Raw genomic sequence first — 57251 nt, forward strand, 5'->3', positions numbered from 1 at the left:
CCGTTACCGCGCCCTCTACCCGCAGGTCAGCATCGAGACGACGAGCTTCGGCCATGTCGACTCCCGCCTCTCCTACGGCCATGTGACGGCACCGGGCGTCTATACGACGACGGTGACGCGGCCGAAGCTCTTCAAGCATTATCTGAAGGAGCAGCTGCTGCTCCTGATGAAGAGCCACAACGTGCCTGTCGTGGTCTCGGAATCTTCCACGCCGATCCCGTTGCACTTCGCTTTCGGCGAAGGCGCGCATGTGGAAGCGTCGGCGGCGGCTTTCGTCGATATTCCGCTGCGCGATCTCTTCGATACGCCTGACCTCAACACGACGGATGACGAGATCGCCAACGGCGAATACCTGCCGCCTCCGGGCGAGCCCTCGCCGCTTGCGCCCTTCACCGCGCAGCGCATCGACTATTCGCTGGCGCGCCTGTCGCACTATACGGCGACCGGTGCCGAGCATTTCCAGAACTTCGTGCTGTTTACGAACTACCAGTTCTACGTCGACGAATTCTGCTCCTGGGCGCGCAAGCTGATGGCCGAAGGCGGCGACGGCTACACGGCCTTCGTGGAGCCGGGCAACATCGTGACGCTGGCAGGATCGAGCGTTCCGGAAACGGATGCAACGCTTACCCGCCTGCCGCAGATGCCGGCCTACCACCTCAAGAAGAAGGGCCATGCCGGGATCACCATGATCAATATCGGCGTCGGTCCTTCCAACGCCAAGACGATCACCGACCATGTGGCCGTGCTTCGCCCGCATGCCTGGCTGATGCTCGGTCATTGCGCCGGCCTGCGCAACAGCCAGCGCCTCGGTGACTATGTTCTGGCGCATGCCTATATGCGCGAAGACCACGTGCTCGACGACGACCTGCCGGTCTGGGTGCCGATCCCCGCACTTGCCGAAGTGCAGGTGGCACTCGAGGGGGCGGTTGCCGAGATCACCGGTTACGAAGGCTTCGAGCTGAAGCGTATCATGCGCACCGGCACAGTCGGCACGATCGATAACCGCAACTGGGAACTGCGCGATCAGGCGGGCCCGGTAAAGCGACTGTCGCAAGCCCGCGCCATCGCGCTCGACATGGAATCGGCAACGATCGCCGCCAACGGCTTCCGCTTCCGCGTGCCTTACGGGACATTGCTCTGCGTTTCCGACAAGCCGCTGCATGGCGAGCTGAAGCTGCCGGGCATGGCGACCGCCTTCTACCGCACGCAGGTGAACCAGCACCTGCAGATCGGCATCAGGGCGATCCAGAAGCTTGCCGCCATGCCGCCGGAAGCCCTGCATTCGCGCAAGCTGCGCAGCTTCTTCGAAACGGCGTTTCAGTAAGATATCTTGGACAGCCCGTCATCATTTGCCGGGCTGTCTTTCTTCTAGGCGCCTGCTGCGATCTGCAAGGCCGCGACGACGCCGGCAAATATGGCCAGTGCGATTCCGGTCCTGACCAACACCTTCACTACTTCGGCGTTTTCGATCGGCCTCGCGTTGCGTATGTCCCGCGTGACGATCACATGCGCGATTGCGATTTCAAGCATGCTCATTGCTCCATCTCCTCGATAGGTTTCGATGGAAGCTTGTCGAGCGCTGCCCCGGCCTTTCGACACATGCACCGCTCAAAAGATTTTTTTCTTCCCTGTCGAAAAGCGCATAGGCTGCTCGTCCAAGGACTGTGAAAACACAGCGTGGAGGACAAGAGGATGAAATATCTTTGCCAGGTCTGGTTCGACGGCACGGTGCTGTCGGCCATGTCACAGGACGAGAAGAACAAGCTCGATCGGGATTCGCGCGCCTATGACCGCGACCTTGCCGAGAGCGGTCACATGATCGTCGCCCAGGCGCTGCAGTCGCCGCAATCGTCCGTCACGGTGAGGGTGCGCGGCGGCGAGATGTCGGTCACCGACGGCCCCTTTATCGAGACGAAGGAAGCGCTCGGGGGCTTCATCCTGATCGACGCCAAGGACCTCAATGATGCGATCCGGGTTGCAGCGGGCATTCCGCTGGCAAAGCTCGGCGCAATCGAGGTTCGCCCCATCCATGAATTCGGTTGAGGGGGTCGTGTCATGAAGTTTCTCGGTCAGATCTGGTTCGATACTGAAAAGAGCAAACTCGTCACTCAGGAAGAGTGGGCGGCGATCACGCAGGAATGTATCGTCAGCGACGACGGATGGCGCGAGAGCGGCCATATGCTCAGCGCGCTGGCGCTTTACGAGCCGGCGCAGGCCGTGACGCTCAGGGTTCGCAACGGCACTGTCGCCGCGACGGATGGCCCCTTCGCCGAAATCAAGGAGCATCTCGGCGGCTTCGTCGTGATCGAAGCCAGGGATATGGAGGAGGCACAGTCGATCATCTCCACCTTCCCGATCCTCAAATATGCGTCGATCGAGATCCGGCCCGCCTATTCGATCAAGGATGGGAAATAGCCATGCGCTTCGTTTGCCTCATCTATAATCCCGCCGACATGGACGGCACACTCAGCCAGGCCGAGGGCGACGAGCTCGTGAGGGCGCATTTCCGGTATGACGAGGAGCTCGAGCATAAGGGCATCATGATCCATTCCGATGCATTGGAAGGTCCTGACAGTGCCTCAGTGCTAAGAGTGCGTCATGGCATTCTGTCTTCGACCGACGGCCCCTATGTCGAGACCAAGGAACATCTGGCCGGCATCTACATCATCGAGGCGGCCGATCTCGAAGAGGCGCGCAAAGTCGTCGCGGGCATTCCGAGCGTCCGGGTCGGGGCGATCGAATTGCGGCCGGTGAGAACGCTCACCCTGCCGCAGTGAGGATAGGCAATTGGAACGGGTGATCGAGGAACTCTATCGACAGCATTCGCGCCGGGTTCTCGCAACGCTGATCCGCCTGCTCGGCGATTTCGACCGCGCTGAGGAAGCGTTGCACGATGCCTTTGCGGCTGCGGCGCGGGCATGGCCGGTTGACGGCATGCCCAACAATCCCGTCGCCTGGCTGGTGTCGACCGGCCGCTTCAAGGCGATCGATCACCTCAGGCGGCGGGCGCGTTTCAATGCCTCGCTGCAGCATATCGAGGATGGGCTCTACCCTGGCGGCACGGAAACGGAGATCGGCGACATGGAACCGATCGAGGACGACATGCTGCGGCTGATCTTCATCTGCTGCCATCCGGCTCTTGCCGCCGATGCGCAGATGGCGATGGCGCTGCGCGAGGTCTGCGGGTTGACGACGGAAGAGATTGCGCACGCCTTCCTGGTGCCGGCGCCAACCGTCGCCCAGCGCATCGTGCGCGCCAAGAACCGGATCAGGACGGAAAAGATCCCTTATGAAGTGCCTGTCGGAGCCGAGCTGCCAGAGCGGCTGGATCGCGTGCTGCATGTCATCTACCTCGTCTTCAACGAGGGCTATTCGGCATCCTCGGGCAATATGATCGTGCGCGCCGACCTAACGACGGAGGCGATCCGGCTGGCGCGGCTCTTGGCAACCCTGCTGCCGCATCCGGATGTCGCTGGCCTGCTGTCACTGCTCCTTCTGCAGGAGTCGCGCCGTGCTGCCCGGCAGGATGGCGAGGGAGCTTTGGTGCTGCTTGCCGATCAGGATCGCTCGCTCTGGGACCGGGCAAGAATATCAGAGGGGCTGTCGCTGCTGGCGAGCGCCATGCGTACGTCTGATATCGGCATCTATACGGTTCAGGCGGCAATCGCCGCGGAGCACGCGAAGACCGGAAACATCGAGGAAACGGACTGGCGGCGCATCGCCTTCTATTACGACCTGCTGATTGCCGCACATCCCTCTGATATCGCCGAACTCAACCGCGCCGTGGCGGTCGCCATGGCCGAAGGACCGGAGACAGGCCTGGCGCTTGTCGATGCCATCATCGGCAAGGGCGAACTGACGACCTACCATCTCGCGCATTCGGCGCGGGCGGATTTCCTGCGCCGGCTCGGACGCAGGGCCGAGGCGATCGATGCTTACGAGACGGCGTTGACACTCTGCCGGCAGGAACCGGAGCAGGTCTTTCTGCGCAAGCGTATCGCGGAGCTTGCGGCCTCGCCCTGAACCATCCTCAACCCTTACGGCGGCCGAGCGGCAGCGAGATGGCGGTGCCGGTCAAGGCGGAAACGATGATGAGCAGATGCGCGCTGACGCTTGCCTGAGCCAGGGCGTCCAGGGCCGAGCGTTCGCTCGATGCACCGAATGCGACGGCACCGGCAGTGATGCCGGCCGGATAAGTGCCGACGCCACCAGGCGCGTGCACAGGCAGCACGGAGGAAAGCTCACCGCCCAGCGCGCCGCCGAAGCTTGCGGCCATCGGCGTGACGCCCATCAAGCCGAGCGCCCAGGCGAGCACCAGCACCTTCACCAGCCAGTTGACGATCGTCATCGCCCAGGCACGGCTGAAGGCGACGGCATCGAAAGGCAGGCCGTTCTCGATTTCATGAAGCAGCGCCTGCGCCTTGCGCGGCAGAAGTTTCGCACCGAGGCGCAGCAGCGGCTTGCGGGCGGCAAAGGCGAAGATCGGCAGGAACAGAAAGAGCACCCAGACGAGCCAGGCGAACGCGGCGTTCGGGGCGGCCACAGCAAAGCCGAGGCCGGCGGCGGCCAGCAGCGCGTGCAGGTCGAGCAGCCGCATGACGAAGAGTGCTGACGTGCCGCGCGTCAGGGGAATGGCGAATTCCGTGCGCATCAGCACCGGAAAACTGGTCTCACCTGCCCTGAACGGCAGCATGATGTTCAGGAGATTATGGATCTGGGTGACGCGGAAGAGGGCCGCGAAACGGCCCGCCGTCTCCCGTGGAAAATAATCGTAGATGCGCCATGTACGTAGGAAATAGGTGCTTGTCAGGAGTATCAGCGCGCCGATGACCGGACGTGGACCGACGGCCGCCCATTGCTGCAATATGACCGACCAGCCCCAGAACCATTCGATGAAAAGCGCATAGGCTGCGACGATTGCCACCGTCAGCAGGCTCATGCGATTGCGCAGAAACCAGGATTGCCCGCTTTCAACACTCGGGGTCTTCATGTATCAGGCTTCCTAAGTTTGGCTGCGGCGGCTGGTTTTCCAGCGGGTTTTCCATTGCTGGGCCTTTTAGGAGAAATGAAAGTTGCAGACAACGGTAGAGTCCATTCGCGGTGCGAATGATCAGGTGCAACCGCTCGAGCTGTCGCTGGTCGTTCCTGTTTTCAACGAGGAAGAAAGCATCGGCCCGCTCGTCGAGCGCATTGCCGCGGCGATGGTCGACTATCCGCATCGCTGGGAACTGATCCTCGTCGACGACGGCAGCACCGATGCAACGCTCGTCAATGCCCGCAAGTTCGTCAACCACGAGGGACTGACGCTGCGCATCGTCGAGCTGCAGCGCAATTTCGGCCAGACCGCCGCCATGCAGGCAGGCATCGATACCGCGCAAGGCCGGCTGATCGCCACAATGGACGGCGACCTGCAGAACGACCCGAAGGATATCCCTTCGATGGTTTCGGAGCTGGAACGGCGCGAACTCGACCTGCTCGTCGGCTGGCGCAAGAACCGCCAGGACGGGCTGCTGCTTCGCAAGATCCCCTCCTGGTGCGCGAACTACCTCATCGGCCGCATCACCGGCGTGAAGCTGCACGACTACGGCTGCAGCCTGAAAATCTACCGTGCCTCGATCATCAAGCAGGTGAAGCTGATGGGCGAGATGCACCGCTTCATCCCGGCCTGGGTTGCCGGCGTCGTGCCGAGCTCGCGCATCGGCGAAATGGCTGTCACCCATCACGCACGCCAGCACGGCACGTCGAAATACGGCATCTCACGCACCTTCCGCGTGATCCTGGACTTGCTGTCGGTGATGTTCTTCATGCGCTACAAGGCGCGTCCGGGCCATTTCTTCGGCTCGCTCGGCCTCGGCCTCGGCGGCCTCGCAGCGCTGATCCTGCTCTATCTCGGCTTCGACAAGTTCATCATGGGCAATGATATCGGCACGCGACCGATGCTCATGGTCGGCGTCGTGCTGCTGCTGTCGTCCGTGCAGATGATCACGACCGGCATCCTGGCGGAGATGATCGCGCGGACCTACTACCGCGACGATGCCTCGCCGAATTATATCGTGCGCCAGATCTTCTCCCGAGAAAGCTGAGGTGCAGAGCCTTTTCAGCCGCCGGCCCAATCTCATCCTGGCGGTGCTTGGAACCTATTTTCTGCTCCACCTGATCGTGCGGCTCAGCATTCCGAATGCGCTGGAGCTGGACGAGGCGGAGCAGATGCTGCTCTCGCAGTGGTTCGCCTTCGGCTATAATTCGCAACCTCCCTTCTACAACTGGGTGCAGTACGGGGTGACATCGCTGCTTGGCGCGTCGCTGTTTTCGCTGTCGCTCCTCAAATGCACCATGCTGTTCCTGTCCTATGTCTTCTACTGGCTGACGGCGCGGCTGACATTGAAGAACAGCAGCCTGGTGGTGGTCGCGACGCTTGGCCTGCTCACCGTGCCGCAGATCGTCTTCGAGGCGCAGCGGGACCTGACGCATTCGGTGGCGACGATCTTTGCCGGATCGCTATTCCTCTACGGCTTTTTCCGCACGCTGAAGACGCCGTCGGCCATTTCCTATGCGATCGTCGGCGTTGCGACCGGCATCGGCATCATATCGAAGTATAATTTCGCGCTTCTTCCAGCCGCGGCATTCGTCGCTGCGCTGATCGATACCGATTTCCGCAAGCGCCTGTTCGATCGGCGACTGATACTGACCATCGTGATTTCGATCGCTATCGTCACGCCGCATGCAATCTGGTTCCTGCAGCATCTCGACCTCGCCATCGATCGCACGCTGCACAAGATGACCGGTGAGGAGAAAGGCTATCTCTCGCAGATATCGACCGGCTTTCTCCGCTTCATCTCCGCGATGGTCGGCATTGCCGGCGTCTCCGTCGTCATCTTTCTGGCGCTCTTTGCCAAATCGCTGCCGGCAATGTCGCGCGCTTCCAGCCGCTGGTCGAGAATTGCCGGGCGCATCCTGCTGATCGAGATCGGCGCCATTGCGCTGATGATCCTGCTTGCCGGCGTCGACAACGTCGCCGACCGATGGCTGACGCCACTCTTCCTCATCCTGCCGCTCTATATCTGCATGAAGGCCGACAGCGCCGAGGTCGATGCGGGAACGCCCTTGCGCGCATCGCTGGCGGTGAGCGGCGTGATCATGGGCGTCGTGCTGGCCGTGCTCGCCATGCGCGCCTATTACGGCCCGCTCTTCGGCAAATATCAGCGGCTGAACATCCCCTACGGCAGCTTCGCCGAGACGATCCGCAAGGATATCGGCGGCGAGCCGGGGCTGATCGTCGGTTACGACCCGCATCTCGACGGCAATATGCGGCTGCTGATGCCCGGCACCCCGGTACAGTCCTATTTCTATCCGGACTTCAAGCCGAAGTTCCAGCTGGACGCAAAACATCCCATCGTCTTCGTCTGGCGTGATGACAAGGGCAAAACGCCCCCGGCCTGGCCGAATGAATATTTTGGAGATGTACTGGCGCAAACCGGCTTGAAGCAGCCGGAGACGCATATCGTTGCCCTGCCCTATATCTACGGCCAGCCGGGTGACACCTATCAATTCGCCTACGCGATCGCCTATCCCTAAGAGCGCAGCTCCTTCCAAGCAGCATCCAACGCAATCTTGGCGATGCGCGCCATCTCGTCGACCTCCTCGTGGCTGATAACGAGCGGCGGCGAGGCCAGCATGCGGTCGCCGGTGGCGCGCAGCACGAGGCCGTTTGCCAGAGCATGGTTGCGCACAAGCGCGCCGATCGGATCGGGTTTTTCGAAGCGGGTGCGGGTCTTCTTGTCGGCGGCAAGCTGCAGGCCGCCCATGAGGCCGACGCTTTCAGCCTCGCCGACGAAATCGTGCTCGGCAAGGGCGCCCCATTTCTTGGCGAAATAGGGGCCGATGTCATCGCGCACGCGCTCGACCAGCTTTTCCTCCTCGATGATGCGCAGGTTTTCGAGGGCGGCGGCAGCGCAGACCGGGTGGCCGGAATAGGTGAAGCCATGGTTGAAATCGCCGACCTCGTTGATCAGCACATCGGCAATGCGATCGCTGACGAGCACGCCGCCGATCGGCAGATAGCCTGACGACAAGCCCTTTGCGATTGGGGCAAAGTCCGGCTCGACGCCGAAATATTGATGGCCGAACCATTCGCCGAGGCGGCCGAAGCCGCAGATGACTTCATCGGTGACGAGCAGGATGTTGCGCGCCTTGCAGATGCGGTCGATCTCCGGCCAGTAGGTCTCCGGCGGAATGATGACGCCGGCTGCGCCCTGGATCGGTTCGGCGACGAAGGCTGCGACATTCTCCTCACCCAGTTCATCAATCTTGGCTTCCAGTTCGCGGGCAACCTTCAGGCCGAATTCGGCGGGCGAGAGATCGCCGCCTTCGCCATACCAATAGGGCTGGCCGATATGGACGATGCCGGGGATCGGCAGGTCGCCCTGCTCGTGCATGTATTTCATGCCGCCGAGGCTGGCGCCGGCGACCGTCGAGCCGTGATAGCCGTTGCGCCGCGCAATGACTGTCTTCTTCTGGGGCTGGCCGACCGCCGCCCAATAGACGCGGGCCATGCGGAACCAGGTGTCGTTCGCCTCCGAGCCGGAGCCTGTGAAGAAGATATGGTTGAAGCGCGGTCCGGCCTTGGACGTCACCTTCTGGGCCAGCAGGGTCGCCGGCGGCGAGGTCGTGCCGAAGAAGGTGTTGTAGTAGGGAAGCTCGTTCATCTGCCTTGCGACGGCATCGGCGATTTCCTTGCGGCCGTAGCCGATATTGACGCACCAGAGACCGGCGAAACCATCGAGATACTTTTTGCCGTTGTTATCGAAGATATGCACGCCCTCGCCGCGCTGGATGATGCGCGTTCCCTCGGCATTCAGCTTCTTCATGTCGGAGAAGGGATGCAGGTGATGGGCGGCATCGATCGCGGCAAGGTTCGAAAGCGGGTAAGTATCGGACATGATTAGACCTTCGGATTGAAAGGCTTTCTGTGATGGTTTACGACCTTGGCCTTCTGCGAGAGGATTTTCAAGGTCATGGCGAGCAACGGCAAAGAGGCTGGAGAAGGCGATCCGCGTTTCGAGATCCTGATCGTTGGCATGAATGGCGATCTGCGCGGCAAGCAGCTTCCGCTTTCGGCCGAAAAGAAAGTCTGGGCCGGCGATATCCGCCTGCCGACCTCGACGCAGTCGCTCGACATCTGGGGTGACGACAATGACGACATTACCGGCCTGTCGCTGACGATCGGCGATCCCGACGGCAATGTCATCCCCGATCGCCGCAGCCTGACGCCGATGCCCTGGGCGCCGGAGGGATCGATGCAGGTGCTCGCCACGATGCACGAGTTCGACGGCAGCCGCAGCTTCATGGACCCGCGCGGCATTCTCGCCTCTGTGCTCGAACGCTATGCCGAGCGCGGGCTGACGCCCGTCGTGGCAACCGAGCTGGAATTTTATGTGGTCGAGGAGAACTGGCGCGAGACGGGCATTCCCTCCCCGCCTGTTAGCCTCACCTACCGCGGCGAGCCAAACGGCTTTCAGCTCTACGACATGAGCGCCGTCGACGCGCTCGACGCCTATCTGCAGACGTTGCGCGCCTATGCAAAAGCGATGGACCTGCCGGCGGAGGCGACGACGGCGGAATTCGGCCCCGGCCAGTTCGAGGTGAACCTGTTGCACCGGCCCGATGCGCTGGCTGCGGCCGACGACTGCCTCTACCTGAAGCGCATCGCCGAGCAGGCAGCGCGCAAGCACGGGCTGAAATCGACCTGCATGGCCAAGCCCTATTCGGAACATGCCGGTTCCGGTCTGCATGTTCATGCGAGCATCATCGACAGGGATGGCAACAATATTCTCGATGCCAAGGGCGGCGAGCCCAAGCTTTTGAAATCAGTGACGGCAGGCATGCTGCAGACCATGCATGAGGCGCAGCTCGTCTTTGCACCCTTCGCCAATTCCTATCGCCGTTTCCAGCCAGGATCCTTCGCGCCGACCGACCTCACCTGGGGCACAGGACATCGCGGCACGGCCATCCGTATCCCTGACAGCAACGGGCCGGCGGCGCGCATCGAGCATCGCGTGGCGGGCGCTGATGCCAACCCCTATCTGCTGCTGGCGGCTATCCTTGGCGGCATGCTGCTTGGCCTTGATGGTGATCTCAATCCCGGTGAGGAAACGACGCCCGCCTACACCCCGCCGGGCGCGAAGCGGCTCACGCATGATTTCCTGACGGCGGTGGAGACATTCCGGCACTCGGCTTTCATCGCCGATGTCTTCGGCGAGCGGTATCGCAAGCTTTATGGCGACACAAAGTACAAGGAAGCGATCGCGCATCTGCGCACGGTATCGGATTTCGATTACCGCACATATCTTGCGCGCCTGTAAGTTAATATAACCCTTCATATAACAGTCATCTAGACGCTTTTCTTAACCCTGTTGGCATTCTCGCCGATATATACTCGGCATCAGTAATATATGCCTGATACCGGCATGTGCAGTGACCGGCAGCGGAGCCGGCATGGATAATCGTACAGGGAAAGGGATCGGTTTGATGAACCGCATCACTCTTGAGGGAAAGCTGCTGTTTGCGACCGTCATCGTCGCCTTTCTCACCCTCGTTCTGACAGCTAGCGCCCTCATTCCGACCTATGAGAGCTACCGTTCGACTCATGACAATCTGCTTGCCGTGGAACGCTTCCAACAGGTTCTGGAGGTCGCCACCCACATGTCCGCGGAGCGCGGCCCGGCCAATGACATCATGGCGATCGAGCCGGATAGCAGCGCCCCAGCGACGGAGCGGCTGAGGGTCTTCCGGCGCATCAGCGATCTGGCGCTCGAGGCTCTCGACGAGCCGCTTGCCGTCGATGTCTCTTCCGCCCTGCCCGATCTGCAGAAGGCTATCGACGATACCAGGGACCAGCTTCGCAAAGCCCGTGAGGCCGTGGACCGGGTTGCCGCAACGCCCCTTGCCGAGCGCCGGCCGCAGGATGTCCAGGCCGCGATCGGCGAAATGATCGAGGTGATCGAAACCTTCCAGCATGTCGTCGACTGGCACGTGGCGGCCCTCACGAGCCGCCGGCCGGAACTGACCGCGCCGTTCCTCACCGGACGCATGATCAGTGACATGCGCGAATATGGCGGGCGGGCCGCCTCACAGATCATGGGGCCGATCGCCACACGCCAGCCGCTGCGCGACAGCCATATCACCGATGCAAACCGCACTATCGGGCGGCTTCTGGAATTGCGCACGCTGATGCAGGGCCAGAAGATCGTCAGCGATCATGATGCGCTGTCTGCCAAGCTCATGAAGGATGTCGATACGATCTTTTTCGGATCCGGCCTCGACCTCGTGAAGATCCTCATAGAACAAGGCAAGATTTCCGGCGATTATTCGATCTCCGCCGTCGATCTGACGCGCAACTATGTTCCGACGCTGCAGCCACTAGCGCGGCTGCGCACGGTCTTCCTCGATGATGTCGTGAAACGCTACAGGGCCCAGCATGACGCAGCCTCCTACCGTCTGGCCGCCATTGCCGTCATCACGGCTTCTGCACTGGCGGTGCTGCTCGCCCTCTTCCGCTCCATCCGCCTTCACATGCTCGATCCGCTGCTGACGGCGCGCCGGCAGATCATCGCGCTTGCCGAGGGCAACGCCATGACAAACCTTGGGGTCTCCAAGGCACCGGAGATGCGCAGCCTGTTCGAAGCGCTGGAACTGCTTCGCGGCAAGCTTGACGAGCGGGCCGAATATGAGGCCCGCCTGAGGATGCAGGCCGAGAAAGACGGCCTGACCGGCGTATGGAACCGCCGGGCGCTGGAAGGCTTCGGCAATGCCCCTTCGGAGCGTGAGGAAGATGTCTGCCTGATGCTGATCGATATCGATCACTTCAAGACGGTCAACGATACCTATGGTCACCTCACCGGCGACGCTGTGCTCATCGAAATCGCGTCACTGCTGCAGAGCGCCATGCGGCCGACGGATATTGTCGCGCGCTATGGCGGCGAGGAATTCGCCGTTCTCGTTTCGAATGCCGATCTTGAGGCCACCGCAGCTTTTGCGGAGGAACTGAGCAGCCGCATTCAGGCGCATGTCATCCGCGATGCGGAAACCGGCGTCGATCTCTCCGTCACCGTCAGCATCGGCGTCGCCTCCGGCGCCTGCGGTACCGAAGGCTGGCGACAGCTTATCGCATCGGCCGATGAGGCGCTTTACTGCGCCAAGAAGCAGGGACGCAACCGCACCTGTGTATTCGGGGACGAAGCGGACCGGGATATCGTCGAAAACGCTCTAATTCCTTTTAGAGCCAGGCGCTCCGCTTCGCTCTGAGCGTCAAGCGGCCGGCTCGCGCCGCTCCCCCTCGCCTTCCTGTGCGGCGAGCCCCTGTTTGACCAGCACCTTCAACTCGCCGGGATGAAGCTTGATCGTGACGTCGCGCTGCAGCGGCAGAAGCTCGCCATCCATCACACAGTTCGCCTTGGCGCGCAGCTTCGGGAAGTGCAGATGCACCTCGGCCGGATGCAGGACCATGACCGCATCGTTTTCGCGGAATTTGCCGCGCAGCATGTCGATAGCCAATCGCGCGACACCGAGCGGTTTCAGCGGTTTTGCGGTGTAGAAGCCAAGTTCGCCGCTGCGCAGATTATCGGCATAGAGCAACGCGTTTTCGCCGAAGGGGTTGTTTGATACCGATATCGCCGAGACGCGGCGGGTTTCTTTCATGCCGGCCGCCTCGAAGGCGACCTCGAATTCCGGCGGGTTGAAGACGACGCCGAAGGCGGCGCGAGTGCTGGCGCGCATCTTTCCGAAGCGGGAGCGATAGCTGTAGGAATTGCGGTAGCGCACCATGCGCGCATGCAGGCCGGCGGAGAACTGGTGGATGAAGGGCCTGCCGTTGGCGCTGGCGATATCGACATTGTCGAGTTCGCCGAAAGCCAGCACATCGAGTGCTTGCCAGATATCGAGCGGCACTTTCAGCGAGCGGGCAAAGAGGTTCATGGTACCGGCCGGCACGACCCCGAGCGCTACGCCGTTCTTCCAGGCGATCGACGCTGCTGCCGAAATGGTGCCGTCACCGCCGCCGGCGACTATGCCGTCGATGTCGTCACGCCGCGCTGCCCGTTCCATGGCGGGAACGATCTCGTTGCCGGAGAAGACGATGGCATCGAAATCATGGCCGGCTTCGCGGAAGACTTCTTCCGCGCGCCTTTCATATGCCTGCATGTCTGTCGTTCTGAAGGTACCGCCGTCGCGATTGAATAAACCGACGAGCTTCATGAGGTGCCTGTTCCCTATCCCGCTGTTCCTGACCTCAAGATGGTTGAAGCATATGCGATTTCAAGCCGGATGATTTGCCCGGCAACATCGCCGAAACGCAAATATTGCAATGGACGTATGCAGATAGCGCTACGCTGCACTGCAAAAAAAGCACTCGACGCTGTCAGCTTCGCGTTCAATAGATGGGATACTGGAGATCACATCTCCGCCTCCCGCCATTTCTGCCCACCAATTCTAGATGACCGGTTCTGCGCTCAAAGCCAGCAGCCGTTGCCAAGCTTAGATCCTCCGAAGGACCACCCGTGAGCCAGGTTGCCGTCAACGATTCCATCGATTCCGAACTGGAGGCAGCGCTTCCCTCGGCCACGACTGTCGCACTGGTACAGCTGGCGCTCGCCGCCGGCGGCTTCGGCATCGGTACGGGCGAATTCGCGATCATGGGCCTGCTGCCCAATGTGGCGGACACTTTCTCGGTCACGACGCCGCAGGCAGGTTATGTCATCAGTGCCTATGCCCTTGGCGTCGTCATCGGCGCACCCGTCATCGCCGTGCTTGCCGCCAAGATGGCGCGGCGCACGCTGCTGCTTTGCCTGATGTTGCTCTTTGCAGTCGGCAACATCCTGAGCGCAGTCGCTCCGACCTTCGAGAGCTTCGCGGTTCTGCGGTTCATCACCGGCCTGCCGCATGGCGCCTATTTCGGTGTTGCCGCCCTCGTCGCCGCCTCCATGGTGCCGGTGCATCGCCGCGCACGGGCCGTCGGCCGCGTCATGCTCGGCCTGACGGTCGCGACCCTGCTCGGCACACCGCTGACCACCTTCTTCGGCCAGGCGCTCGACTGGCAGGTCGCCTTCCTGACCGTCGGCATCATCGGGCTTGTAACAGTCGCGCTCATCTGGTTCTACGTGCCGCATGACAAGGTTTCGGAAGGGGCAAGCGCGCTGCGCGAACTCAGCGCCTTCCGCCGTCCCCAGGTGCTGCTGACGCTTGCCATCGCCGCTGTCGGTTACGGCGGCATGTTCGCCATGTTCAGCTATATCGCCTCGACGACGACGCAGGTGGCGATGCTGCCGGAAACGGCCGTTGCGCTCATGCTGGTGCTCTTCGGCGTCGGCATGAATGCCGGCAACTTCATCGGCTCGTGGCTTGCCGACAAGTCGCTGCTCGGCACGATCGGCGGGTCGCTCGTCTACAATATCGTCGTGCTGACGATGTTCTCGCTGACCGCGTCGAACCCCTATATGCTCGGGCTCTGCGTCTTCCTCGTCGGCTGCGGCTTTGCGGCAGGCCCGGCGCTGCAGACGCGCCTGATGGATGTTGCGGCCGATGCGCAGACGCTGGCGGCCGCCTCCAACCACTCGGCCTTCAACATCGCCAACGCGCTCGGCGCATGGCTCGGCGGCCTCGTCATTGCCTGGGGTTACGGCTATGCGGCGACCGGCTATGTCGGCGCCGTCCTGTCCTTCCTCGGCCTCTTCGTCTTTGCCGCGTCGCTACGCCTGGAGCGCCGCACCCGGAGCGCTTAACGCCTTCGTGATACGCAGCTCGCGGCCCTCCGGGCTGCAGAACACGAATTCATCCCCCCAGGCGGCGAGCGCCCGGATGACCGGCTTCAGCGTGGAGCCGAGCGGCGTCAGCGCATATTCGACGCGCGGCGGCACGACCGGGTAAACTGTTCGTGAGACCAGGCCGGAGTGCTCCAGCTCGCGCAGCTGCTTGGTCAGCATGCGCTGGGTGATGGCAGGCAGGTGGCGCCTGAGCTCGTTGAAGCGCAACGTCTTGTCCATCAAGTGAAAAAGGATCACGCCCTTCCACTTTCCGTCGAGATAAGTCAGCGTCGCCTCCACCGGGCAACCGGGGAAATTCTCGATCAGCTTGGCGCGCGGGCGTGACATTTACAGTATCCTTTTTGGTACTACGTACAGAATTTGTGCATTCTTGCGTTGCCGGAACATAGGTCGCATCTAGCTCTCGTACAATGAACACAGGAGTTACCAAGATGCGCGCCGTCGCTTACAAGACCCCACAGCCAATCGCCGCCGAAACCTCGCTGATCGATGTCGAACTGCCCACACCCGAGGCGAAGGGCCACGATCTGCTCGTCGAGATCAGGGCCGTCTCCGTCAACCCTGTCGACGTGAAGGTCCGCGCCAACATGGCGCCACCCGCCGATGAGCTGAAAGTGCTTGGCTTTGATGCCGCCGGCATCGTCAAGGCTGTCGGTTCCGATGTCACGCTCTTCAAGCCGGGCGACGAAGTCTTCTATTCCGGCGTCATCAACCGCCCTGGCTCGAATGCCGAATTCCAGCTCGTCGACGAGCGCATCGTCGGCAGGAAGCCGAAGAGCCTGGATTTCGCCGCAGCGGCCGCGCTGCCGCTGACCTCGATCACGGCCTATGAGGCACTGTTCGACCGGCTGCGTGTGACCGATCCGGTGCCGGGTGCCGCCCCTGCCGTGCTCATTATTGGCGGTGCCGGCGGTGTCGGCTCGATCGCCGTGCAGATTGCCCGCACGCTCACCGACCTGACCGTCATCGCCACCGCTTCCCGCCCAGAAACCCAGGAATGGGTGAAGGCTCATGGCGCGCACCATGTCATCGACCACTCCAAGCCGCTCGCCCCTCAGGTCGCAGCCCTCGGCATCGGCGCGCCGGGCTTCATCTTCTCGACGACGAATACGGACAAGCATGTCGCCGATATCGTCGAGGCGCTCGCGCCGCAGGGACGCTTCGCACTTATCGACGATCCCAAGACCTTCGATATCGTTCCCTTCAAGCGCAAGGCGGCTTCCGTTCACTGGGAGCTGATGTTCACCCGCCCACTCTTCGGCACGCCTGACATGATCGAGCAGCACAGGATCCTGAACAGGATTTCCGAGCTCGTCGATGCGGGCAAGATCCGCACGACGCTGTCGGAAACCGTCGGAACGATCAATGCCGCAAACATGAAAAAGGCGCACGCCATGGTCGAAAGCGGCACGATGAAGGGCAAGGTGGTTCTCGCCGGATTCTGAATTTCCGGACTTCGGAAACCAGCTTTTTCAATCGTTTGAAATAATACGTAAACGATACTGACTTACAATGCCGCGCCGAGGGTGCGGCATTGTGGCGTTAAGCATCTAAGCAACTTGACTTTTTCCGCATTCGAGACCACCTAGTGCGACACGTGCATGACACACGTTTTGCACGGATATCAACGGAGCCATCATTCAGATGCCAAGCGACAGTAGCAGTCGATTGCCTTTGCCGTACGCGGCCTTCGTGCGCTGACCTGGACGCTCCGGGCTCGCCCGATCGGACGCTACGGCGGATCGACGGAAAGGCGAGCCAATGAATATCAATCGCTTCCCCCTGCGGGCCGGCTATGCCGCCCGTGCCTTCATGAACAACAGCCGTGTTGCGTCCATTGCCGAGCGCGTGGAATCGCTGAACGGGCTTGCCCCGGCTGAAGCCGGCCGCATCCTTTCGCGGATGCCGCAGGAATATGCCGTCAACATTCTCGACCGTCCGGAGCTGCGCAACGCGCCGGCCATTCTGGCGCTGATGGACGGCACGGATTCGGCCCGCCTCCTGCATGGCATGTCGAACGACCGCGTCGCCGACGTCCTGCTGGAGCTTGGTATCGACGACCGCGTGCGCCTGTTCTCCAGCCTGGAAGAACCTGTCCGCATCGCCATCCAGCATCTGATGGGCTATCCGCCGCGCACGGCCGGCAGCATCATGACGACGGAATTCGTCAGCGTACCCGACGACTGGACGATCGCCCAGACGCTCGACCATGTGCGTCAGGTCGAACGCTCGCGGGAAACCGTCTATGCCATCTATGTGCTGGACCATAATTCCGGCGCGCTGCTGCATGTCGTGACGTTGCGCCGCCTCATTACCGGCGAGGCCGACGCTTCGATCCTTTCTGTCGCGCAGAAGGGGACGCCGGTTTCGGCCGATGCGCTGATGAAGCAGGAAGACGTCGCACGGCTGATCCGCAAGCACGACCTGCTGGCGCTGCCCGTCATCGACGATCACGGCATGGTGCTCGGCATCGTCACGGTCGACGATGTGATCGACACGATGATCTCAGATACGACCGAAGCTGCCCAGAAGTTCGGCGGTATGGAAGCACTCGGCAAGCCCTATATGAAGATCAGCTTCGGCGGCATGATCCGCAAGCGGGCCGGCTGGCTCTGCGCCCTCTTCCTCGGCGAAATGCTGACGGCAAGCGCCATGCAGCATTTCGAAGGCGAGCTGGAGAAGGCTGTCGTGCTGACGCTCTTCATTCCACTGATCATGAGCTCCGGCGGCAATTCCGGTTCGCAGGCAACCTCGCTCATCATCCGGGCGCTTGCTGTCGGCGAGCTGAAGCTGACCGACTGGTGGCGGGTGCTGCTGCGCGAACTGCCGACGGGCATCACGCTCGGCGCCATTCTCGGACTTGTCGGCATGCTGCGCGTCATCTTCTGGCAGACGGCCGGGCTCTATGATTACGGCCCGCACTGGCAGCTCGTCGGCCTGACGGTCTTTGCCGCATTGGTCGGTATCGTCACCTTCGGCTCCATCTCGGGTTCGATGCTGCCGTTCATCTTGCAGAAGCTGCGGCTCGATCCGGCAACGGCATCGGCTCCGTTTGTCGCCACGCTGGTCGACGTCACCGGGCTCGTCATCTATTTCTCGGTGGCTCTGCTGATCCTCAGCGGGACGCTGCTCTAGATCCTGCTTCAGATTTCAGGCCGCTCGGCCTGAAATCATCTCCACCCAACGCTTTGTTATGATGCAATTCCGGGCGAGTCCTTCAGTGCCTGCATAGGATGCAGGAGATGCAGGGGCAGTTTTCGTCGCTCTATAGGAATTGTCAGATTCAATGCCTGTCATATCACCGTCTGACAATTCCCACGCGACCTATAAAAAAACCTATGCAAGCCCTGCATCCTATGCACCTTACCAGTGATCTGGTTCGTTCTGTACAAGAACAGCTCCATCCCGTCGGTTCAACGCAGACCCGTTGCACGTTTTTGCTGGGATGGCTCTAACGTTCGACGAAGGGCAGGCAGAGCGGTGTGCCATCAACGGGATGGGATATCACGACCGCGTCGATCCCAAAGACGGCGCGAATGAGCTCCGGCTTCAGAATATCGACAGGACTGCCTGACGCGTGAATGCCGCCATCAGCGACCGCGATGATGTGGTCGGCATATTGGGCGGCGTGGTTGAGATCGTGGACGACCATGACGACGGTGCGTCCACTTTTCCCGTTCAGTTCCTTCAACAGTTCCAGAACTTCCAGCTGATGGGCGATGTCGAGATAGGTCGTCGGCTCGTCCAGCAGCAGGATCGGCGTTTCCTGCGCCAGCGCCATGGCGATCCAGGCGCGCTGCCGCTGGCCGCCGGAGAGGCGGTCGAGCGGGCGCTCGGCGAGATCGGTCAGGCCAGTTGCGGCAAGCGACGCTTCGACGATCTGCTCGTCATGGCGCGTCGTGCGTGACAGCATGCCCTTGTGCGGGTGGCGGCCGAAGCGGCAGAGCTGGCGCACGGTGAGGCCATCAGGCGAAACCGGGCTTTGCGGCAGCAGCGCCAGCGTCTGGGCAATCACCCTGCCGGGCATTTCCGCAATCGCTTTGCCGTCCAGCGTCACCGTGCCGCCGAGCGGCTGGATGATGCGGCCAAGGGCGCGTAGCAGCGTCGATTTACCGGAGCCGTTGGCGCCGATAAGCGCCGTGATCTTGCCGTCGGGGATCACGACATCGACATGGTCGAGGACTTTGATCGCGGCGTAACCGAGCGTCAGATCCTCGGCGGAGAGGCGTGAATGGACGGCATCAGTCATGACGGCCGGCCTCCTTGATCAGCAGGAAAATGAGATAGGGACCGCCGATGACGGCAGCGACAATGCCGGCAGGGATCTCGTTCGGCAGGGCCACGAGCCGGCCGATCAGATCGGCAGTCGATAGCGTCAAAGCGCCGATCAGGGCGCTTGCCGGAACCATATGACGGGCGCGCGGGCCGACGAGCAGGCGCGCGGCATGCGGTGACAACAGGCCGAGGAAGCCCATTGAGCCGACAGCGGCGACGCTGCCGGCGCAGAGCAGCACCGAGACGACAATAAGGCCGCCGCGCAACAGGCCGGGCGAAATGCCGAGGCTCGTCAGCGTATCGTCGCCGAAACCGCCGGCATCGAGCCTGATAGTAGCGATCAGCACCAAGGGCAGGCAGGCGACAAGCCAGAGCGAGAGCGCAATCACATCGGTCATCGTCGAGCCGTAGACACTGCCGGCGAGCCAGACCATCGACTGGTCGGCGCGGGTCGGGAAGAGCACCATGACATATTGCATCAGCGCCTGGGCCAGCATGCCGAGCGCCACGCCGACGAGCGCCAATGCCGCAATACCGCCGCCGAATGCGCGTCCGATGGCGAGCAGCACCAGCGCACCGGCAACGGCACCGGCGACGACGCCGGCCGGAATTGCCCAGACGGCCCAGGCCGGCGGCGCAAAGAGGCCGGCAAGGAAGGCACCGAAGCCTGCCCATTTGGTGATGCCGACGACATCGGGTGAGGCCAGCGGATTGCGCAGCGCGCCTTGAAGGAAGACGCCGGCAACGCCGAGCGAGGCGCCGGCGAGGATGGAAACGATGACGCGCGGGGCGCGGTACTGCATGACGATGAATCCGCTCTTGCCGCCGGCGATACCATCCAGCACCTGACCGACCGACAGCGTGACGGCGCCGATCGTCATGCCGATAACGGCAACGACGAGAATGAGGACCGCGATGGCAAGGCAGACGCTTGCTGCGCGCAGGCTCTTCGATGGCAAGGCGGCACTCGTCATTTCGCCCTCTGATGCCAGAGGATGACGAGAAAGGCCGGTGCGCCGATCAGCGCCGTGACGATGCCGACAGGCGTCTCCGCCGGAAAGGCGGCGACGCGGCCCAGCAGATCGGCGGCATTCAGCAGCAGGGGACCGGTGATGGCGCTGAGCGCAATGACCGTCAGCTGATCGCCGCCCGCCAGACGGCGCACGATATGTGGCACCAGCAGACCGATGAAACCGATCGGGCCACTGACGGCGACGGCGGAACCGGCGAGAATGACGATCAGCACCGCCGCAAGACCGCCGACGCGCCTGGCATTCTGGCCGAGCGAGACGCCTGTGGCGTCGTCGAGCGCCAGAACGCCGAAATGACGGCCGCCAATCAGGGCGATACCACCACCCAAGAGCGTGAAGGGCAGGATGATCCAGACCTTGCTCCACTGCGCGCCGTTGATGGAGCCGGCGAGCCAGTAAACGATATCCTGCCCGGCATTGTTGGCGATGAGAATCGCCTGCATAAGAGCTGCAAGCACGAGCTGGATGGAGATGCCTGCGAGTGCCAGCTTCATTTCGTTCATGCCGCCGGACACCGAAAGCGCCCACATGGCAAAACCGACGGCGGCCGCGCCGATGAAGGCCGGCCAGACCGTACCGCCGGCGCTTAGGCCCGGCACTGCAATAAGGCTGATGACGATGACCAGTGAAGCCCCGGCATTGATGCCGAAAGTCTGGGGTGAGGCCAGCGAATTGCGGGTGAGCGTCTGGATCAGTACCCCGGCAACAGCGAGATTGGCGCCGACCAGCATGGCGAGCATCGCCCGCGGCAGGCGGACGTCCCAGACCAGCGCGCTGTCGGGCGAGCCATCGGGTGCAAAGAGCAGGTGCAGGGCCCTGATAACCGGCAGCTCGGAGACGCCGAAGGAAATACTGCCCAGGATGATAATGGCAAGCGCAAGCAAAAGGCAAAGCGCCAGCAGCACAGGGCTGCCGGTTCCATGCCGCATGATTGCGCCGCTCCTTGTCGTCATTGGCGCTTATCCGGCCTGATAGACCTTGGCGAGTATCTCGCGAGCGATCATCTCCGCCGTCGTCAAACCGCGAAAACGGGAAAACTGGTTGCGGTCGACCTGAAAGATCATGCCGGCCTTCACCGCCGCAATGTTGTTGAAGGCGGCGTTGCTCTTCCACTGGTCGAACACGGTGGCGCCGGTATCGGTCGCAACCAGAAATACGTCCGGATTGATGGCGACAAGGCGCTCGATCCCTGCCCCGCTTTCCACGGCATCGCTGGAATCGATGGCCGGCGTCAGGCCCATGGCCTTGAAGACGGAACCGGTGAAGGAGGAGGAGCTATGCAGGCTCATGGAATCCGGATTGGCGACGGCGAGGAGGAAGCGACGCTTTTCGCCTGCCGGGATCTTTGCGACCAATCCGGCGATGATAGCCTCATGCGTGGCAAGCGCCTGTTGGCCCTTTTCCTTTTCACCGAGCGCATCGGCGATGGTCACGACAGAAGCCTTGATCACCTCGTAGCTGCCTTCCCAACTGTTCAGCACGATGGTCGGCGCAATGGCACTCAATTGTTCATAGATCGCCGAATGGCGGAGTTCATCGGCGATGATGAGATCGGGCGTCAGCGCTGCGACGAGTTCCAGATTGGGCTCCAGGCGGGTCCCGACCGAGCTGTAGTCGATCTTCTTGCCGAGAAGCTGCTCGATGCGCTTCGACTGATTGTCGTCGGTGATGCCGACGGGCAGGACATCGACCGCATTCAGGGCCTGCACGAAGGAGAATTCGAGAGCGACGACGCGCGACGGCTTGCCGGAGATTTCGGTCGTGCCGAGCTCATGTTTGATGGTGCGCTTATTATCGTCTGCAAGGGCAAGGCCCGGTACGGCAGCGGTAGCACAGGCCGAAAGCAACAGGCCGAACTGGCGGCGCGACAGCGGAATATCAAAAACGCTCACGACAAAATCCTTCATACTGAAATGATCGACCGGCCCTCACACCGAGTGAGACACCGGCTACAGAAATGAAGCGGATTTTTCAAGTAAAGTTTACAATCGCACTCACCTTATTCCGCTGCTGCGTCAATTGCGCTCGGGCAGCTTCAGTGGTCCATGCGTCTTGATACTGCGGATGGCAAAATTCGAGCGGATATCGGTGACATTCGGCAGGGTCAGCAACGTCTCCGTCAGCAGCCGTTCGTAGGCCGAGAGGTCTTCGACCACGACCTCCGCCAGGAAATCGGCGGTGCCCGAGATCAGGAAGCAGGAAACGATCTCGGGAATAGCGAGCAGGGCTGCCTGCTGCGCCTCGGAATTCTCCCGGCTGTGGTGGGCGACCTTGAATTCGACGAAGACGGTGAGGCCGAGGCCGACCTCCTTGCGATCGATATCGGCCGTGTAGCGGCGGATGACGCCGATTTTCTCGAGATTGCGGATACGGCGCAGGCAAGGGGATGGCGAGAGGTTCACCTTCTCGGCGATCTCGACATTGGTGGCGCGCGCATCTTCCTGCAGGCATTTCAGGATGGCAATATCGAATTTATCGAGATTTGGCATTTTCGCGAACTCTGAAGGCACAAATTGGCAGATCATTGCGCATAGCATGATTTTTGAGCCATAGATAGCAAGGACATGCCTCTGCGTCTGGCGCTAATCTTCTCTTCAACCGGACAGGATCCGGACGGAGGAAAGGATCAGGACGATGAGCACGATCGCATTTTCAAACGACAAATCGCCTTCGCAATCCCTGGGTTATGCTGCCGGCACGATCACCGTGCTGATTTGGTCGACATGGTTTCTGGCGACGCGCCATAGTGCGGCAACGCCGCTTGGGTCGATCGACATCGGTCTTATCCGCTTCGGCATTCCGGCGCTCGTGCTTTCGCCCGTTTGGCTGCGGACCGGGCTCTTACCGAAGGGTCTTCCGCTGCATCTGCTGGCGATCATGGTTGCCGGCTGCGGTGCGATCTTCTTCCTGGTGACCACGCTTGCCATTCACTCCACACCGGCGGCCTCGTCGGGCATTCTGCTTGGCGGTTCCATGCCGCTTGCCACCGCCTTGATCGGCATTCTGCTGTTTCGCGAACGGCCGGATGCCACGCGGATTGCCGGGTTGCTGGCGATCGTCGCAGGTGTGATGATCCTGCTTGCGCGCAGCCTTGCCGATGCTTCCCTGCCCTGGACCAGCTTCGTGCTGCTGCCATCAGGCGCCGTTCTCTGGGCAAGCTATACGCATGCCTTCCGCCGCTCGGGCCTGACCGCCATCCAGGCGAGCGCATTGATCGCCATCTGGTCCTTCCTGATCATGGCCGCCCTTGCGCTGGTCTTCGGCGTTTCACTGCCGCAGGTTCCTTTGCCGGAGATCGGGTTGCAGGTGCTGAGCCAGGGCATTCTCTCGGGCCTCGTCGCCATGGTCGCCTATGGCACGGCCGTTCGTACCCTCGGCGGGACACAGGCTGCCGCCTTCACGGCACTGACCCCGGTGCTTGCTACACTCGGCGGTGGCCTGCTGCTCGGCGAGCAGATGGGACTTGCCGAAATCAGCGCCGCCGTCATCACCGGCATCGGCGTGGCGCTTTCGACCGGCATTGCCGCCAAGCGCCGCTGAGCATTCTCCAACAATAAAAGCCGCCGACGGCGATCAGCTGCGGCGGCTTTTATGTGGCGATAGTTCCGGCTTGGGGTCAGGCTGTCGCCTGGATGACCACGACCCTGGCGCCGACTTCGACGCGGCTGTAGAGATCGATCACATCGTGGTTCATCATGCGGATGCAGCCGCTCGACATGGCAAGGCCGATCGATTGCGGCTGGTTGGTACCGTGGATGCGGAAATGCGTATCGCCGCCGCCGCGATAGAGATACATGGCACGCGCGCCGAGCGGATTGTTCGGACCGCCCGGCATGCCGCCGGCGAGCTTGCGATAGCGCTCCTCGCGGCGCTGCATGTTTTCGGTCGGCGTCCAGCTCGGCCATTCCGCCTTGCGGCCGACATAGGCATTGCCGGCAAAGGCAAGCCCTTCGCGGCCGACGCCGACGCCATACCGCATCGCCCTGCCGTCACCGAGGATGTAATAGGCTCGGCGCGCCGGCGTATCGACGATAATAGTACCCGGCGCATAGCTGCCCTCATAGGCCACTTCGGTGCGGCGCAGCTCCGGCTTGATCTTGTCGATCGGCACCTGCCGCAGCGGAAATTTCTCATCCGGAAGGGCTGCATAGTTCGTCTGGCTGTTCAGAGTGGTCGAAGAGCAGCCGGCAACAAAAAGGGGCAGAGCGATCAGAAAGCCCCTGCGCGAGATCGTCATGAATGTGTCCTTAGCGCGTCAAGAAGATGTCGCAAGCTAAGGAGATTATGGTTAATGAAATGATAAACGGACGCAGCAAATAGAGATAACGAATGCGTTATCAGGTATAGGCGACGCGTTACTCGGCTATAGGTTCAATACTTCCAAGCAGCGCGCCACATTGATCTGCAGCAAGTTTTCCCAGCGACCGGTTTGGAGCCGAGTTCGCGGCACCGAACGATCATCCCGTGTTACATATTCGGATAGACCGGTCCCTCGCCACCCTGCGGCGGCACCCAGTTGATATTCTGGTTCGGATCCTTGATGTCGCAGGTCTTGCAGTGGACGCAGTTCTGGGCGTTGATGACGAAGGTCTCTTCGCCGTCCTTTTCCACCCATTCGTAGACCCCGGCCGGACAGTAGCGTGTCGACGGGCCGGCATAGATGCCGAGTTCCGATGACTTCTGCAGCGCCATGTCCTTGACCTGCAGATGGACCGGCTGGTCCTCCTCATGATTGGTGTTCGACAGGAAGACGGAGGAGAGACGGTCGAAGGTGAGCACGCCATCCGGCTTCGGATAGTCGATCTTCTTGTGCCGCGAGGCCGGCTCCAGGGAAGCAGCATCGGTCTTGCCGTGACCAAGCGTGCCGAAGAAGGAGAAGCCGAGGAGCTGGTTGGTCCACATGTCGAGACCGCCGAGCGCCACGCCCAAGGCCGTGCCGAACTTCGACCAGAGCGGCTTGACGTTGCGCACCCGCTTCAGGTCCTTGCCGATATCGCTCGCCCGCCAGTCGGTTTCGATCTCGACCACTTCGTCATTGGCGCGGCCTGATGCAATGGCGTCGGCGATGCGGTCGGCCGCCATCATGCCCGAGAGCACGGCATTGTGGCTGCCCTTGATGCGCGGCACGTTGACGAAACCCGCCGAACAGCCGATCAGCGCGCCGCCCGGGAAGGAGAGCTTCGGCACCGACTGATAACCGCCTTCGGTGATGGCGCGCGCACCATAGGAGAGGCGCTTGCCGCCTTCGAAAGTGCCGCGGATGGCCGGATGGGTCTTGAAGCGCTGAAACTCCTCGAAGGGGTAGAGATAGGGGTTCTTGTAGTTCAGGTGGATGACGAAGCCGACGGCGACGAGATTGTCTTCCAGGTGATAGAGGAACGAGCCGCCGCCGGTCTTCATGCCGAGCGGCCAGCCGAAGGAATGCTGCACGAGGCCGCGGCGATGGTTCTCGGGCTTGACCTCCCAGAGCTCCTTGAGGCCGATGCCGAATTTCTGCGGTTCGCGGTCGCTTGAGAGGTCGAACTTGGCGATCAGCTGCTTGGCAAGCGACCCGCGCACGCCCTCTCCAACAAGCACATATTTGCCCATGAGCGCCATGCCCCGCGCGTAGCTCGGGCCGGGCTCGCCATTCTTCTCGATGCCCATGTCGCCGGTCGCGACACCGATGACGGTACCTTCGTCATTGTAGAGGACTTCCGCTGCGGCAAAGCCCGGATAGATCTCGACGCCGAGTTCTTCAGCCTTCGTCGCCAGCCAGCGACAGACAAGCCCGAGCGATACGATGTAATTGCCGTGGTTGCTCATCAGCGGCGGCATCATGATGTTCGGCAGGCGGATGGAACCGGCAGGGCCGAGCAGCAGGAAGTGATCGTCCTTGACCTCGGTCTTGAAGGGATGGTCGCTTTCGCTGCGCCAGCCGGGCAGCAGGCGATCGATGCCGATGGGATCGACGACTGCCCCGGAGAGGATATGGGCGCCGACTTCGGCCCCCTTTTCCAGGACGACGACGGACAGTTCCGGATTGACCTGCTTCAGCCGGATCGCCGCCGAAAGACCGGCCGGACCGGCGCCGACGATCACCACGTCGAATTCCATGCTTTCGCGTTCGGGCAGCTCAGTCATGTCGGTCATCCATCCGTCTCCGCTCGGCCGTTTCAAGGCCGTTCATCCCCATTATGGGGTACTCTCTTGTCAAAACCGGAAAACATTGTCGAGCCGGGAAGCGACAGCCAATCCCCCAATTCGCACAATGATGTTCCCTAGCACAAAAGATTATATAACGCTTACGTTAACGTCAATTATTGAAGTGGTTCGGAAGCTGTCTTCGGCCTTTTCTTTCACGGGACTTGCGCCCTATAGAAAGGGCACAGGAAATGGAGGAAATCATGGATCTCGGCATCAAGGGCAAACGCGCACTCGTACTGGCCTCCTCGCGCGGTCTCGGGCTCGGCATTGCGAAGGCGCTGGCGCAGGAGGGAGCGAATGTTCTTCTCTGCGGGCGCAGCGGCGAGCAGCTCGACGCCAATTGCAAGGCGATCAATGCGCAAGGCAAGGGCAAGGCCGACTGGATCTGGGCCGACCTTTCCGAGGACAATTTCGTTGGAAGCGTCACGGCCGCCGTGCAGGAGAAATTCGGCGGGCTCGATATCCTCGTCAACAATACCGGCGGACCGACGCCCGGCACCACCGAGGACATGACGCCGGAGAAGCTCGAAACCTATTTCTTCTCCATGGTGGCGCGCGTCATCACGCTGACCAACGCACTGCTGCCCGGCATGAAGGTGCAGGGCTGGGGCCGCATCCTGACGGTGGCCTCGTCAGGGGTTATCGAGCCGATTGCCAATCTGGCGCTGTCGAACACGCTGCGCCCGGCCCTTGCCGGCTGGAGCAAGACGCTGGCATCGGAAGTGGCCGGCCACGGCGTCACCACCAACCTGCTGCTGCCCGGCAGCATCCTGACCGCACGGCTCGACGATCTCGATGGTGCCGCCGCCAAACGGACCGGCAAGAGCGTCGCAGACATCCGCGTGGAAAAGGAAGCACGCATTCCGGTCGGCCGCTATGGCAAGGTCGAGGAATTCGCCGCGACGGCCGCCTTCCTCTGCAGCCAGCCGGCGAGCTACATCACCGGCTCGCTGATCCGCTGCGACGGCGGCGCGGCGCGTTCCGTCTGACTGATTGCATCATCCGGCATGGGCCGAAGCAGCGGCCCATGCCGTGACGCTATCGATCTTTGCGCCGATATAGGCGGGATCATCAGCAAGTTCGGCGAGTTCGGACAAGCGATGGAAACCGGTCAGGATGGCGATGCGCCGGCGGTCGAGCTGGCGACCTGTCAACGTCTCATAGCCCGAGACGATACGCGCCGTCAGATCGGGTGAGATGAAGTTCGAATAGATGAATTCCTGGTGCAGCGGGCCGAAGCCGGAATCAGCGAAGTCATAGAGGCCGTTCAGCCTGTCCGCAGCATGATCGAAGGCCATGTTCCAGCCGTGGCCGTCGAAGAMGCCGTAAGTGATGCCGCAGGGGTCGGGCGACAGGGCCTGGAAATCCCGGATGACATTTTCCGCATAGCTTGCCAGCTGAGAGGACAGCAGCGGCAAGGCCTTGTCCCTGACGGTCTCGGGCGATTGCCAGGGCAGGATCGGTGCGGCGCCGACTGCACGCATGCGATCGTCGTCGAGATCGTGCAATTCTGCGTAGAAACGGGCAAGATCGTCGCCGAGACGTTGGCGAACCGCTTCCGGAAGCACCTCATAATCGTCGGTGATGAGATGTTCGCCCCGGATCTTGGCATGGCTGGAGAAGACCGGAGGGCCGTCATGGACCCGCATGTCGGGAACTGCCATCGATAGCGACGGCCTGATGATGCCGAGAAGGGCGGCCTCCTTCACCAGCGCCCTCTCCGCCTCCGGATTGCGCGGAAACTTGAAGATCAGCTTGTCATCCACATCGATGGCCATCGAATCCCAGCCCTTCGTCGCGAGCCTGAAAACGGAGGCCGTAAGTTCCGGAAAGATGTTGGTGATGAGTGAGCGAAATTCACCGGCATTCAACTCGGCCATGACCGTCTGCCTCTGCGTTTTCCAGTTCCATCGCGCGCAAGACCTGCAATGCGGACGAAATAGTGTTTCGCCAATACAGCCTGCGCTGGCAGGTCACCAAGGTGGACGACGCTGCCTACCCGAATATATATTAGTATAGTTTGAATATTACAGAATGTTCATTACGAAAATTTAAGCCATTATAACCGGTTAGTGATCATCGCCGGGGTGATTATGTCTTTTTTGCGCCGCAATATAGGCGGCTCAATCGGGCTGGAAAATCATGCAATCTGCCCAAACAAGACCGGTCTCGCTCATGAAGAAATTTTGGATCACCATCAGCATTGTAGCCGTGGCCGCGGTTGGCTTCTGGCAGTTCGGGGACAAGATTCCCTATGCTTCTGATATCCCCTATCTGTCACAGCTCATCAACAAGCCTGAGGGCGGCCAGAACAGCGGCCATCAGCGAGCGCAGGCCGATCAGGCCCAGAGCGGCGGCGGGCAGCAAGGTGGTCAACAACAGAGTGGCGGACGCAGGCGCGGTGCCGGTGGCCCCACCATGGTCAACACCGTGGCGGCCGTAAAGGCCGTTCTGCCCATGGATGTAACGGCGACTGGCTGGGCCGATGCCGAGGACAATACGACGATTGCCGCACAGGAACAGGGCCTGGTCGTCAGCATCGAGGCCGAAGACGGCGCCACGGTGAAGGAGGGCGACCTGATCGCCAAGCTGGACGACCGGACGGCCAAGGCTGCCGTCGACAAGGACAATGCGATGATCGTGCGCGATACGGCGACGCTTGCAGAATCCGAGACGGCGCTGACCCGCGCGCAGGACCTCTTCAACCAGAAAGCCGGCACCCAACAGAGCCTCGATCAGGCCAAGGCTGCCCGCGATACCGCCGCCGCAACCGTGGAAGCCGACAAGGCCATGCTCGCTTCGGACCAGGTCATCCTCGAGCATACCGATATTCGTGCGCCCTTCGATGGCAGGCTCGGCGATATAGCCCTCAGCAAGGGTGCCTTCGTCAATGCCGGTGCGGCGATTGTCACCATCGCCAAATACGATCCGATCTATGTGAAGTTCCACCTGCAGGAGCGCTACCTGCGCGTACTGAAGAAGGCGCTGGCCTCCGGTCCGGTCGAGGTCAGCACGGCGCCCGATTCCACCAAGGGACAAGTGCGCAAGGGCGAGGTCAGCTTCTACGACAACGCGGTCGACACGGCATCGGGCACGATCCTTGCCAAGGCGAAGTTCGAAAACGCCTCCGGCGCCCTGTGGCCGGGCCAGTCGGTCAATATCGTCGTGCATTTCAACAATGACGAGCAGCAGGTGGTCGTGCCGACGGTTGCCGTCAGCCCCGGCCCCGACGGCTTCTTTGCCTTCGTGGCCAAGGACGGAAAATCGCATTTGACGCCTGTTACCGTCGCCCGCGCCAACGGCGGCTTCACCGCTATCGCGTCAGGCCTTTCGGAGGGCGACCACGTGGTCGTCGAAGGCCAGGGCCAGCTCAGCGACCAGCAGGCGGTCAACGAGCAATTCGACGCCAAGACGCTCGATGTCGCGTCCGCTGACGTGCCTCAGCAACGACAGCAGCAGGCCGAAACGATCGCGGTGGGGGCTGCGCAATGATCCCGAATTTCTGTATTCAGCGCCCGGTCGCAACGACGCTGCTTGCGATCGGCGTCATCCTGGCGGGCCTTGCGGGCTACCGGCTCGTGCCGGTCGCGGCCCTGCCGCAGGTGGACTTCCCGACCATCAACGTCTCGGCACAGCTGAGCGGTGCCTCACCGCAGACAATGGCGACCTCGGTCTCGACACCGTTGATCAAGCAGTTCGAGACGATCCCCGGCATCAGCGAAATCAGCGCGTCGAGTTCGCTCGGCAGCACCAGCATCGTGCTGCAGTTCGACCTCAACCGCGATATCGATGCGGCCGCCGCCGATGTGCAGGCAGCCATTTCGCATGCGACGCGGCAGCTGCCCGACAACATGACGACGCCGCCGAGCTACCGCAAGACGAACCCGGCCGACGCGCCGGTCATGCTGCTTTCGGTGCAGAGCAACACCGTGCCGCGCAGCAAGCTCGACGAGATCGCCGAAGACATCATCTCGCCGTCGCTCTCGACGCTTCCAGGCGTTGCCCAGGTCAGCGTCTTCGGCGCGCAGACCTATGCCGTGCGCGTCGAGGTCGATCCCAACAAGCTGCTGACCCGCGGCATCGGCATCGATACCGTCAACAAGGCGCTTGCCGCCGCCAACAGCCAACAGCCGGTCGGCACGCTGCAGAACAATTCGCAGGCCATGACCATCACGGCGAATACGCAGCGCACCAGCGCCGAGCAGTTCCGTTCGCTGGTCATTGCCAATCCGAACGGTGCGCCGATCCATCTCGGCGATATTGCCGACGTGCAGGACAGCGTCGAGAACCAGTATACAGGCAGCTGGTATGACGGCCAGCGCGGCATCATCCTTGCCATCCAGCGCCAGCCGGATGCCAATACGGTCGATGTCGTGGATGCGATCAATGCCAAGCTGCCGCTGCTTCACGCGGAAATACCCTCTTCGGTCAACACCGTCGTCATGAACGATGCCGCAAAGCCGATCCGCGATGCCATCGCCGACGTGAAGTTCACGCTGCTTCTGACGATCGGCCTCGTCGTTCTCGTCATCTACCTCTTCACCGGCCATGCGACCGCAACGATCATTCCGGGCCTTGCCGTTCCGCTGTCGCTGATCTCGACCTTCGGCATGATGTATGTGCTGGGCTACAGTATCGACAACATCTCGCTGCTGGGTTTGACGCTCGCGGTGGGCCTCGTGGTGGATGACGCGATCGTCATGCTGGAAAACATCCTGCGCCATGTCGAGGAAGGCATGCCGGTGCGCGAGGCGGCGATCAAGGGTGCGGGCGAAGTGAGCTACACCATCATCTCGATGTCGGTGTCGCTGATCGCGGTCTTCATCCCGATCCTCTTGATGGGTGGTGTCGTTGGCCGCGTGTTCAACGAATTCGGCATGGTGGTGGCGATTGCCATCATCTCCTCGGCGATCGTCTCGCTGACGGTGACGCCGATGCTGGGTTCGCGCCTTTCCAACAACCACAGCCGCCCGCCGCTTCTCATCCGCATCTTCGATGCCGGTTTCGAACGGACGTTGCGCGGTTACGACAATGCCGTCGGCTGGTGCCTTCGCCATCGTCCCATCATCCTCGGGGTCTTCCTCGGCTCGGTGGCGCTGACGATCTATTTCTTCATGACGCTGCCGACGAGCTTCTTCCCGCAGGAAGATATCGGCCGGCTGACGATCAGCACCCAGGCACGGCAGGATATTTCCTATTCGGCGATGGAGGCCCTGCAGCAGCAGGCCGCGGCCGTCGTCAAGGCGAACCCGGCGGTCAACCACGTGATGTCGACGATCGGCGGCAATCCCAACAAGCCGCAGAACAACGGCTCGATGTTCGTCGAACTGAAGGACAAGGATCAGCGTGCACCGCTTGACCAGACGTTGCGCGAACTGCGTACGGCGATCAACAAGATCCCCGGCCTGCAGGCCTTCGTGACGCCGAACCAGAGCCTGCGCTTTGGCGGCCGCCAGACCGCCAGCCAATATCAGCTGGTCATACAGGCGCTGAATGCCGACCAGACCAACCTGTGGGCCGGCAAGATCCAGCAGGCGATGCGAGGCGACCGCCTGTTCACGGACGTGACCTCGGATGCGCAGAACAACGCCCTGCAGGCCAATATCGTCATCGATACCGAGCGGGCAGCCGCCTACGGGATCGACAACGACACGCTGCGCACGACGCTGCAGGAATCCTTCAGCGGTTTTGCGGCTGCGGAAATCCAGTCGACCGGCGACAGCTACGACGTCATTGTCGAATATGACACGAGCAAGCCCTGGGATGACCAGAAACTCTCGGAAATCCGCGTCGCTTCGTCCAATGGCAGCCTGGTGCCGCTTTCGAACTTCGCGCATGTCGAGCGCACGGTCGGACCCGTCACCATCAACCAGACGGGCCAGCTCGTCTCCACCACCGTTTCCTTCAACCTGCCGGAAGGCGTATCGCTCAGCGACGCGACGGCCAGGATCGACCAGATCAAGACGGAAATCAGCATGCCGGCCGATGTCTTCACCTCCTATGGCGGTACGGCCGAGATCTTCCAGCAGTCGCAGGGCAATACGCCCTATCTGATCCTGGCGGCTGTTCTGACCATCTATGTCGTGCTCGGGGTGCTCTATGAAAGCTTCATTCACCCGCTCACCATCCTGTCCGGCCTGCCGGCTGCGGCCTTCGGTGCGCTGCTGGCGCTGAAGATCATGGGCTTCGACCTGTCGATCATCGCCCTTATCGGCCTCCTGATGCTGATCGGCATCGTCAAGAAGAACGCGATCATGATGATCGACGTTGCGGTGGAGACCATGCGCACGACGGGCGAGAAGGCGACGGCGGCGATCCACGAAGCCTGCGTGCGACGCTTCCGCCCGATCATGATGACGACCTTCTGCGCCCTGCTCGGCGCCCTGCCGATCGCGCTCGGCACAGGCGCCAGCTCGGAACTGCGCCAGCCGCTCGGCATCGCCGTCGTCGGCGGCCTCATCGTTTCGCAAATGCTGACGCTCTTCATTACCCCTGTCATCTTCGTCGAGATGGACCGCTTCGGGAATTTCCTCCACCGCATGCTCAGCCGCGGGAAGAAGGAAGAGCACGTGGTACAGGAAGCGCGAGCGATGGCCGCGGAATAGAGAGACAGAAAGGGCGCCTTCCGGCGCCCTTTTCATGTCAGCGGCCGTCGACCAGCTTCGGGAAATCCGCGATCAGCGAATCCCGCGTCTCGAAACTGATCGGATTGTCGCTATAGCGGTGATTGGCGATGTGAAGTCTCGCGAAGATAAGCCGCCTGTCGCCCTTCGTCGCCCAGCCGACGAACCAGCCGAGCGGCCGTTCGTAATGGGTCTTGCCGGCCGCGTTGCGCAGCCAGCCGGCACCGGTCTTGCCCTGGATATTCCAGCCGGCGGCGGCCTCAAAATGCGGAACGATCGCCTCGGTCATCTGCCGCGCGCGCTCCGAGATCGGCAGGCTGCCGGTGCGGAAACGGCGCAGGAACTGTACCTGGTCCTCGGCCGAGATCTTCAACGACGACATCAACCAGGCTTCGGTCAGTCCATCCGTGTTGCCAGGCCCGCCCGAAACATCCTGATTGCCGTAGCCGAAGCGCTCGACGTAATCGGCAAAGGCGCGCTTGCCGAGCTTGCGGGTGAGCGCCTGCGAGAACCAGACGATGGAATCCCGCTCCCAGATGGTCGGATCGGTATCCTTCTGTTCGCGCTTGGAACGCTTGAGCTTCGGATCATATATCCAGAGTGGAGTGTGTTCGTCGACGAGAATGCCGGAATCGTAGCCCATCATGGCCAAAGGCAATTTGAACGTCGACTGCGGATAAAAGCCCTGATCGCAATTGCCCTGACGATAGACCGTGTCACCGGTCTTCTCGTCGATGATGAGGGTGCAGCGGATCGGATCGGCGGCATAGGCCGGCGTCGCGTTCATTGAAATTGCTGTAATACTTATGGAAAATGCCAGAAGGAAAAGTCTTTCGAAAGCCACTTTCGTTCTCCAAATGGTTGGACCTCAGCTTTCTAGGCCAGCCTGGAAGGCCCGATCAAACGATGATATTTCCGGTCAGGCATAAATCAGATTAGGCCATTGCCATGGTTCGACCATATTTGCCGCTGAATTCGCTGCGCGCCTTCGAGGCGGCGGCGCGGCATCTTTCCTTCACCCGGGCGGCCATCGAGCTCTGCGTCACGCAGGCCGCCGTCAGCCATCAGGTCAAGCTTCTGGAACAGCGCCTTGGCGTCAGCCTGTTCCGCCGCCTGCCGCGCGGGCTGATGATCACCGAGGAAGGGCTTGCGCTGCTGCCGGCCCTGCAGGATTCCTTCGATCGCATGGCCGACATGCTGGAGCGGTTCGAGGGCGGCCATGTGCGTGAAGTCCTCAAGCTCGGCGCCGTCGGCACGCTTGCGGTCGGCTGGCTGTTGCCGCGGCTTGCCGACTTTCGCGAGCAATATCCCTTCATCGATCTCAGGCTTTCGACCAACAACAACCGCGTCGACATTGCCGCCGAAGGGCTCGACTATGCGATCAAGTTCGGCAATGGCGCCTGGCATGACATAGAAGCCGAAGCGCTGTTCGAAGCACCGCTTTCCATGCTTTGCATCCCCACAATTGCCCGCCAGCTCTCCGCCCCCGAAGATGTCGCCCATCAGACGCTGCTGCGCTCCTACCGTGCCGACGAATGGCCGGGCTGGTTCGAGAAGGCCGATGTCACCTCCCCGCCGATCCGCGGCATGGTCTTCGATTCTTCCGTGCTGATGATCGAGGCGGCATTGCAGGGCGCGGGCGTAGCGCTGGCGCCGCCCCTGATGTTCTCCCGTCAGCTTGCAGCGGGCGAACTGGAACAGCCCTTCCCGATCTGGATTTCGAAGGGCAGCTACTGGCTGACTCGGCTGCAATCCCGTTCCGTCACCCCTGCCATGGAGATGTTCCGCAAGTGGATCGGCAAGATGGCCGGGGAGACGCGGGTGCAGCTCGGAAACTGATTGGAGCGGGTTGCTTTCCACCCTCTCCTGTGCGATCACGCGCCTCTCACAACATGTCAGGGGCGCACCATAAGGCGCCCTTTCGTATTTCGGGGCACCTGCCCCGGTTCAGTCATTTTCGATAGATCTGATAAGGGAGCACGGCCATGGCACAGGCGCTCGGGCTTGACTTCGGCACGACCAATACTGTTCTGGCGCTGGCAGATGGCGGCGCTGACACCCATTCCATATCGCTGACCAGCAGCGCCGGCACGGCCGATAGCATGCGCACCGCGCTCTCCTTCATGAAGGATGCCCAGCTCGGTGCTTCGGCGCTGAAGGTGGAGGCCGGGCATGCGGCTATCCAGCAGTTCATCGACAATCCCGGCGACTGCCGTTTCCTGCAGTCCATCAAGACCTTTGCGGCAAGCGCGCTCTTCCAGGGCACGATCATCTTCGGCAAGCGGCAGAGCTTCGAAGACCTGATGGAAATCTTCATCCGGCGCCTGCGCCATTACGCAGGCGAAAACTGGCCCGATAATATCAGCCRCATCATCGCCGGTCGGCCGGTGCATTTCGCCGGCGCCAGTCCGGACCCGGCGCTTGCGGTAAAGCGCTACAACGAGGCATTGACGCGCTTCGGCTTTCCGGAAATTCATTATGTCTATGAGCCGGTTGCCGCCGCTTTCTACTTCGCGCAAAACCTGAAGTCCGATGCGACCGTACTCGTCGCCGACTTTGGCGGCGGCACGACGGACTATTCGCTGATCCGCTTCGAGACCAAGGCCGGAAAGCTGACGGCAACGCCGATCGGCCATTCGGGTGTTGGTGTAGCCGGCGATCATTTCGATGCGCGCATGATCGACAACATCGTGGCGCCGCAAATCGGCAAGGGCAGCCATTTCAAGAGCTTCGACAAGATCCTTGAGGTGCCCTCAAATTATTATGCGAGCTTCAGCCGCTGGAACCAGCTGTCGATCTTCAAGACATCGCGGGAATTCGAGGATCTGAAGAGACTGGTGCGTACGGCGCTGGAGCCGGAGAAGCTGGAAACCTTCGTGGATCTCATCGACCATGACGAAGGTTATCCACTCTATCAGGCGGTCTCGGCGACAAAGATGGCGCTTTCCTCCGCCGAAGAGGCGGCTTTCGATTTCGCGCCGCTCGGCCGCGGCGGCCATCGCACGATCAAACGCAGCGATTTCGAAAGCTGGATCGTCGACGACCTTGCCCGCATCGAAGGGGCGCTCGACGAGGTGCTGGAGAAGACCAACACGAATACATCCGGCATCGACAAGGTGTTCCTGACCGGCGGCACATCCTTCGTGCCGGCCGTGCGGCGCATCTTCACCGAGCGATTTGACCGCGACAAGATCGAAAGCGGCGGCGAGCTGCTCTCGATCGCGCACGGTCTGGCGCTGATCGGCGAACGCGACGACATCGACCAATGGACTGTGCAATGACGGCCGAAAGGGCGGCGGCAGGTCCGCCCGCCCTTTCATTGCCGTTTTCGCTCCGCTAAAGTCTGTCCATGATCTCCGCCAACGACCTGAGTCCGGCCGAACTTGCCGCGCTTCTGCATTTTCATGCGGAAGCGGGTGTGGACTGGTTGCTGGAAGAAGAGCCGGTCGACCGTTTCGCCGAATTCGAGGCGATGAAGGCCGCGCGCCGTCCGGCGACACCGATTGCCCAACAGCAACCGGAACGGCCGGCGCAACCGGAGATGCAAGCTGTCGTCCGTCCAGCCTCGCCCGCACCGCAACAGCGTGCAGCGGCGCCACCGCCTGCCTCGCGGCCGCAACCGGCAATCCCGGACGGCGAAGCGGTGCAACAGGCGCGATTCGCAGCCGAGAGCGCCCGCTCGCTTGCGGAATTGAAGACGGCGCTCGAAGCCTTCAACGGCTGCAATCTCAAGCACAGCGTCCGCTCGACCATCTTTGCGAGCGGCGATCCGGCAAGCGGCATCATGGTGATCGGCCCGGCGCCGGGCGCTGATGACGAGCGCGAGGGCGCGGCCTTTGCCGGCCGTCAGGGCCAGCTGCTGGACCGGATGCTGGCCTCGATCGGCCTGGAGCGCTCAGCCATTCTCCTGACGCAGATCATTCCCTGGCGTCCGCCCGGCAACCGCATGCCTTCGGCGGCCGAAACGGAGATCTGCCGTCCCTTCATCGAGCGGCAGATCGCGCTCGCCGAGCCGCGTGCCATTTTGCTGCTCGGCAATTACACGGCACGGTTCTTCTTTGGCGAGAATGACACGATTCACGGGCTTCGCGGCCGGTGGAAGGAGATCGCTGTCGCAGATCAGGTCATCCCGGCCATAGCCAGTCTGCATCCGCAGGACCTGTTAACTGCACCGGTCAATAAGCGGCTCGCCTGGAGCGATCTGCTGGCCTTCCAGGCTAGACTTAGAGAACTGTCTTTGCTTACAAATTAGCCAAGTTTGAAAATATTATGAATTTGTCCATGCAATATGCGCATGGCTGCATCCTGCAAGGGTGCATTGAAGAATCGATGCTGCACTGCAATATAGAAGGCGTGTCTTGGGAGGAACGAACAGGAACCAAGGCCATGAGCAAGCGTTTTCGTCCTATACATTGCGGGTTTGAAACCCTGCGCCAAGCAAGCGATCAAGTTCGCACTACCCAGGGCTACAGCCGTTTCGGCTTTGCCACCAACGAACAGATGATCGCCCGCGGCACCGGCATCAGCGGCCGCACGTCGCGTCCGGCGATGATCTTCGCGGATTTCCAGGAATATTGAGAATTCCGGAATGACGATCCGGCAGGCGGTTCGCCTGCCCTTCTCCGTTTTCAGACGTATCGACCGATGTCCACAATCCTGATTTCACTGCTGCGCAACATCGAATCTTTCGAGCATATCCGTGCTGCCGTCTGCGCCGCGCGCGAATATCGGAGCGAGCTTTGCGACACCCCGTCCGAGGTCAAGAGCCCGGCTTCCGCCATCGCGCTCTGAGGGTATTTTCACGCAGTTGTGGACGCAAAACCGCTGCGCACTTTTGCTGGATTTGATTCAGAGCGCCGCGCGTCCATTCGAATGCACAATGGACGCTCTCACTCTCTTTAATCTGCGCATCAGGCTTTCCGAAAATCGATTCCGATTTTTGGGCTGATGCTGTCACCGTTCGCGCTTTCGAGCTGCGCCTTTGCCGATTCGAAGGCTTCATCGACATAGGCGAACTTGATCGCCTGCCAGCCGACATATTCTCTAAGGAAATCGCGCGACAACCACAGCTGCGACTTCTTCGGCTCGTCGTACCAGCCGACACAGCCGCGTTGCGCGCCTTTGGCGAGCAGCCGCTGGAGATGCGTGCGCGACATCATGAAATCACCGGCCAGCGCGCGGGTTTCCATCTTGCCGATCGCCAGCCGTGTCGGATCGGTTCCTTCGAGATCGAGCCGGGACATGAAATGATCGATGACCATACCGCCCGCTTCCGTCCAGAGAAACAGCGCCACCTGTTCAGGCGGCTCACGCCAGTTGGCATCCTCGAGGCAGTTATAGGCGACACGCGGCTGGATCTGGCGGAATAGCAGAGGATTTTCCAGCAGGAGCGCCGCCCGGTTTCCACCATCGATGAGATCAAGCGCGCCGAGGTTGGTGTGCAACCAGCCGAACATTGCCTGATGGCTGACTTCGGCCGGCTCGAAATGGCGAGGGCGGCGGCGCTCGTCGCCGGGCGTATGGGTGATGAAGCGATAGGTGAAAAGCTCTTCGATGAAGGCGAGCACCGTATTGCGGCTGGCGATCTTGTGGGCGGTGATCTTGCCGGTCAGCCGAACGGCGGTGAAACCCGAGGTCACGTCCTGCGGATCGTATTCCAGATGCAGCGCATAGGCCGTCTGCGTCAGCAGCCAGCGTTGATGCGAGGCCAGCAGGCGCGCCAGCCGCGGCCCCGCATCAAACATGCCGCGCATTTGCCCGGCCAGGAAGCGAATACTCACTAAAAAAGAAGGGTTCTGCGCCAGTTGTTCTGCCGTGAACGCCATATGCTTTTCCTCAACCCTCGCTCGCAAGCCAGCGTTCGGAGCAGCGATACCGAAACTCCCCCGGCATCAATGGCCTATCGATTATGCACAGCTTTGAATAAATGAAAATAATTCACTTTCATAACCACATTTTTGCGGAATGCGATATCCCAATATTTCACCATCCCACTCTCTTTAGAGGGGCGGATGGCATCATTTTTCAATCTATGCGATAGGAAATTCGACTTTTGATATAGATTCAGCCGCTCAGGATTGCGGCGCGCCGGCTTTTCGCGCCTCGCGGCGTTCGAGGCCAAGCTGATGCTCGCGGTAGATGATGAAGATGCCGGCGGCGATGACGATGACGGTGCCGAAAAGCATCGTGTTGCTCGGAACGTCGTCGAAGACATAGTAGGCGACGATGCCGCCGAGCAGGATCGAGCTGTATTCGAAGGGAGCGATGGTGGACACGTCCGCGTGGCGGTAGCTCTCGGTCAGGAGGATCTGCGCGACACCGCCGCAGAAACCGGCGGCAATCAGGAAGAGGGCCGATGACCAGTCCAGCAGCAGCCAGCCGAAGGGCACGGTCGCCAGCGAGAAAACCGAAGCGATAATCGAGAAATAGAGCACGATCGTCGCCGTCTTCTCTTCCTCGACGAGGCGGCGCACCTGGATCATCGCCATGCCACCGAGCACGGYCGACAAAAGTACGCAGAGCGCGCCGGTTGCCTGTTCGGCCTCCATGCCGCCTTCCCGGAACAAGGTCAGCTTCGGCCAGGAGATGATGGCGACACCGATGATGCCGAAGCAGACGGCACTCCAGCGATAGACGCGCACCGTCTCCCCCAGGAAGACGGCCGCGAAGATGACGGCGACGAGCGGCGTCGCATAACCGAGCGCGATCGCCTCCGGCAGCGGCAGATGCAGAAGCCCGTAGAAGCCGAGCCCCATCGAGATGATGCCGAGGGTGCCGCGCTTCAGATGGCCGATCGGATTGGCGGTGTAGAAGGCTGAGCGCAGCTGATGCCGGTAGCCGAGATAGGCCATGATTGGAAACAGCGCGAAGAAGGAGCGGCAGAAAGTTACCTGCCCCGGCGGGATACCCGACCCTGCCAGCTTGATGAATGTCTGCATGGCCAGGAAGACCACGACCGACGAGACTTTCAGCGCAATGCCTCTCATCGGGTTTCTGAGAACCGATTCCATGATCCAGGCTCTTATGCGGGTATGCCGAGCGGGGGAGACGCGTTCGACTCGAACGCAGCGGACGATTTTTTCATCGTAACCGAAGAAATGCGCCAGTGGGGAAAAATCTGCCCCACCCAGGTAGCAAGTATCTACCCGTTTTTATCTGCCGCTTTTCTGTGCAACTCCGTTTTCTGGTGAAAAAACTTCACGTTTTACGCTCATTCCCCCGAAAATGTTCGTATCCGCACCTATTGCGTTAACCGGTTGCAAACCATGCCACCGCATCGTTCTCAGCGAATTAGCCATACAAAAGAATCGCATTCGTTCCGCAGCCAGTCGCGTAGATTATTTTCAGGATCTTTTTGATGAAGCCGCTCAGCGCAGAGATCATATCCCAGTCACAGAACGCAACGCCCCGCTCGATGCGTGTCGTGACCGATGGCATCAGCACGGATTTGGAGCGTTTCAGCACCGACAACACCAGCATCGTCAAACAGATCAAGCTGCTTGCCATCAACGCTCTGATCGAGGCGGCCCGCGCCGGCGAAACCGGCAAGGGCTTTGCCGTCGTCGCCAACGAAGTGCAGCGGCTGGCGCAGATCGCCACCGAGATCACCAGCAAGTTCGAGAGCAATGTGCTCGGGCGCATCGGCCTCAGCCGTGCGATGGCGGATTCGCTCGTCACCGAGATGGAAGGCGTGCGGCTGACCGATCTCGCGCAGACGCTGGTTCAGCTCATCGTGCGCAACCTCTTCGAGCGCACAGCCGACGTGCGCTGGTGGGCAACGGATGCGGCGCTCTGGCAGGCGCTGCAGGATCCGGACAAGGATCGTGTCGCCTTCGCGGCTGAACGGCTCGGCGTCATCAACCGCTTTTATACCGTCTATCTCGATCTCGTGATGACCGATCTCTCCGGCCGGGTGATCGCGTCGGCCAATCCGACCTTCCAGCGCAAGATATCAGGCTCTTCGCTTGCGGGCGATCCCTGGTTCCGGGCTGCAGCAAGCTGCGCCTCCGGCGACGACTATATCGTCGACGAGGTAAAGCCGAGCCTTCTCCACGACCAGCGGCATGCCCTCGTCTATGCCACCGGCATCCGCGAAGGCGGCAAGGTCGACGGCAAGCTGCTCGGCACGCTGGGCGTCTATTTCGACTGGCAGAACCAGGGCCAGGCGATCGTCGAGAAGGAAGCGAACCTGCCGCCGCAGCTTGCGGAAAAGACCACCGTCATGCTGCTCGACGGCGCAAGTCGTGTGATTGCCAGCACCAATCCGGCCATGCTCTTCACCCATTTTGCGCTCGCCAACCAGACCGGCCAGCCGAAGGGCAGCTATTACGACAATAACGGCTCGATCGTCGCCTTTGCGCGCACGCTCGGCTACGAGGATTATGACGGGCTCGGCTGGTGTGGCGTCGTGGTACAGCAGACGGAAAGTGATGCTGCAATCAAGACTGCCCTCAATCTCAAATAGCAGTCTTCCCCTTTCGGCTGCACATACACGACAATTTGACCATGATAATTTGGCTGTGAACTTCGCGCTCACGGCCAATTTGCTTTAACTTTAGTTCAGACTTTAATGTAATTATGGCGGCCAAATTTCAGCAGAGTGCGCCCGCCTCTATATTCGGCCATTGTCTAATAAAGGTCTTCACGGAACATGCGAACAGATACCGGTCAGGTCATCAATCTGGCAGACTACCGCCCAACCGATTTCGTGCTGGAACGCGTCGACCTGACTTTCGAACTGGATCCGACCGAAACGAAGGTGGAAGCGCGGCTGATCTTCCACCGTCGCGAAGGCGCTGATCTTTCTGCCCCGCTGATCCTCGATGGCGACGAACTCAATCTTTACAGCCTTCTCTTCGACCAGAACGAACTGGCGCCGGAACGCTACACGGTAACGCCCGAAAGCCTCACCATCCGCGACCTGCCGGAAACGGTGCCTTTCGAAGTCACCGTCACCACGATCATCAATCCGGAAGCCAACACCCAGCTGATGGGCCTTTACCGCACCAGCGGCATCTATTGCACGCAGTGCGAGGCCGAAGGCTTCCGCCGTATCACCTATTTCCCCGACCGGCCGGACGTGCTGGCGCCCTACACGGTCAACATCATCGCCGACAAGGATGCCAACCCGCTGCTCCTGTCGAACGGCAACTTCCTCGGCGGCGCCGGTTATGGCCCCGGCAAGCATTTCGCCGCCTGGTTCGACCCGCATCCGAAGCCGAGCTATCTCTTCGCACTGGTCGCCGGCGATCTCGGTGTCGTGGAAGACAGTTTCACCACCCTGTCCGGCCGCGAGGTCGTGCTGAAGATCTATGTCGAGCACGGCAAGGAGCCGCGCGCGGCCTATGCCATGGACGCGCTGAAGCGCTCGATGAAGTGGGACGAGGAAGTGTTCGGCCGCGAATACGATCTCGATATCTTCATGATCGTCGCCGTGTCCGACTTCAACATGGGGGCCATGGAGAACAAGGGCCTCAATATCTTCAACGACAAATACGTGCTCGCCGATCCCGAGACCGCGACGGATGCCGACTACGCCAATATCGAGGCGATCATCGCGCATGAATATTTTCACAACTGGACCGGCAACCGCATCACCTGCCGCGACTGGTTCCAGCTCTGCCTCAAGGAAGGCCTGACTGTCTATCGCGACCACGAATTCTCGTCCGACCAGCGCTCGCGCCCGGTCAAGCGCATCGCCGAGGTGCGCCACCTGAAGTCCGAGCAGTTCCCGGAAGACGGCGGCCCGCTCGCCCATCCGGTGCGCCCGACCAAGTATCGCGAGATCAACAACTTCTATACGACGACGGTCTATGAGAAGGGCAGCGAAGTCACGCGCATGATCGCGACCCTGCTTGGCCGCGAAACCTTCAAGAAGGGCATGGACCTCTATTTCGATCGCCATGACGGCCAGGCCGTCACGATCGAGGATTTCGTGAAATGCTTCGAAGATGCGAGCGGCCGCGACCTTTCGCAGTTCTCGCTCTGGTACCATCAGGCCGGCACACCGCTCGTCACCGCCTCCGGCACCTATGATGCCGGCGCCAAGAGCTTCAGCCTGTCGCTGGAACAGATGATTCCCGCGACACCCGGCCAGCCGAACAAGGAGCCGATGCACATTCCGCTGAGCCTCGCTCTGTTTGCCGAGGACGGTTCCAAGATCGAGCCTGTTAAGGTCGACGGCGCCGAATATGCTGGCGAGGTGCTGCATCTGACCGCGCGCACGCAAACGGCTGTCTTCCACGGCGTTGCCTCACGTCCGGTGGTTTCGATCAACCGCAGCTTCTCCGCACCGATCAACCTGCATTTCGACCAGAGCCCGGCCGATCTGGCCCTGCTTGCGCGCTATGAGACGGATCATTTCGCCCGCTGGCAGGCGCTGACCGATCTCGCGCTGCCGAACCTGCTCAAGGCCGCCCGCGATGCCCGCGAGGGTGCCGCGATCGTCTGCGAACAGACCTTCGTCGAGACGCTGCTTGCGGCCGCTGCCGATGAAAACCTCGAGCCCGCCTTCCGCGCCCAGGCGCTGGCCTTGCCGAGCGAATCCGACATTGCCCGCGAACTCGGAAGCAATATCGATCCGGATGCCATTCATGCCGGCCGCCAGGCGATCATGAAACAGATCGCCGAAGCCGGCAAAGCCACCTTCGCGGCCCTCTACGACGCGATGACCACACCGGGCGAATTCAGCCCGGATGCCAAGAGCGCCGGCCGCCGCGCGCTGCGCAACACCGCCCTCACCTATCTCTCCTATGCCGAGGGCAGCCCTGACCGCGCCAAGGCCGCCTTCGACGGCGCCAACAACATGACCGATCTCAGCCATGCGCTGACGATCCTCGCCCATCGCTTCCCCGACAGCGCAGAGGCGAAGGCCGCGCTCGAAACCTTCCGCAGCCGTTTCCAGGAAAATGCGCTCGTCGTCGACAAGTGGTTCGCCATCCAGGCCGGCATTCCCGGCCACGGCGCGGTCGATCGCGTCAAGGCGCTGATGGAAAACCCGCTCTTCAAGCGCACGAACCCGAACCGCATGCGCTCGCTCGTCGGCACGTTCGCCTTCGGCAATCCGACCGGCTTCGGCCGCGCCGACGGTGAAGGCTACCGTTTCCTCGCCAGCGAGATCCTCCATATCGACCAGCGCAACCCGCAGCTCGCCGCTCGCCTGCTGACCTCGATGCGCTCCTGGCGCTCGCTGGAATCGGCGCGTGCCGATCACGCACGCTCGGCACTGATCGAGATCGAGCGGGCGGCCAGCCTTTCGACCGATGTTCGCGATATCGTCGAGCGCACTCTCAAGGGGTGATTTCTCGCAAATGATTTGCCGCCTAGCTGTCTTCCACCCGTGGAGCAGCTAGGCTCGCCATCAGCGAATCCCTCTGAAAAACCAGCAATCACAAATAGTTAATAAATTTTTACCGCCAGCTATGGACAAGGCGAATCACGCATGATTCTCTAGGTGTAGTTCGAGCGAGCGGCGCGCGAATCACACGAGGGACAGGGTTCAGAGATGATGGACGTGCGGCGGGCAACCGCGGCCGAAGGGCGGCTGCGTGTCGATTTTGCCGGGCTCAAAGCCTGGCGCGACAGCCTGTCCGGTCAGGCCGCAAAGGCTCCTGAACCCTTGTTGCGCCACCTGCCAAAGGCGGAGCTTCTGCTGAAGCGCACCATCCCGGTTCTGATCGTCGCCTTTCTTGCTGTCGTGGCGGCCTCGCATTTCTTCGGCATGGTCAGCGAATATACCCGCATGGAGGCTTCCGCGCGCCATGCGACGGCGCTTTCCGCTGCAACCGCCGCCGCCGTCTTTTCCGATGCGACCGATCTCTTCGATGGCGGCAATGCCGCCGGGGCACAGGCGCGTCTTGCGAAATTCCTGCCGCAGGACCGGCTGGAAAACGGCGCCTTCGTTCTGCTGGTCCAGGCAAGCGGCAAGGTATTTGCGGCGACGGCGGCCGGCGCCTCCTATGTCGGCGCCGATGTCTCGACCCTTTTTCCCGAGATCTCCGCCATCCGCCGCTTTGGCGACCGCACCGATGTCATCGAAACGAGCATCGGCGGCGAACTGCATTATGCCGAGATCGCCCTGATGGGCACGGCCGGCGGCTACATCATTTCCGCCATCTCGCTCAATGACATCAACCGTCTCTGGCGCGAGGAGCTGACACTCAACGTCACGCTGTTTGCCGGCATTTCCTCCATCCTGCTCGTTGTCCTCTACGCCTACTACATGCAGGTGAAACGGGCGCGCGATGCCGACGACATCTTCCTGGAATCCAATCTGCGGGTCGAGACGGCGCTGTCGCGCGGTCGTTGCGGCCTCTGGGATTTCGATTTCCAGAACCGCGAATTCTTCTGGTCGCGCTCGATGTACGACATGCTCGGGCTTGCCGGCTCCGACAAGACGATGGGCTTTGCCGATGCGGCGCGGCTCATGCATCCGGAAGACAATGGCCTGCACGAGATCGCCCGCGCCGTCGCCAAGGGCGATTCCGGCCAGGTGGACCAGATCTTCCGCATGCGCCATGCGGCTGGCCACTATGTCTGGATGCGTGCCCGCGCCCAGGTGATCCGCAGCCATTCCGGCCGTGTGCACATGATCGGCATCGCCATGGACGTGACCGAGCAGCATCGCCTGGCGCAGCGTTATGCCGAGGCCGACCAGCGTCTGGCCGATGCCATCGAATGTACCTCGGAAGCCTTCGTGCTGTGGGACAAGAACGACCGGCTCGTCATGTGCAACGCGCATTTCCAGCAGGCCTACGGGCTTCCCGACAGCGTGCTTGTGCCCGGCACCGAGCGCACGGCCGTCAACTCTGCCGCGGCGCGTCCCGTCATCGAGCGGCGCATTGCCGATGCCGACGGCTCCGGCTATTCGCGCACGACGGAAGTGCAGCTTGCCGACGAGCGCTGGCTGCAGATCAACGAGCGGCGCACCCGCGATGGCGGCCGCGTATCGGTCGGCACCGACATCACGCCTTTGAAGCGCCATCAGGAGCGCCTGCGCGATTCCGAGCGCCGGCTGATGGCGACGATCAACGATCTCTCCGCCTCGCGCCAGACGCTGGAATCACAGAAGGCCGAGCTTTCCACCGCCAACTCCAATTATCTCGTGGAGAAGGAACGCGCGGAAGCAGCCAACAAGGCGAAGTCGGAATTCCTCGCCAACATGTCACATGAGCTGCGCACGCCGCTCAACGCCATCCTCGGCTTCTCGGAGATCCTGCAGAACCAGATGTTCGGCCCGCTCGGCTCGGCCAAGTACAATGAATATGCCCGCGACATCCATGACAGCGGCAAGCATCTCCTGAACGTCATCAACGATATTCTCGACATGTCGAAGATCGAGGCGGGCCACATGCTGCTGTCGCGCGAGCGCACCGACCTTGCACCGTTGATCGAGGAAAGCCTGCGCTTCACCGCCATTCCGGCGGCAGAGAAGAACATCGTCATCGAGCAGCGCATCTCCTCGGGCATGACCTTGATGGCCGACCGCCGCGCCATGAAGCAGGTGCTGCTCAACCTGCTCTCCAACGCCGTCAAGTTCACCAATGAGGGCGGGCGCATTGCCGTCCGCACCCGCCGCGTCGCAGATGGCGTCATGGTCACCATTGCCGATACCGGCATCGGCATTCCCCAGACAGCGCTGATCAAGATCGGCCAGCCCTTCGAGCAGGTGCAGAGCCAGTATGCCAAAAGCAAGGGCGGCTCGGGCCTCGGCCTCGCCATCTCCCGTTCGCTGACCAATCTGCACGGCGGCAGCATGAGAATCCGCTCCCGCGAGTCCGTCGGGACGGTGATCTCGCTGCGCATTCCCGATCATGCTTAAGGTGACCAGGCGCTAGGCCTTCACCACCGCTTGGAAAACCTTACGCACCGCCCTGGAAAGCCGTTTCACTTCAGCCTCCAGCGTCTTGATGTCAGGGCAGTCTCCGGCGCGGCAGACGAGTTCGATCAAGCCGGCGGGGGCCTCCTTCGGGTCGAAGGGGCCGTCGATGCAGAGGCGAATGAGTTGTGAAAGCTCGGTGTAGAGCGTGAATGCCTCGAGGCAGGTATCGAGGTCGGCGGAGGCCATCAGCTTGTCGCCGAGCGCCTTCAAGGCTACGCCTGTCGTCAAGCCGTTCACCGTAATCTCGACACCCTTTGCCGGCGCGATCAGCGCCAGATATTGGGCGATGAATTCGATATCGATCACGCCGCCCGGGATGAGCTTCAGATCCCAGCCGTTCTCCGGCGCCTTCTCCTTCTCGATCAGCTCACGCATCTCGGTGACGTCATGGGCCACCTTGGCGATATCGCGTTTTGCCTGAAGCACGTCGGCGATGATGCCTTCCACTTCGCCGATCAGGCTCTGATCGCCGCAGATCAGCCGGGCGCGCGACAGCGCCATGTGCTCCCAGGTCCAGGCTTCTTCGCGCTGATATTTGCCGAAGGAATTGATGCGGGTGGCGACCGGTCCCTTGTTGCCGGAGGGGCGAAGGCGCATATCGACTTCGTAGAGCACGCCTTCAGCCGTCGGGGCGGAGAAGGCGGCGATTAGGCGCTGGGTGATGCGGGTGAAGTATCGCGTCGCATCGAGCGGCTTTGCACCATCGGAGTCGGTGGCGGAATCGTCGTAGTCGTAAAGCAGGATAAGGTCGATGTCGGAGCCGGCCGTCAGCTCGAAACTGCCGAGCTTGCCCATGCCTGCTATGGCGATCCGCCCGCCGGGATAATCACCATGTGCCACGCGGATCTCATTCATGACCGCGTCGAGCGCCGCCTTGATGATGAGATCGGCGAGATGGGTGAAGGCGCGTGCGGCCATGTCGCCGTTGATCGCGCCCGTCAGCAGGCGGATGCCGATCAGGAAGCGCTGTTCGGAAGCGAAGATGCGCAGCCGGTCGAGCACCTCCTCATAGTGCCGGGCCTGCACGAGCGAAGCCTCCAGGCGCTCGCCGAGATAGTCGCGTGTCGGCAGCTCGGCCATCAGGGCGGGATCGAGCATGCCGTCGAAGACATGCGGGCGGGCGGCGATGACTTCCGCGAGCTTGGGCGCCGAGGACATGATGTTGACAATGAGGGAGAGCAGCGCCGGATTGCTGCCAAGCAGCGAGAAGAGCTGGATGCCTGATGGCAGGCCGGAAATGAAGCTGTCGAAGCGCAGCAGCGCCTCATCCGCCCGCTTGCTTTCGCCGAAGACGCGCAGAAGCTCCGGCGTCAGCTCCGTCAGCCGCTCGCGCGCCTCCACCGATTGCGTGGCACGATAGCGGCCATAGTGCCAGGTGCGGATGATGCGAGAGATGTCCGAAGGGCGTTCGAAGCCGAGTTTCCTCAGCGTTTCCAGCGTATCGGGATCGTCGCCTTGGCCGGTAAAGACGAGGTTGCCTGTGCCGACGGACAGTTTGGTCTCCTGTTCGAAGAGGTCGGCGTAACGGTGCTCGACCGCTTTCAGCACTTCCACCAGCCGCTCGGAAAAACTCGGCGTGTCGGTAAAGCCCATCATGAAGGCGATACGCTTCAATTCTGCGTCCGTCTCCGGCAGAAGATGGGTCTGCTCGTCGCGCACCATCTGGATGCGGTGCTCGACATCGCGCAGGAACCAGTAGGCCTCCGTCAGTTCGTCGCGCGTCTCCGCGTCGATCCACTTTGCCCTGGTGAGCTCTGCCAGCGTCTCCTCTGTCACGCGGGAGCGCAGTGCGGGCATACGACCGCCGGCAATCAGCTGCTGGGTCTGCACGAAGAATTCGATCTCGCGAATGCCGCCACGGCCGAGCTTGACGTTGTGGCCCTTTACCGCGATGGCGCCATGACCCTTATGGGCGTGGATCTGCCGCTTGATGGAGTGGATGTCGGCGATCGCCGCATAATCAAGATATTTGCGGAAGACGAAGGGGACCAGGCCGCGCAGAAACTGCTCGCCTGCCGGCAGATCGCCGGCGACGGCGCGGGCCTTGATGAAAGCCGCCCGCTCCCAGTTCTGCCCCCTGCCCTCGTAATAGATCATGGCGGCATCGACGGAAATCGCGAGCGGTGTCGAGCCGGGGTCCGGCCGCAGCCGCAGATCGGTGCGGAAGACATAACCATCCGCCGTGCGCTCCTGCAGGATGCGCACCAGCCGCCGCATCATGCGCGGGAAAATCTCGATCGCATCATCGGGGTCCGGCACGATGCCGGCTTCTTCGTCGAAGAAGACGACGAGGTCGATGTCGGAGGAATAGTTGAGCTCGGACGCTCCGAGCTTGCCCATGCCGAGAACGATCAGGCCGGAGCCTTCGCTGGGTGCCGTGACATTCTTCAGCTTCAGCTTGCCGCTTTCGTGGGTGGAGAACAGCAGATGATCGATCGCCGCTGCGACTGAGGCTTCTGCAAGCTCGCTGAGCCAGCCGGTCGTCGCCTTGCCGTCGAAGATGCGGGCGAGGTCGGCAAGTGCTGTGAGGAAGGCCACCCTGCGCTTGATGATGCGCAGCCTGCTCATCACCTGGCCTTCACCCGGCGCGCTTCCTTCATTGTCCGGTTTCCAGCAATCGCGCGCCTCTGCAATCAGCGCCTCGATCTGCGGTTCCAGCGGATCGCTGATGGCGGAGGCAAGGATTGCCGGATCGAGATTGGCGATCTCGCGCAGGTAGGGAGAGAGGGTCAAGACGGCGGCGACGAAATCGCGAAGCGGTCCTTCGGCCTTCAGCATATCGGCGACAACAGGCTCGCTCCTGCCGATTTCCTGGAGGTCGACGAGTGCTGCTTTCAGTTCCGTCTGGTTCAACGGCCGCAGAAGTCCCTCGGTGACATCCTTCAGGCCGTGCTTCGATTTCGTCAGCATTCGCTCTCCCTGGCATAGCCGCAATGCGATTTTAAACTAGGGTGCCGGCGTGAAAGCGCCAATATGAAAATGACAAGGAATCAGGCTGCGCGAGCGGGGAAAACCATGCTGACGGTCAGGCCGGGGCGTTGTGCGTTGCCGGGATCCGTGTCCGAAAGCTCCAGCGTGCCGCCATGCAGCTCCATGATCGCTTCCACCAGCGAGAGGCCAAGGCCGGTGCCCGGTTTCGAGCGGCTTTCGTCCAGGCGCACGAAGCGCTTCACTACGTCCTCGCGCCGGTCAGGCGGGACGCCCGGTCCGTGGTCGGCGACGGACAGGCAGAAGCCGTCGGGACGGCGGCTGAGCTTCACCGAGACGGAGCCTGCCCCTTCCGTATCGGCGGAATATTTGATCGCGTTGTCGAGCAGATTGAAGATCGCCTGGCCGATCAGTTCGCGATTGCCCTGGATCTCAATGCCGGGGTCGATCTCGGAGGTCAGCGCCATGCCCGCTTCGTCGGCGACCGGCTCGTAGAGTTCGGCGCTGTCGGCGACGATGGCTGACAGTTCGATCGGTGACATTTCGGCGGCGACGGAACCCGCCTCGACACGGGAGATCATCAGCAGCGCATTGAAGGTACGGATCAACTGGTCGGATTCGGAGATGATGCCTTCCAGAGCGCTGCGGCGCACCTCGCCATCCTCGATATCAAGCGCATCGGCGGCCTTGTTGCGCAGGCGCGTCAGCGGAGTCTTCAAGTCGTGGGCGATATTGTCGGAGACCTGCCGCAGGCCTTCATTCAGCTTCTCGATGCGTTCCAGCATGTTGTTCAGCGAGACGGAAAGACGGTCGAACTCGTCGCCCGATCCGCCGACCGGCAGGCGCTGCGAGAGATCTCCGGCCATGATCTTCTTGCCGGCATCCGACATGCGATCGATGCGTTTCAGCGCGTTGCGGCCGATGCCGAACCAGATGATGATGGCGCCGAGACCCATGATGGCGAGCGCGATCATCAGCGCCTGGCGCACCAGCACGCGGAAGCGTTCCGGTTCTCCCAGGTCGCGGCCGATCAACACCCGCAGGCCGTTGTCGAGGACGAAAATGTTGGCGATCGCCGTATGCCGCACCACACCGCTATCGGTGTAGCGCTGATACATGAACGGCACCGAGGTCCAACCCTGCTCCTCGAAAACACCCGGCTGCACGGAGGCGACGTTACCGGCGAGGATATCGCCCGAGGGACCAGCAATGAGATAGAGATTGGCGCCCGGCTGACGGGCACGGCGCTCCATCGTGCGCAGCAGCAGGTTCATGCCGCCGGCATCATAAGCGCGCTGGACCTGCGTCACTTCCTGGGCAACCGCGTCGCGGATCTGGCCGGTCAGCAGCCGCTCGGACATCGCCGTCACATAGAAGACGAGCGTTGCGGCGCAGATGGCAAAAAGCAGGATATAAAGGGCCGAAAGGCGGACTGCAGTGGACTTGAAGAGAACCCAGAAACGGCTCATCCCTCGTCCTTGATCATGTACCCCGCACCTCGGATCGTCTTCAGCAGCGGCTGGCTGAAGTCTTTCTCGATCTTGGAGCGCAGGCGCGAGACATGCACGTCGATGACATTGGTCTGGGGATCGAAATGGTAATCCCAGACATTCTCCAGCAGCATGGTGCGGGTCACGACCTGACCGGCATTCTTCATGAGATATTCCAACAGGCGGAATTCGCGCGGCTGCAGCGGGATTTCCTTGCCGCCGCGGCGGACCTCATGGGAGAGGCGGTCGAGCTCGAGATCGCCGACACGGTAGACGACGTCCTGATCCGGCGTGCCCTTGCGGCGGCCAAGCACTTCGACGCGGGCAAGCAGCTCGCTGAAGGCATAAGGCTTCGGCAGATAATCGTCGCCGCCGGCGCGGAGACCCGTTACGCGGTCATCGACCTGGCCGAGGGCAGAAAGAATGAGAACGGGCGTGTGGATGGCCTTGCGGCGCAGCTCGCTGATGACGGAGAGACCATCGCGGCGCGGCAGCATGCGATCGATGACGATGACGTCGTAGGTATTCTCCGACCCCATGAAGAGACCGCTTTCGCCATCGCTTGCATGGTCGGCAACGATGCCCGCCTCGCGAAAGGCTTTCGTGAGATAGACCGCCGCCTCCAGATCGTCTTCGATGATGAGAATCTTCATGCGGCCGACATTACCCGCCGGTTGCGTTTCGGCAAGGCTCAAAGCGTCTTCCTGTTGTGCGGGGGCCATCGCGGTCGTCCTTCAGATTCGAAGAATTGGGCAGATTTGGAGAATTGGGCAAATTCGAAGATTGGGCAGCTTTAAAATTGGGTAGATTGGCAGACTTGAGGAATCTGGAGCCGCGCAGCATTTACGCTGGCGCGGCTCCGGCTTTCTGAGGCCAGAAGATCAGCCCTGGCCGTTGATCGGGAGCGCGACGAAGCGGCTGCCGTCCTTCGACTGGATCTGGAACAGCGCGCGAGTGCGACCGTCCTTCTTGGCCTGGTTGATGACGCGGACGACATCATCGGCGCTGGAAACGTCCTGGTTGTTGACCGAGGTGATCGTCTCGCCTTCCTTGATGCCCTTGTCGGCAGCATCCGAATTCGGATCGATGCCGGTGATGGCGAGGCCCTTGCCGTCATCCGACGGGCCGACGGTCAGGCCGAGATCGGCAAGCGCCTTTTCGGAAGCCGGCGGCTGGGCCGGCTCTTGCGGGCTGTTGTCATCTCCGGCAGAAGCCTGCTGGTCAGCGGGCAGCGTTCCGAGCTCGACGGTGACCGACTGGGCCTTGCCGGAACGCCACACCGAAAGCTCGACCTTGCTGCCCGGCGTCATCGCGCCGATGCGGCGGCTGAGATCTCGGGCATCCTTGACAGGTTCGCCATTGACGGCGGTGACGACGTCACCCGTCTTCATGCCGGCCTTCTGGCCCGGTGTGCCTTCCTGTGCGGAAACGACCAGAGCGCCGTTGGCTTCGGAGAGGCCCAGCGAGTCGGCGATATCCTTGGTGACCGGCTGGATCTGCACGCCGAGGTAGCCGCGCGAAACCGTACCATCCTTCATCAGGTCGGCAACAACGTCCTTTGCGGTGGAGGCCGGGATTGCGAAGGCGATACCGACGCTGCCGCCCGACGGCGAGAAGATCGCGGTGTTGATGCCGACGACCTGGCCATTGAGGTTGAAGGTCGGTCCACCAGAGTTGCCGCGGTTCACGGCTGCGTCGACCTGCAGGTAATCGTCATAGGGACCAGAGCCGATATCACGGCCGCGGGCCGAAACGATGCCGGCCGTGACCGTGCCGCCGAGGCCGAAGGGGTTGCCGACGGCGACGACCCAGTCGCCGACGCGGACCTTGTTGTCATCGGCCCAATTCACGTAGGTGAACTTGCGGCCCTTGCCATCAATCTTCAGCACCGCGAGGTCGGTACGCGGATCCTTGCCGATCAGCTTGGCGTCGAGTTCGGTACCGTCGTTCAGGACGGCCACGAATGCCGAGCCGTCGGAAACGACGTGATTGTTGGTGACGACGTAGCCGTCTTCGCTGATGAAGAAGCCCGAACCCTGAGCGACCGGGCGCAGACGGCCCTCGCCCTGATGGCCGAAGCGGCGCTGCTGGTTCTGACCCTCCTGGTTCTGGCGGTTCTGCTGCTCGCCGAACTGGCGGAAGAACGGCTTCAGAGCGTCGGGCAGATCATCAAAACCGCGGCCGTTGAAATCGAAAGAGAAACCATCACCATCATCGGATGCCGGCTTGACGCGGCTTTCGACACGGACGGAAACAACGGCCGGGGAGACGGCGTCGACGACATTGGCGAAGCTCGGAACCGAAGGCGACTGAACATTGACAGCCTCGGCATAGGAACGGGAGATCTCGACAGGGATACCGGTTGCAAGCACTGCGGCTGCCAGACCGGCAACGGTGGATGCCTGAAGCACCGTTTTAAGGGACGGACGTCCGCGGAAATTTTTCAGCATGAGAGCACCTTCTCTTCTTTTTCAGACTTTCGTTCCGGCGGTGCCGGATCTGTGATGACCGAGATATAGGACGCCGCACCTTACTACGAACTGTCCGGCCGATGAAAAATTCGTAATGTACTGATATTCTTTGGTTGCATGCCGAAGGGGCGAGACCAATTGCCGGACCGTATTTAACCGATCGGTTGACAATTGAGACTGCGTCCTGTATTTAACCTAATAGTTACATACGAGGCCCATCATGCAGACCGACACTCTGAGCGCCGCCTTCGCAGCCCTCGCAGACCCCACGCGCCGGGCGATCATCGCGCGGCTGGCCGAAGGAGAGGCTTCGGTCAACGAGCTCGCAGCCCCCTTTGACATGAGCCTTCCGGCGGTTTCGAAGCATCTGAAGGTCTTGGAAAAGGCCGGGCTGATCAGCCGCGGCAAGGAAGCCCAGTGGCGACCGGCCAGGCTCGAACCGCAAACGATGAAGAGCATTGCGGACTGGCTGGAGCAATACAGGCGCTTCTGGGAATCGAGCTTCGACCGATTGGACGGCTACCTTCAGAAGATCCAGAAAGCGGACGACAGCGGCCCCCGCAACTGAATGTCGGCCCCATATTTTCAAATCACGACAGGGGAATATCATGGCCGATCAGCTCTCGCGCCCCACATTGCATATGCAACGGATATTCAATGCACCGCGTGCCCTCTTATGGGCTGCCTGGACCCGGCCGGAAATGGTCGTTGCCTGGCTTGGCCCTGTCGAATGGCCGGCGGTCAGCGTCGTGCAGGATCTGCGCATCGGCGGCACATACAGGGCATGCCTGAAGAATACCGGGGATGGCAGCCTGCTGTGGCAGAGCGGCGTCTACAGGGAAATCGAGGAGCCCTCGCGCCTCTCCTTCACCTTCCAGTGGGAGGGATCGCATGAGGATGGAGAACCGGTCGTAACGCTTGTGACCGTCGTCTTCGAGGAAATGGCCGATGGCCGAACGCGAATGGATTTCACCCATGCGGACCTGAGGTCCGAAGAGAGCCTTACCGGACACAGGCACGGCTGGGAGAGCACCTTCGGCAGGCTGGAAAGCTGGATTGCAACTCAAGGAAATCAAAGGGAGTGAGGACCATGAAACTCGTAACGAATCTCGTCTTCAAAGGCGAATGCCGGCAGGCCTTCGAATTCTATGCCAAAGTGCTCGGCGGCAAGCTGAACGGCATGTTCACCTTCGCCGAAGCGCCCGGCGACATGCAGATAGACCCGTCCTTCAAGGACAAGATCATGCATGCCTGGCTCGATATCGGCGACCAGTCCCTGATGGGTTGCGATGCCCCTCCCGGATATCAGGAAGACATGGGCGGCTTCAGCGCCACCTATCACAGTGAGGATGCGGCGGAAACGAAGCGAGTTTTCGAGGCGCTGTCGGACGGCGGCAAGGTCACCATGCCCTTCAACGCCACCTTCTGGTCGCCGGGCTTCGGCATGTTCACCGATCGCTTCGGCACACCCTGGATGGTCAATACGATCCCGGCGGATCGGCGATGAGCGATAGTGCCATGGTCTGGACCGGTCGCGTGCTGACCGGGCTTTTCGCGCTCTTCATGCTCGGTGCATCGATCGCCCCCAAGCTCCTGGGACTGTCCGTCGCCGAGGAAACGATGATCCAGCTCGGATGGCCTGGTGGATATGTGCTGATGATCGGTCTGATCGAGCTGACCTGCCTCGTGCTCTACCTCATCCCGCAGACGAGCATTTTCGGCGCTGTGCTGATGATGGGCCTGCTCGGCGGCGCCATGGCCACGCAGATCCGGGCCGGAAGCCCGCTCTTCAGCCATATCCTGTTCAGCATCTATCTCGGGCTGTTCATGTGGGGTGGGTTGTGGCTGCGGGATCCTGCAGTCAGGGCGCTCTTTCCCTACCGAAAGGCATAGGCATCAATCATTCCGTCGTGGTTCGTCGCGGCGGAATGGCTTCTTATTTTTCCAGCAACTCGGCGAGCCTCGCCTGCTCTTCGGCGGTGAGTTTGCTGCCGGTGGGCTTGCCTGCCCGCTTGCGGGCAAAGACGACGAGCGAGGCACCGCCGGCGAGGATCAGCAGCACCGGCGCACCCCAAAGCAGCAGCGTGCGCACACTGACGCGCGGCTTCAGCAGCACGAACTCGCCATAACGCGAGACGATGTAGTTCAGCACCTGTTCGTCACTATCGCCATCGGTGATGCGCTCGCGCACGAGAAGACGCAGGTCCTTGGCGAGATCGGCATTGGAATCGTCGATCGACTGGTTCTGGCAGACCATGCAGCGCAGTTCGGAAGACAGTGTTCGCGCCCGGGCTTCGAGGGCGGGATCGGAGAGCACTTCGTCCGGATTGACGGCGAAGGCCGGGGCGGCCGCCGTCATCAGCGCCAGGACGAGGAGGAAACGCCTGATCATTCCGCCGGCTCCATGGCCGGGGCTGCCGGCTTGGCCGGTTTCGCCTTGCGGCTCGGCGCTCCGACACGCAGGCGCCGGTCGGTCAGCGAGACGAAACCGCCGAGCGCCATGATCAGCGTCCCGCCCCAGATGCAGAGAATGAACGGTTTCCACCAGATGCGCACGACAATGCCGCCGTCCTTCGTCGCATCGCCCAGCGAGACATAGAGTTGACTGAGGCCGAAGGTCAGGATGCCGGCTTCCGTCGTCGGCATCTGCCTTGCGGTATAGAGCCGCTTGGCCGACCAGACATCGGYAAYCTSMGCACCGCCGCGGCGGATYGAGAAGTGGCCGCGGTCCTCGGTATAGTTSGGMCCGACRGCCGGCTGCATGCCGTCGAAGACAATGCTGTAACCGCCGGCATCCGTCGACTGGCCCTGCTTCATCTCGACCACATGCTCGGTCTGGAAGGTGGTGACAGCGACGATGCCGAGCACGGTGACACCAAGCCCGGCATGGGCCAATGCCGTACCGAAGGCCGAGCGCGGCAGGCCCGACAGCCTTCGCCAGGCGATATCGGCCTTCACCTTGCCGATGCCGGCCCGATGCCAGAGATCGGCCACGGCCCCCAGGATCAGGAACAGGCCGGCGGCAAGGCCGAGCACGGCCATGACCGGGCCGCCATGCTGGAGATAGAAGAAGACGAGGGCTGCGACGAGYGCGAGACCGGCCACGACGTAAAGCCGTTGCAAGGCGCCAAGCAGATCGCCGCGCTTCCAGGCCAGCAGCGGTCCGAAGGGCACGACGATCAAGAGCGGCGCCATCAGCAGGCCGAAGGTCAGGTTGAAGAAGGGCGGGCCGACGGAGATCTTGTCGCCGGTCAGTGTTTCCAGGACCAGCGGATAGAGCGTGCCTGTTAGTACCGTGCCGCAGGCAACCGTCAGGATCAGGTTGTTGACGACGAGTGCACCTTCACGCGAGATCGGCGCAAACAGCCCGCYGGCCGACAGAAGCGGGGCGCGGAAGGCAAACAGCGCCAGCGCGCCGCCGATGAAGATCAAGAGGATGCAGAGGATGAAGACGCCGCGGCTCGGGTCGCTCGCAAAGGCATGCACCGAGGTCAGCACACCGGAGCGCACCAGGAAGGTGCCCATCAGCGACAGCGAGAAGGTGAGGATGGC

Annotated in this window: 50 protein-coding genes; 28 read left to right on the forward strand and 22 right to left on the reverse strand. The window is 61.6% G+C overall.

Features of this window, described 5'->3' with window-relative positions; translation table 11 throughout:
- The coding region (locus tag AC1D35_RS17815; protein WP_477939287.1) for an AMP nucleosidase at nt 1–1324 on the forward strand (1324 nt) is incomplete at its 5' end.
- Between the two features lie 44 nt (nt 1325–1368).
- Here AC1D35_RS17815 and AC1D35_RS17820 read toward each other — a convergent pair.
- Nucleotides 1369–1536, reverse strand: coding sequence for a hypothetical protein (locus AC1D35_RS17820; protein ID WP_477851849.1), 168 nt, complete (start codon nt 1534–1536; stop codon nt 1369–1371).
- 156 nt (nt 1537–1692) lie between these two features.
- On the opposite strand from AC1D35_RS17820, the gene AC1D35_RS17825 reads away from it, so the two are divergent.
- From AC1D35_RS17825 to AC1D35_RS17840, 4 genes are read left to right on the forward strand one after another with little or no spacing between them, the layout of a single operon-like run.
- Nucleotides 1693–2043 (forward strand): YciI family protein, encoded by a 351-nt coding sequence (locus tag AC1D35_RS17825; RefSeq protein WP_113300945.1) that lies wholly within the window; start codon nt 1693–1695, stop codon nt 2041–2043.
- Nucleotides 2044–2055: 12 nt separating this feature from the next.
- On the forward strand, nt 2056–2415 hold the full coding sequence (locus AC1D35_RS17830; RefSeq protein WP_113311471.1) for a YciI family protein: 360 nt from the start codon (nt 2056–2058) through the stop codon (nt 2413–2415).
- A gap of 2 nt (nt 2416–2417) precedes the next feature.
- Nucleotides 2418–2777: a YciI family protein gene (locus tag AC1D35_RS17835; protein WP_113311472.1), complete on the forward strand. Its 360-nt coding sequence runs from the start codon at nt 2418–2420 to the stop codon at nt 2775–2777.
- A gap of 10 nt (nt 2778–2787) precedes the next feature.
- Nucleotides 2788–4023 carry an RNA polymerase sigma factor gene (locus tag AC1D35_RS17840; RefSeq protein ID WP_113311473.1) on the forward strand — a complete coding sequence of 412 codons (1236 nt, stop codon included), beginning with the start codon at nt 2788–2790 and terminating at the stop codon, nt 4021–4023.
- A 7-nt stretch (nt 4024–4030) separates the two neighbouring features.
- Here the strand turns inward: AC1D35_RS17840 and AC1D35_RS17845 are convergent, their stop codons facing one another.
- Complete coding sequence (locus AC1D35_RS17845) at nt 4031–4990, reverse strand: lysylphosphatidylglycerol synthase domain-containing protein (RefSeq protein ID WP_113311474.1); 960 nt, start codon at nt 4988–4990, stop codon at nt 4031–4033.
- Nucleotides 4991–5072: 82 nt separating this feature from the next.
- Between AC1D35_RS17845 and AC1D35_RS17850 the strand changes: the two genes are divergently transcribed.
- Both AC1D35_RS17850 and AC1D35_RS17855 read left to right on the forward strand, forming a co-directional pair.
- Entirely contained in the window at nt 5073–6083 is a 1011-nt protein-coding gene (locus AC1D35_RS17850) for a glycosyltransferase family 2 protein (protein WP_113300940.1), read from the forward strand.
- A gap of 1 nt (nt 6084) precedes the next feature.
- Nucleotides 6085–7575 (forward strand): glycosyltransferase family 39 protein, encoded by a 1491-nt coding sequence (locus AC1D35_RS17855; protein WP_477939291.1) that lies wholly within the window; start codon nt 6085–6087, stop codon nt 7573–7575.
- On the opposite strand, the gene AC1D35_RS17860 is transcribed toward AC1D35_RS17855, so the two are convergent.
- Nucleotides 7572–8939 carry an aspartate aminotransferase family protein gene (locus tag AC1D35_RS17860; RefSeq protein WP_113311476.1) on the reverse strand — a complete coding sequence of 456 codons (1368 nt, stop codon included), beginning with the start codon at nt 8937–8939 and terminating at the stop codon, nt 7572–7574. The genes AC1D35_RS17855 and AC1D35_RS17860 overlap by 4 nt on opposite strands.
- A gap of 45 nt (nt 8940–8984) precedes the next feature.
- Between AC1D35_RS17860 and AC1D35_RS17865 the strand changes: the two genes are divergently transcribed.
- Both AC1D35_RS17865 and AC1D35_RS17870 read left to right on the forward strand, forming a co-directional pair.
- Nucleotides 8985–10361, forward strand: a complete 1377-nt coding sequence (locus tag AC1D35_RS17865; protein ID WP_477851851.1) for a glutamine synthetase family protein — start codon at nt 8985–8987, stop codon at nt 10359–10361.
- 166 nt (nt 10362–10527) lie between these two features.
- Nucleotides 10528–12303: a GGDEF domain-containing protein gene (locus AC1D35_RS17870; RefSeq protein ID WP_162748625.1), complete on the forward strand. Its 1776-nt coding sequence runs from the start codon at nt 10528–10530 to the stop codon at nt 12301–12303.
- 3 nt (nt 12304–12306) lie between these two features.
- Here the strand turns inward: AC1D35_RS17870 and AC1D35_RS17875 are convergent, their stop codons facing one another.
- Nucleotides 12307–13251 carry a diacylglycerol/lipid kinase family protein gene (locus AC1D35_RS17875; protein WP_113300936.1) on the reverse strand — a complete coding sequence of 315 codons (945 nt, stop codon included), beginning with the start codon at nt 13249–13251 and terminating at the stop codon, nt 12307–12309.
- Between the two features lie 302 nt (nt 13252–13553).
- On the opposite strand from AC1D35_RS17875, the gene AC1D35_RS17880 reads away from it, so the two are divergent.
- On the forward strand, nt 13554–14774 hold the full coding sequence (locus AC1D35_RS17880) for an MFS transporter (protein ID WP_113311478.1): 1221 nt from the start codon (nt 13554–13556) through the stop codon (nt 14772–14774).
- On the opposite strand, the gene AC1D35_RS17885 is transcribed toward AC1D35_RS17880, so the two are convergent.
- Nucleotides 14742–15143, reverse strand: a complete 402-nt coding sequence (locus AC1D35_RS17885) for a winged helix-turn-helix transcriptional regulator (protein ID WP_113311479.1) — start codon at nt 15141–15143, stop codon at nt 14742–14744. The genes AC1D35_RS17880 and AC1D35_RS17885 overlap by 33 nt on opposite strands.
- 104 nt (nt 15144–15247) lie before the next feature.
- Between AC1D35_RS17885 and AC1D35_RS17890 the strand changes: the two genes are divergently transcribed.
- Nucleotides 15248–16261 (forward strand): zinc-binding alcohol dehydrogenase family protein, encoded by a 1014-nt coding sequence (locus AC1D35_RS17890; protein WP_113509035.1) that lies wholly within the window; start codon nt 15248–15250, stop codon nt 16259–16261.
- Nucleotides 16262–16577: 316 nt separating this feature from the next.
- The gene (gene mgtE / locus AC1D35_RS17895) at nt 16578–17951 is read left to right on the forward strand and encodes a magnesium transporter (protein WP_113311480.1); all 1374 of its coding nucleotides are present in this window, start codon (nt 16578–16580) and stop codon (nt 17949–17951) included.
- 316 nt (nt 17952–18267) lie between these two features.
- Here mgtE and AC1D35_RS17900 read toward each other — a convergent pair whose 3' ends face one another.
- From AC1D35_RS17900 to AC1D35_RS17920, 5 genes are all read right to left on the reverse strand, one after another.
- Nucleotides 18268–19065 carry an ABC transporter ATP-binding protein gene (locus AC1D35_RS17900; protein ID WP_113311481.1) on the reverse strand — a complete coding sequence of 266 codons (798 nt, stop codon included), beginning with the start codon at nt 19063–19065 and terminating at the stop codon, nt 18268–18270.
- On the reverse strand, nt 19058–20065 hold the full coding sequence (locus AC1D35_RS17905; protein WP_113311482.1) for an iron ABC transporter permease: 1008 nt from the start codon (nt 20063–20065) through the stop codon (nt 19058–19060). The genes AC1D35_RS17900 and AC1D35_RS17905 overlap by 8 nt, the downstream gene beginning before the upstream one ends.
- Nucleotides 20062–21075: an iron ABC transporter permease gene (locus AC1D35_RS17910; protein WP_113311483.1), complete on the reverse strand. Its 1014-nt coding sequence runs from the start codon at nt 21073–21075 to the stop codon at nt 20062–20064. The genes AC1D35_RS17905 and AC1D35_RS17910 overlap by 4 nt, the downstream gene beginning before the upstream one ends.
- A gap of 6 nt (nt 21076–21081) precedes the next feature.
- A complete protein-coding gene (locus AC1D35_RS17915) occupies nt 21082–22014 on the reverse strand; it encodes an ABC transporter substrate-binding protein (RefSeq protein ID WP_113311507.1) in 933 nt (310 codons plus the stop codon).
- Nucleotides 22015–22137: 123 nt separating this feature from the next.
- On the reverse strand, nt 22138–22659 hold the full coding sequence (locus tag AC1D35_RS17920; RefSeq protein ID WP_477851855.1) for an Lrp/AsnC family transcriptional regulator: 522 nt from the start codon (nt 22657–22659) through the stop codon (nt 22138–22140).
- A 97-nt stretch (nt 22660–22756) separates the two neighbouring features.
- Here AC1D35_RS17920 and AC1D35_RS17925 point away from each other — a divergent pair, with 97 nt between their 5' ends.
- Nucleotides 22757–23662 (forward strand): DMT family transporter, encoded by a 906-nt coding sequence (locus AC1D35_RS17925; RefSeq protein ID WP_113300927.1) that lies wholly within the window; start codon nt 22757–22759, stop codon nt 23660–23662.
- A gap of 76 nt (nt 23663–23738) precedes the next feature.
- Here the strand turns inward: AC1D35_RS17925 and AC1D35_RS17930 are convergent, their stop codons facing one another.
- Complete coding sequence (locus AC1D35_RS17930) at nt 23739–24359, reverse strand: L,D-transpeptidase (RefSeq protein WP_113311484.1); 621 nt, start codon at nt 24357–24359, stop codon at nt 23739–23741.
- Nucleotides 24360–24589: 230 nt separating this feature from the next.
- Nucleotides 24590–26254, reverse strand: a complete 1665-nt coding sequence (locus tag AC1D35_RS17935; protein ID WP_113311485.1) for an electron transfer flavoprotein-ubiquinone oxidoreductase — start codon at nt 26252–26254, stop codon at nt 24590–24592.
- Nucleotides 26255–26508: 254 nt separating this feature from the next.
- On the opposite strand from AC1D35_RS17935, the gene AC1D35_RS17940 reads away from it, so the two are divergent.
- A complete protein-coding gene (locus AC1D35_RS17940; protein ID WP_113311486.1) occupies nt 26509–27297 on the forward strand; it encodes an SDR family oxidoreductase in 789 nt (262 codons plus the stop codon).
- Between the two features lie 9 nt (nt 27298–27306).
- Here the strand turns inward: AC1D35_RS17940 and AC1D35_RS17945 are convergent, their stop codons facing one another.
- Entirely contained in the window at nt 27307–28188 is an 882-nt protein-coding gene (locus tag AC1D35_RS17945; RefSeq protein WP_477939296.1) for a phosphotransferase family protein, read from the reverse strand.
- Nucleotides 28189–28483: 295 nt separating this feature from the next.
- Between AC1D35_RS17945 and AC1D35_RS17950 the strand changes: the two genes are divergently transcribed.
- Together AC1D35_RS17950 and AC1D35_RS17955 are read left to right on the forward strand one after the other, a co-directional pair.
- The gene (locus AC1D35_RS17950) at nt 28484–29800 is read left to right on the forward strand and encodes an efflux RND transporter periplasmic adaptor subunit (RefSeq protein ID WP_113311508.1); all 1317 of its coding nucleotides are present in this window, start codon (nt 28484–28486) and stop codon (nt 29798–29800) included.
- The gene (locus tag AC1D35_RS17955; protein WP_113300922.1) at nt 29797–32913 is read left to right on the forward strand and encodes an efflux RND transporter permease subunit; all 3117 of its coding nucleotides are present in this window, start codon (nt 29797–29799) and stop codon (nt 32911–32913) included. Before AC1D35_RS17950 ends, AC1D35_RS17955 begins: the two co-directional genes overlap by 4 nt.
- A gap of 37 nt (nt 32914–32950) precedes the next feature.
- Here the strand turns inward: AC1D35_RS17955 and blaOXA are convergent, their stop codons facing one another.
- On the reverse strand, nt 32951–33775 hold the full coding sequence (gene blaOXA, locus AC1D35_RS17960; protein ID WP_113311488.1) for a class D beta-lactamase: 825 nt from the start codon (nt 33773–33775) through the stop codon (nt 32951–32953).
- A 104-nt stretch (nt 33776–33879) separates the two neighbouring features.
- On the opposite strand from blaOXA, the gene AC1D35_RS17965 reads away from it, so the two are divergent.
- The 5 genes from AC1D35_RS17965 (at nt 33880) to AC1D35_RS17985 (ending at nt 37722) form a co-directional block, all read left to right on the forward strand.
- Complete coding sequence (locus AC1D35_RS17965; RefSeq protein WP_113311489.1) at nt 33880–34770, forward strand: LysR family transcriptional regulator; 891 nt, start codon at nt 33880–33882, stop codon at nt 34768–34770.
- A 146-nt stretch (nt 34771–34916) separates the two neighbouring features.
- Entirely contained in the window at nt 34917–36212 is a 1296-nt protein-coding gene (locus tag AC1D35_RS17970) for an Hsp70 family protein (RefSeq protein ID WP_477939299.1), read from the forward strand.
- Nucleotides 36213–36280: 68 nt separating this feature from the next.
- Nucleotides 36281–37183 carry a uracil-DNA glycosylase gene (locus tag AC1D35_RS17975; protein WP_113311491.1) on the forward strand — a complete coding sequence of 301 codons (903 nt, stop codon included), beginning with the start codon at nt 36281–36283 and terminating at the stop codon, nt 37181–37183.
- A 134-nt stretch (nt 37184–37317) separates the two neighbouring features.
- On the forward strand, nt 37318–37509 hold the full coding sequence (locus AC1D35_RS17980; protein ID WP_113300917.1) for a hypothetical protein: 192 nt from the start codon (nt 37318–37320) through the stop codon (nt 37507–37509).
- 66 nt (nt 37510–37575) lie between these two features.
- A complete protein-coding gene (locus AC1D35_RS17985; protein ID WP_477832878.1) occupies nt 37576–37722 on the forward strand; it encodes a hypothetical protein in 147 nt (48 codons plus the stop codon).
- Nucleotides 37723–37841: 119 nt separating this feature from the next.
- On the opposite strand, the gene AC1D35_RS17990 is transcribed toward AC1D35_RS17985, so the two are convergent.
- Together AC1D35_RS17990 and AC1D35_RS17995 are read right to left on the reverse strand one after the other, a co-directional pair.
- Complete coding sequence (locus tag AC1D35_RS17990) at nt 37842–38756, reverse strand: hypothetical protein (protein ID WP_113311492.1); 915 nt, start codon at nt 38754–38756, stop codon at nt 37842–37844.
- Between the two features lie 246 nt (nt 38757–39002).
- The gene (locus AC1D35_RS17995) at nt 39003–39941 is read right to left on the reverse strand and encodes a DMT family transporter (protein ID WP_477939301.1); all 939 of its coding nucleotides are present in this window, start codon (nt 39939–39941) and stop codon (nt 39003–39005) included.
- A gap of 347 nt (nt 39942–40288) precedes the next feature.
- On the opposite strand from AC1D35_RS17995, the gene AC1D35_RS18000 reads away from it, so the two are divergent.
- From AC1D35_RS18000 to AC1D35_RS18010, 3 genes are all read left to right on the forward strand, one after another.
- Nucleotides 40289–41395 carry a methyl-accepting chemotaxis protein gene (locus AC1D35_RS18000; RefSeq protein WP_113311494.1) on the forward strand — a complete coding sequence of 369 codons (1107 nt, stop codon included), beginning with the start codon at nt 40289–40291 and terminating at the stop codon, nt 41393–41395.
- Nucleotides 41396–41581: 186 nt separating this feature from the next.
- On the forward strand, nt 41582–44230 hold the full coding sequence (gene pepN, locus AC1D35_RS18005) for an aminopeptidase N (protein ID WP_113311495.1): 2649 nt from the start codon (nt 41582–41584) through the stop codon (nt 44228–44230).
- 204 nt (nt 44231–44434) lie between these two features.
- Nucleotides 44435–46750, forward strand: a complete 2316-nt coding sequence (locus tag AC1D35_RS18010; RefSeq protein ID WP_113311496.1) for a PAS domain-containing sensor histidine kinase — start codon at nt 44435–44437, stop codon at nt 46748–46750.
- Nucleotides 46751–46762: 12 nt separating this feature from the next.
- On the opposite strand, the gene AC1D35_RS18015 is transcribed toward AC1D35_RS18010, so the two are convergent.
- The 4 genes from AC1D35_RS18015 to AC1D35_RS18030 all read right to left on the reverse strand — a co-directional run bounded on the left by AC1D35_RS18015 (nt 46763) and on the right by AC1D35_RS18030 (nt 53678).
- The gene (locus tag AC1D35_RS18015) at nt 46763–49720 is read right to left on the reverse strand and encodes a bifunctional [glutamine synthetase] adenylyltransferase/[glutamine synthetase]-adenylyl-L-tyrosine phosphorylase (protein WP_113311497.1); all 2958 of its coding nucleotides are present in this window, start codon (nt 49718–49720) and stop codon (nt 46763–46765) included.
- Between the two features lie 80 nt (nt 49721–49800).
- A complete protein-coding gene (locus tag AC1D35_RS18020) occupies nt 49801–51207 on the reverse strand; it encodes a sensor histidine kinase (protein WP_113300910.1) in 1407 nt (468 codons plus the stop codon).
- Nucleotides 51204–51950 (reverse strand): response regulator transcription factor, encoded by a 747-nt coding sequence (locus AC1D35_RS18025; RefSeq protein WP_113300909.1) that lies wholly within the window; start codon nt 51948–51950, stop codon nt 51204–51206. The genes AC1D35_RS18020 and AC1D35_RS18025 overlap by 4 nt, the downstream gene beginning before the upstream one ends.
- 159 nt (nt 51951–52109) lie before the next feature.
- Nucleotides 52110–53678, reverse strand: coding sequence for a Do family serine endopeptidase (locus tag AC1D35_RS18030; protein WP_113300908.1), 1569 nt, complete (start codon nt 53676–53678; stop codon nt 52110–52112).
- Between the two features lie 241 nt (nt 53679–53919).
- Between AC1D35_RS18030 and AC1D35_RS18035 the strand changes: the two genes are divergently transcribed.
- Genes AC1D35_RS18035 through AC1D35_RS18050 form a run of 4 tightly spaced genes read left to right on the forward strand, consistent with a single transcriptional unit; the run spans nt 53920 to nt 55592 of the window.
- Nucleotides 53920–54267: a metalloregulator ArsR/SmtB family transcription factor gene (locus AC1D35_RS18035; RefSeq protein ID WP_113311498.1), complete on the forward strand. Its 348-nt coding sequence runs from the start codon at nt 53920–53922 to the stop codon at nt 54265–54267.
- Between the two features lie 40 nt (nt 54268–54307).
- Nucleotides 54308–54784 (forward strand): SRPBCC domain-containing protein, encoded by a 477-nt coding sequence (locus AC1D35_RS18040; protein ID WP_113300906.1) that lies wholly within the window; start codon nt 54308–54310, stop codon nt 54782–54784.
- Nucleotides 54785–54789: 5 nt separating this feature from the next.
- On the forward strand, nt 54790–55206 hold the full coding sequence (locus AC1D35_RS18045; RefSeq protein WP_113300905.1) for a VOC family protein: 417 nt from the start codon (nt 54790–54792) through the stop codon (nt 55204–55206).
- Nucleotides 55203–55592, forward strand: a complete 390-nt coding sequence (locus tag AC1D35_RS18050) for a DoxX family protein (RefSeq protein ID WP_113311499.1) — start codon at nt 55203–55205, stop codon at nt 55590–55592. The genes AC1D35_RS18045 and AC1D35_RS18050 overlap by 4 nt, the downstream gene beginning before the upstream one ends.
- Nucleotides 55593–55635: 43 nt before the next feature.
- Here AC1D35_RS18050 and AC1D35_RS18055 read toward each other — a convergent pair whose 3' ends face one another.
- Nucleotides 55636–56091 carry a cytochrome c-type biogenesis protein gene (locus AC1D35_RS18055; RefSeq protein WP_477939307.1) on the reverse strand — a complete coding sequence of 152 codons (456 nt, stop codon included), beginning with the start codon at nt 56089–56091 and terminating at the stop codon, nt 55636–55638.
- On the reverse strand, nt 56088–57251 hold a 1164-nt coding region (locus tag AC1D35_RS18060; protein WP_477939309.1), incomplete at its 5' end, for a heme lyase CcmF/NrfE family subunit. The genes AC1D35_RS18060 and AC1D35_RS18055, both read right to left, overlap by 4 nt.

The organism is Rhizobium sp. P1_E6 (genome assembly GCF_056405875.1).

Bases quoted from the DNA above. Each gene is read 5' to 3' on its own strand.
- AC1D35_RS17820 (WP_477851849.1), bottom strand. From the start codon at position 1,536: ATGAGCATGCTTGAAATCGCAATCGCGCATGTGATCGTCACGCGGGAC.
- AC1D35_RS17825 (WP_113300945.1), top strand. From the start codon at position 1,693: ATGAAATATCTTTGCCAGGTCTGGTTCGACGGCACGGTGCTGTCGGCC.
- AC1D35_RS17830 (WP_113311471.1), top strand. From the start codon at position 2,056: ATGAAGTTTCTCGGTCAGATCTGGTTCGATACTGAAAAGAGCAAACTC.
- AC1D35_RS17835 (WP_113311472.1), top strand. From the start codon at position 2,418: ATGCGCTTCGTTTGCCTCATCTATAATCCCGCCGACATGGACGGCACA.
- AC1D35_RS17845 (WP_113311474.1), bottom strand. From the start codon at position 4,990: ATGAAGACCCCGAGTGTTGAAAGCGGGCAATCCTGGTTTCTGCGCAAT.
- AC1D35_RS17860 (WP_113311476.1), bottom strand. From the start codon at position 8,939: ATGTCCGATACTTACCCGCTTTCGAACCTTGCCGCGATCGATGCCGCC.
- AC1D35_RS17870 (WP_162748625.1), top strand. From the start codon at position 10,528: ATGAACCGCATCACTCTTGAGGGAAAGCTGCTGTTTGCGACCGTCATC.
- AC1D35_RS17875 (WP_113300936.1), bottom strand. From the start codon at position 13,251: ATGAAGCTCGTCGGTTTATTCAATCGCGACGGCGGTACCTTCAGAACG.
- AC1D35_RS17885 (WP_113311479.1), bottom strand. From the start codon at position 15,143: ATGTCACGCCCGCGCGCCAAGCTGATCGAGAATTTCCCCGGTTGCCCG.
- AC1D35_RS17890 (WP_113509035.1), top strand. From the start codon at position 15,248: ATGCGCGCCGTCGCTTACAAGACCCCACAGCCAATCGCCGCCGAAACC.
- mgtE (WP_113311480.1), top strand. From the start codon at position 16,578: ATGAATATCAATCGCTTCCCCCTGCGGGCCGGCTATGCCGCCCGTGCC.
- AC1D35_RS17900 (WP_113311481.1), bottom strand. From the start codon at position 19,065: ATGACTGATGCCGTCCATTCACGCCTCTCCGCCGAGGATCTGACGCTC.
- AC1D35_RS17905 (WP_113311482.1), bottom strand. From the start codon at position 20,065: ATGACGAGTGCCGCCTTGCCATCGAAGAGCCTGCGCGCAGCAAGCGTC.
- AC1D35_RS17910 (WP_113311483.1), bottom strand. From the start codon at position 21,075: ATGACGACAAGGAGCGGCGCAATCATGCGGCATGGAACCGGCAGCCCT.
- AC1D35_RS17920 (WP_477851855.1), bottom strand. From the start codon at position 22,659: ATGCTATGCGCAATGATCTGCCAATTTGTGCCTTCAGAGTTCGCGAAA.
- AC1D35_RS17925 (WP_113300927.1), top strand. From the start codon at position 22,757: ATGAGCACGATCGCATTTTCAAACGACAAATCGCCTTCGCAATCCCTG.
- AC1D35_RS17930 (WP_113311484.1), bottom strand. From the start codon at position 24,359: ATGACGATCTCGCGCAGGGGCTTTCTGATCGCTCTGCCCCTTTTTGTT.
- AC1D35_RS17935 (WP_113311485.1), bottom strand. From the start codon at position 26,254: ATGACCGACATGACTGAGCTGCCCGAACGCGAAAGCATGGAATTCGAC.
- AC1D35_RS17940 (WP_113311486.1), top strand. From the start codon at position 26,509: ATGGATCTCGGCATCAAGGGCAAACGCGCACTCGTACTGGCCTCCTCG.
- AC1D35_RS17950 (WP_113311508.1), top strand. From the start codon at position 28,484: ATGAAGAAATTTTGGATCACCATCAGCATTGTAGCCGTGGCCGCGGTT.
- AC1D35_RS17955 (WP_113300922.1), top strand. From the start codon at position 29,797: ATGATCCCGAATTTCTGTATTCAGCGCCCGGTCGCAACGACGCTGCTT.
- AC1D35_RS17965 (WP_113311489.1), top strand. From the start codon at position 33,880: ATGGTTCGACCATATTTGCCGCTGAATTCGCTGCGCGCCTTCGAGGCG.
- AC1D35_RS17975 (WP_113311491.1), top strand. From the start codon at position 36,281: ATGATCTCCGCCAACGACCTGAGTCCGGCCGAACTTGCCGCGCTTCTG.
- AC1D35_RS17980 (WP_113300917.1), top strand. From the start codon at position 37,318: ATGAGCAAGCGTTTTCGTCCTATACATTGCGGGTTTGAAACCCTGCGC.
- AC1D35_RS17985 (WP_477832878.1), top strand. From the start codon at position 37,576: ATGTCCACAATCCTGATTTCACTGCTGCGCAACATCGAATCTTTCGAG.
- AC1D35_RS17990 (WP_113311492.1), bottom strand. From the start codon at position 38,756: ATGGCGTTCACGGCAGAACAACTGGCGCAGAACCCTTCTTTTTTAGTG.
- AC1D35_RS18000 (WP_113311494.1), top strand. From the start codon at position 40,289: ATGAAGCCGCTCAGCGCAGAGATCATATCCCAGTCACAGAACGCAACG.
- pepN (WP_113311495.1), top strand. From the start codon at position 41,582: ATGCGAACAGATACCGGTCAGGTCATCAATCTGGCAGACTACCGCCCA.
- AC1D35_RS18010 (WP_113311496.1), top strand. From the start codon at position 44,435: ATGATGGACGTGCGGCGGGCAACCGCGGCCGAAGGGCGGCTGCGTGTC.
- AC1D35_RS18015 (WP_113311497.1), bottom strand. From the start codon at position 49,720: ATGCTGACGAAATCGAAGCACGGCCTGAAGGATGTCACCGAGGGACTT.
- AC1D35_RS18020 (WP_113300910.1), bottom strand. From the start codon at position 51,207: ATGAGCCGTTTCTGGGTTCTCTTCAAGTCCACTGCAGTCCGCCTTTCG.
- AC1D35_RS18025 (WP_113300909.1), bottom strand. From the start codon at position 51,950: ATGGCCCCCGCACAACAGGAAGACGCTTTGAGCCTTGCCGAAACGCAA.
- AC1D35_RS18030 (WP_113300908.1), bottom strand. From the start codon at position 53,678: ATGCTGAAAAATTTCCGCGGACGTCCGTCCCTTAAAACGGTGCTTCAG.
- AC1D35_RS18035 (WP_113311498.1), top strand. From the start codon at position 53,920: ATGCAGACCGACACTCTGAGCGCCGCCTTCGCAGCCCTCGCAGACCCC.
- AC1D35_RS18040 (WP_113300906.1), top strand. From the start codon at position 54,308: ATGGCCGATCAGCTCTCGCGCCCCACATTGCATATGCAACGGATATTC.
- AC1D35_RS18045 (WP_113300905.1), top strand. From the start codon at position 54,790: ATGAAACTCGTAACGAATCTCGTCTTCAAAGGCGAATGCCGGCAGGCC.
- AC1D35_RS18050 (WP_113311499.1), top strand. From the start codon at position 55,203: ATGAGCGATAGTGCCATGGTCTGGACCGGTCGCGTGCTGACCGGGCTT.
- AC1D35_RS18055 (WP_477939307.1), bottom strand. From the start codon at position 56,091: ATGATCAGGCGTTTCCTCCTCGTCCTGGCGCTGATGACGGCGGCCGCC.